The organism is Agrobacterium sp. Ap1, assembly GCF_017313375.1.
Lineage (GTDB): Bacteria > Pseudomonadota > Alphaproteobacteria > Rhizobiales > Rhizobiaceae > Neorhizobium > Neorhizobium cellulosilyticum.
Genome location: NZ_JAFLMY010000021.1, coordinates 1 through 57,671, shown reverse-complemented (window position 1 = coordinate 57,671; position 57,671 = coordinate 1). Strand labels below are relative to the sequence as shown.

General features: G+C 57.8%; 52 protein-coding genes and 3 pseudogenes (1 of these 55 running past the window's edge). 37 read left to right on the top strand and 18 right to left on the bottom strand.

Annotation, left to right across the window (positions count from 1 at the left end; genetic code table 11):
• Together JZX87_RS25695 and JZX87_RS25690 are read right to left on the bottom strand one after the other, a co-directional pair.
• Window positions 1–692, bottom strand: the 5' portion of a protein-coding gene (locus JZX87_RS25695) for an amino acid ABC transporter permease (RefSeq protein ID WP_206828743.1). It extends 163 nt beyond the left edge of the window; only the first 692 of its 855 coding nucleotides appear in the window; it begins with the start codon at window positions 690–692; the stop codon falls past the left edge of the window.
• A 3-nt stretch (window positions 693–695) separates the two neighbouring features.
• Window positions 696–1,631, bottom strand: a complete 936-nt coding sequence (locus JZX87_RS25690; RefSeq protein ID WP_206828742.1) for an ABC transporter substrate-binding protein — start codon at window positions 1,629–1,631, stop codon at window positions 696–698.
• Between the two features lie 530 nt (window positions 1,632–2,161).
• On the opposite strand from JZX87_RS25690, the gene JZX87_RS25685 reads away from it, so the two are divergent.
• From JZX87_RS25685 to JZX87_RS25640, 10 genes are all read left to right on the top strand, one after another.
• Window positions 2,162–3,379: an ABC transporter ATP-binding protein gene (locus JZX87_RS25685; RefSeq protein WP_502711339.1), complete on the top strand. Its 1,218-nt coding sequence runs from the start codon at window positions 2,162–2,164 to the stop codon at window positions 3,377–3,379.
• Between the two features lie 19 nt (window positions 3,380–3,398).
• Entirely contained in the window at window positions 3,399–4,439 is a 1,041-nt protein-coding gene (locus tag JZX87_RS25680; protein WP_206828740.1) for an extracellular solute-binding protein, read from the top strand.
• 9 nt (window positions 4,440–4,448) lie between these two features.
• Entirely contained in the window at window positions 4,449–5,276 is an 828-nt protein-coding gene (locus tag JZX87_RS25675; protein ID WP_206828739.1) for an ABC transporter permease, read from the top strand.
• Window positions 5,269–6,090, top strand: a complete 822-nt coding sequence (locus JZX87_RS25670) for an ABC transporter permease (protein ID WP_206828738.1) — start codon at window positions 5,269–5,271, stop codon at window positions 6,088–6,090. The genes JZX87_RS25675 and JZX87_RS25670 overlap by 8 nt, the downstream gene beginning before the upstream one ends.
• Before the next feature lie 35 nt (window positions 6,091–6,125).
• On the top strand, window positions 6,126–7,550 hold the full coding sequence (locus JZX87_RS25665) for a Xaa-Pro peptidase family protein (protein WP_206828737.1): 1,425 nt from the start codon (window positions 6,126–6,128) through the stop codon (window positions 7,548–7,550).
• Between the two features lies 1 nt (window position 7,551).
• The gene (locus tag JZX87_RS25660; RefSeq protein ID WP_173998444.1) at window positions 7,552–8,214 is read left to right on the top strand and encodes a flavin reductase family protein; all 663 of its coding nucleotides are present in this window, start codon (window positions 7,552–7,554) and stop codon (window positions 8,212–8,214) included.
• On the top strand, window positions 8,211–9,029 hold the full coding sequence (locus JZX87_RS25655) for a bifunctional allantoicase/(S)-ureidoglycine aminohydrolase (RefSeq protein ID WP_206828736.1): 819 nt from the start codon (window positions 8,211–8,213) through the stop codon (window positions 9,027–9,029). The genes JZX87_RS25660 and JZX87_RS25655 overlap by 4 nt, the downstream gene beginning before the upstream one ends.
• A 782-nt stretch (window positions 9,030–9,811) precedes the next feature.
• On the top strand, window positions 9,812–10,648 hold the full coding sequence (locus JZX87_RS25650; RefSeq protein WP_206828735.1) for an alpha/beta fold hydrolase: 837 nt from the start codon (window positions 9,812–9,814) through the stop codon (window positions 10,646–10,648).
• Window positions 10,649–10,746: 98 nt separating this feature from the next.
• Window positions 10,747–11,286: a RidA family protein gene (locus JZX87_RS25645; RefSeq protein WP_206828734.1), complete on the top strand. Its 540-nt coding sequence runs from the start codon at window positions 10,747–10,749 to the stop codon at window positions 11,284–11,286.
• Between the two features lie 19 nt (window positions 11,287–11,305).
• On the top strand, window positions 11,306–11,983 hold the full coding sequence (locus JZX87_RS25640) for a gamma-glutamylcyclotransferase (protein ID WP_286195070.1): 678 nt from the start codon (window positions 11,306–11,308) through the stop codon (window positions 11,981–11,983).
• Window positions 11,984–12,002: 19 nt separating this feature from the next.
• Here JZX87_RS25640 and JZX87_RS25635 read toward each other — a convergent pair whose 3' ends face one another.
• Window positions 12,003–12,902, bottom strand: coding sequence for a LysR family transcriptional regulator (locus tag JZX87_RS25635; protein ID WP_111795752.1), 900 nt, complete (start codon window positions 12,900–12,902; stop codon window positions 12,003–12,005).
• A gap of 141 nt (window positions 12,903–13,043) precedes the next feature.
• On the opposite strand from JZX87_RS25635, the pseudogene JZX87_RS25630 reads away from it, so the two are divergent.
• The 10 genes and pseudogenes from JZX87_RS25630 to JZX87_RS25585 form a co-directional block, all read left to right on the top strand.
• Window positions 13,044–13,624 (top strand): annotated as a pseudogene (locus JZX87_RS25630) (VOC family protein); the annotation flags it as partial.
• Window positions 13,625–13,708: 84 nt separating this feature from the next.
• A complete protein-coding gene (locus JZX87_RS25625; protein ID WP_206828732.1) occupies window positions 13,709–14,626 on the top strand; it encodes a LysR family transcriptional regulator in 918 nt (305 codons plus the stop codon).
• Between the two features lie 509 nt (window positions 14,627–15,135).
• Window positions 15,136–15,825 carry a hydrolase gene (locus JZX87_RS25620; RefSeq protein ID WP_206828731.1) on the top strand — a complete coding sequence of 230 codons (690 nt, stop codon included), beginning with the start codon at window positions 15,136–15,138 and terminating at the stop codon, window positions 15,823–15,825.
• Between the two features lie 65 nt (window positions 15,826–15,890).
• Entirely contained in the window at window positions 15,891–16,178 is a 288-nt protein-coding gene (locus tag JZX87_RS25615; RefSeq protein WP_206828730.1) for a XapX domain-containing protein, read from the top strand.
• On the top strand, window positions 16,178–18,160 hold the full coding sequence (locus JZX87_RS25610) for an amidohydrolase (protein ID WP_206828729.1): 1,983 nt from the start codon (window positions 16,178–16,180) through the stop codon (window positions 18,158–18,160). The genes JZX87_RS25615 and JZX87_RS25610 overlap by 1 nt, the downstream gene beginning before the upstream one ends.
• A gap of 166 nt (window positions 18,161–18,326) precedes the next feature.
• Complete coding sequence (locus JZX87_RS25605) at window positions 18,327–18,770, top strand: DoxX family protein (RefSeq protein ID WP_206828728.1); 444 nt, start codon at window positions 18,327–18,329, stop codon at window positions 18,768–18,770.
• Window positions 18,767–20,365: an MFS transporter gene (locus JZX87_RS25600; RefSeq protein WP_206828727.1), complete on the top strand. Its 1,599-nt coding sequence runs from the start codon at window positions 18,767–18,769 to the stop codon at window positions 20,363–20,365. The genes JZX87_RS25605 and JZX87_RS25600 overlap by 4 nt, the downstream gene beginning before the upstream one ends.
• Before the next feature lie 162 nt (window positions 20,366–20,527).
• Entirely contained in the window at window positions 20,528–21,205 is a 678-nt protein-coding gene (locus tag JZX87_RS25595; RefSeq protein WP_206828726.1) for a YoaK family protein, read from the top strand.
• A gap of 50 nt (window positions 21,206–21,255) precedes the next feature.
• Entirely contained in the window at window positions 21,256–21,651 is a 396-nt protein-coding gene (locus JZX87_RS25590) for a DUF1622 domain-containing protein (RefSeq protein ID WP_206828725.1), read from the top strand.
• Between the two features lie 42 nt (window positions 21,652–21,693).
• Window positions 21,694–22,728, top strand: a complete 1,035-nt coding sequence (locus JZX87_RS25585) for an LLM class flavin-dependent oxidoreductase (protein WP_206828724.1) — start codon at window positions 21,694–21,696, stop codon at window positions 22,726–22,728.
• Between the two features lie 220 nt (window positions 22,729–22,948).
• On the opposite strand, the gene JZX87_RS25580 is transcribed toward JZX87_RS25585, so the two are convergent.
• A complete protein-coding gene (locus tag JZX87_RS25580) occupies window positions 22,949–24,292 on the bottom strand; it encodes a pyridoxal phosphate-dependent decarboxylase family protein (RefSeq protein ID WP_206828723.1) in 1,344 nt (447 codons plus the stop codon).
• Between the two features lie 27 nt (window positions 24,293–24,319).
• Window positions 24,320–24,772 (bottom strand): winged helix-turn-helix transcriptional regulator, encoded by a 453-nt coding sequence (locus JZX87_RS25575; RefSeq protein ID WP_206828722.1) that lies wholly within the window; start codon window positions 24,770–24,772, stop codon window positions 24,320–24,322.
• 103 nt (window positions 24,773–24,875) lie between these two features.
• Here JZX87_RS25575 and JZX87_RS25570 point away from each other — a divergent pair, with 103 nt between their 5' ends.
• From JZX87_RS25570 to JZX87_RS25530, 9 genes are all read left to right on the top strand, one after another.
• Entirely contained in the window at window positions 24,876–26,111 is a 1,236-nt protein-coding gene (locus tag JZX87_RS25570; RefSeq protein WP_206828721.1) for an MFS transporter, read from the top strand.
• A gap of 348 nt (window positions 26,112–26,459) precedes the next feature.
• Complete coding sequence (locus JZX87_RS25565) at window positions 26,460–26,975, top strand: RNA polymerase sigma factor (protein WP_206828720.1); 516 nt, start codon at window positions 26,460–26,462, stop codon at window positions 26,973–26,975.
• A gap of 157 nt (window positions 26,976–27,132) precedes the next feature.
• Window positions 27,133–28,122, top strand: coding sequence for a FecR family protein (locus JZX87_RS25560; protein WP_206828719.1), 990 nt, complete (start codon window positions 27,133–27,135; stop codon window positions 28,120–28,122).
• 144 nt (window positions 28,123–28,266) lie between these two features.
• Window positions 28,267–30,729: a TonB-dependent siderophore receptor gene (locus JZX87_RS25555; protein ID WP_206828718.1), complete on the top strand. Its 2,463-nt coding sequence runs from the start codon at window positions 28,267–28,269 to the stop codon at window positions 30,727–30,729.
• Between the two features lie 10 nt (window positions 30,730–30,739).
• On the top strand, window positions 30,740–31,747 hold the full coding sequence (locus JZX87_RS25550) for an iron-siderophore ABC transporter substrate-binding protein (RefSeq protein WP_206828717.1): 1,008 nt from the start codon (window positions 30,740–30,742) through the stop codon (window positions 31,745–31,747).
• On the top strand, window positions 31,744–32,442 hold the full coding sequence (locus JZX87_RS25545; protein ID WP_206828716.1) for a siderophore-interacting protein: 699 nt from the start codon (window positions 31,744–31,746) through the stop codon (window positions 32,440–32,442). The genes JZX87_RS25550 and JZX87_RS25545 overlap by 4 nt, the downstream gene beginning before the upstream one ends.
• Before the next feature lie 8 nt (window positions 32,443–32,450).
• Window positions 32,451–33,494: a FecCD family ABC transporter permease gene (locus JZX87_RS25540; protein WP_353654256.1), complete on the top strand. Its 1,044-nt coding sequence runs from the start codon at window positions 32,451–32,453 to the stop codon at window positions 33,492–33,494.
• Window positions 33,491–34,552 (top strand): FecCD family ABC transporter permease, encoded by a 1,062-nt coding sequence (locus tag JZX87_RS25535; RefSeq protein ID WP_206828714.1) that lies wholly within the window; start codon window positions 33,491–33,493, stop codon window positions 34,550–34,552. Before JZX87_RS25540 ends, JZX87_RS25535 begins: the two co-directional genes overlap by 4 nt.
• Window positions 34,549–35,352: an ABC transporter ATP-binding protein gene (locus JZX87_RS25530; protein ID WP_206828713.1), complete on the top strand. Its 804-nt coding sequence runs from the start codon at window positions 34,549–34,551 to the stop codon at window positions 35,350–35,352. Before JZX87_RS25535 ends, JZX87_RS25530 begins: the two co-directional genes overlap by 4 nt.
• A gap of 529 nt (window positions 35,353–35,881) precedes the next feature.
• Here the strand turns inward: JZX87_RS25530 and JZX87_RS25525 are convergent.
• The 7 genes from JZX87_RS25525 to JZX87_RS25495 all read right to left on the bottom strand — a co-directional run bounded on the left by JZX87_RS25525 (window position 35,882) and on the right by JZX87_RS25495 (window position 43,399).
• On the bottom strand, window positions 35,882–36,394 hold the full coding sequence (locus tag JZX87_RS25525) for a GNAT family N-acetyltransferase (protein WP_206828712.1): 513 nt from the start codon (window positions 36,392–36,394) through the stop codon (window positions 35,882–35,884).
• A gap of 454 nt (window positions 36,395–36,848) precedes the next feature.
• Entirely contained in the window at window positions 36,849–38,474 is a 1,626-nt protein-coding gene (locus JZX87_RS25520; protein ID WP_286195072.1) for an ISL3 family transposase, read from the bottom strand.
• Window positions 38,475–38,633: 159 nt separating this feature from the next.
• Window positions 38,634–39,722: an MBL fold metallo-hydrolase gene (locus JZX87_RS25515; RefSeq protein WP_206828711.1), complete on the bottom strand. Its 1,089-nt coding sequence runs from the start codon at window positions 39,720–39,722 to the stop codon at window positions 38,634–38,636.
• A 91-nt stretch (window positions 39,723–39,813) separates the two neighbouring features.
• The gene (locus tag JZX87_RS25510; protein WP_206828710.1) at window positions 39,814–41,025 is read right to left on the bottom strand and encodes an MFS transporter; all 1,212 of its coding nucleotides are present in this window, start codon (window positions 41,023–41,025) and stop codon (window positions 39,814–39,816) included.
• Window positions 41,022–41,882 (bottom strand): MBL fold metallo-hydrolase, encoded by an 861-nt coding sequence (locus JZX87_RS25505; protein ID WP_206828709.1) that lies wholly within the window; start codon window positions 41,880–41,882, stop codon window positions 41,022–41,024. The genes JZX87_RS25510 and JZX87_RS25505 overlap by 4 nt, the downstream gene beginning before the upstream one ends.
• A gap of 139 nt (window positions 41,883–42,021) precedes the next feature.
• Entirely contained in the window at window positions 42,022–42,873 is an 852-nt protein-coding gene (locus JZX87_RS25500) for a LysR family transcriptional regulator (RefSeq protein ID WP_206828708.1), read from the bottom strand.
• Between the two features lie 64 nt (window positions 42,874–42,937).
• Entirely contained in the window at window positions 42,938–43,399 is a 462-nt protein-coding gene (locus JZX87_RS25495; protein WP_206828707.1) for a MarR family winged helix-turn-helix transcriptional regulator, read from the bottom strand.
• A gap of 80 nt (window positions 43,400–43,479) precedes the next feature.
• Here JZX87_RS25495 and JZX87_RS25490 point away from each other — a divergent pair, with 80 nt between their 5' ends.
• The 5 genes and pseudogenes from JZX87_RS25490 to JZX87_RS25470 all read left to right on the top strand — a co-directional run bounded on the left by JZX87_RS25490 (window position 43,480) and on the right by JZX87_RS25470 (window position 51,597).
• Window positions 43,480–44,349: an SDR family NAD(P)-dependent oxidoreductase gene (locus JZX87_RS25490; RefSeq protein WP_206828706.1), complete on the top strand. Its 870-nt coding sequence runs from the start codon at window positions 43,480–43,482 to the stop codon at window positions 44,347–44,349.
• A 782-nt stretch (window positions 44,350–45,131) separates the two neighbouring features.
• Entirely contained in the window at window positions 45,132–46,781 is a 1,650-nt protein-coding gene (locus JZX87_RS25485; protein ID WP_206828705.1) for a hypothetical protein, read from the top strand.
• A gap of 207 nt (window positions 46,782–46,988) precedes the next feature.
• Window positions 46,989–50,236, top strand: a pseudogene (locus JZX87_RS25480) (error-prone DNA polymerase).
• 10 nt (window positions 50,237–50,246) lie between these two features.
• Complete coding sequence (locus JZX87_RS25475) at window positions 50,247–50,912, top strand: SOS response-associated peptidase family protein (protein WP_206828704.1); 666 nt, start codon at window positions 50,247–50,249, stop codon at window positions 50,910–50,912.
• Between the two features lie 40 nt (window positions 50,913–50,952).
• Window positions 50,953–51,597 carry an SOS response-associated peptidase gene (locus JZX87_RS25470; RefSeq protein WP_206828703.1) on the top strand — a complete coding sequence of 215 codons (645 nt, stop codon included), beginning with the start codon at window positions 50,953–50,955 and terminating at the stop codon, window positions 51,595–51,597.
• Window positions 51,598–51,610: 13 nt separating this feature from the next.
• Here JZX87_RS25470 and JZX87_RS25465 read toward each other — a convergent pair whose 3' ends face one another.
• The 4 genes and pseudogenes from JZX87_RS25465 to JZX87_RS25450 form a co-directional block, all read right to left on the bottom strand.
• Window positions 51,611–51,937, bottom strand: coding sequence for a hypothetical protein (locus JZX87_RS25465; protein WP_206828702.1), 327 nt, complete (start codon window positions 51,935–51,937; stop codon window positions 51,611–51,613).
• Window positions 51,934–52,578, bottom strand: a complete 645-nt coding sequence (locus tag JZX87_RS25460) for a DNA polymerase III subunit epsilon (protein WP_286195062.1) — start codon at window positions 52,576–52,578, stop codon at window positions 51,934–51,936. Before JZX87_RS25460 ends, JZX87_RS25465 begins: the two co-directional genes overlap by 4 nt.
• A 141-nt stretch (window positions 52,579–52,719) precedes the next feature.
• Window positions 52,720–52,965: pseudogene (locus JZX87_RS25455) on the bottom strand (DinB/UmuC family translesion DNA polymerase); the annotation flags it as partial.
• A gap of 93 nt (window positions 52,966–53,058) precedes the next feature.
• Window positions 53,059–53,304 (bottom strand): hypothetical protein, encoded by a 246-nt coding sequence (locus tag JZX87_RS25450; RefSeq protein WP_206828701.1) that lies wholly within the window; start codon window positions 53,302–53,304, stop codon window positions 53,059–53,061.
• 140 nt (window positions 53,305–53,444) lie between these two features.
• Between JZX87_RS25450 and JZX87_RS31885 the strand changes: the two genes are divergently transcribed.
• Complete coding sequence (locus JZX87_RS31885) at window positions 53,445–53,570, top strand: hypothetical protein (RefSeq protein ID WP_353654255.1); 126 nt, start codon at window positions 53,445–53,447, stop codon at window positions 53,568–53,570.
• 81 nt (window positions 53,571–53,651) lie between these two features.
• Window positions 53,652–53,906 (top strand): Lrp/AsnC family transcriptional regulator, encoded by a 255-nt coding sequence (locus JZX87_RS25445; protein WP_286195059.1) that lies wholly within the window; start codon window positions 53,652–53,654, stop codon window positions 53,904–53,906.
• 288 nt (window positions 53,907–54,194) lie between these two features.
• Here JZX87_RS25445 and JZX87_RS25440 read toward each other — a convergent pair whose 3' ends face one another.
• Both JZX87_RS25440 and JZX87_RS25435 read right to left on the bottom strand, forming a co-directional pair.
• A complete protein-coding gene (locus tag JZX87_RS25440) occupies window positions 54,195–54,740 on the bottom strand; it encodes a peroxiredoxin (RefSeq protein ID WP_206828700.1) in 546 nt (181 codons plus the stop codon).
• Window positions 54,741–54,811: 71 nt separating this feature from the next.
• On the bottom strand, window positions 54,812–55,816 hold the full coding sequence (locus JZX87_RS25435) for an aldo/keto reductase (protein ID WP_286195058.1): 1,005 nt from the start codon (window positions 55,814–55,816) through the stop codon (window positions 54,812–54,814).
• A gap of 81 nt (window positions 55,817–55,897) precedes the next feature.
• Between JZX87_RS25435 and JZX87_RS25430 the strand changes: the two genes are divergently transcribed.
• On the top strand, window positions 55,898–56,716 hold the full coding sequence (locus JZX87_RS25430; RefSeq protein WP_206828699.1) for a LysR family transcriptional regulator: 819 nt from the start codon (window positions 55,898–55,900) through the stop codon (window positions 56,714–56,716).
• Window positions 56,717–57,671: the final 955 nt, after the last annotated feature.

Here is a 57,671-nt window from a genome sequence, read left to right as displayed (position 1 = left end):
AGCAGATCCTGCATGCCGATAACCGACACGATGGCACTCGCCTTCAGCATGCCGATCGCCTGGTTGCCGGTCGGCGGGACGATGAGACGGATTGCCTGCGGGAGGACGACAGTCCGCAAGGTCTGGAGTGGTCTGAGGCCCAAAGAGGATGCGGCTTCGCGCTGTCCCCGATCCACGGCTGTCAGACCGCTACGGATGATCTCGCTCATATTAGCCGCCTCGTGCAGGCCGAGCGCCAGAAAGCCTGCAAGGGCGGGTGTCACAATGTCGTTGACCGAGACGGACCAAGAACCGAAGCCGATCTCAGGAATGAAGAGCGCGATGTTGAACCAGAAGAAGATTTGGACGATCAGCGGTACGCCGCGAAACCACCAGACGAAGGCGACGGCGATCGCCTTCAGGACAACGTTCTGGCTGGTCGCCATGATGGCGACGAGGCAACCGATAACGATGCCGGCGGCCATGGCGCCGGCCGTTAGTTCGAGCGTGAGGACGACGCCGTCGAGAATGACGGGGTCGATCATGTAGCGCGGGATTTCACTCCATTGAACGCTTTGATTCCGCCCAATGACCAGAAGCATGAGAGCCAGCGCGATGATCGCGACGGCACCAGTCACGAGCTGCCCGAACCGAACTGTCTTGCCGATCGGAGGAGCCATTGGCATGCTGAGAGACTGTTGGGCGAAAGACATGGCTCAGTCCACCGGCATCGAGGCAGCGTCGTTGAACTTGACGGTCTTCACGGCGAGCGGGCCGAGGCTCCATTTTTCCATGATCGCCTGATAGGCGCCGCTATCGACCATATGTTGGAGTGAGGCGACAACAGTGTCGCGCAGTTCCGGATTGTCCTTGGAGACCAGCATTCCAAGGTAACCGACGGCAAGGCGGACATCCGGCAGCGCCTGCAGGCCGACACCCTTGCCGGTTTGCTTTTCGGTCGTGTAGACGCTGGTTGCGTAGCCGTTGACGGTTGCATCGGCGCGGCCCGTGCGCACCGCCTGCAGGACGTCCGGCATTTTCGGGATGGACATGATCTCGATCGGCGCCGTTTTGCACTTTGCCGATGCTGCGACAACGAGCCTGTTTTGGAAGGTTCCGACCGGCACGGCGACCTTCTTGCCGCAGAGGTCCTCCATGCTCTTGATGCCGAGGGGATTGCCCTTGATCGTCATGATGGTCGTCGCATCATACATGTAGTCGATCACATCGACCTGCTTTTCCAGCTCCACGTCGTCATTGATGCCGGATAGCGTCATGTCGAAACGCTTGGACAGCACGGCCGGAACGATTGCCGCGCCCGCGCCGACATTGGTCATCTGCATATCGACGCCGAGAATGACGCCCAGCGCCGCGGCAAGGTCCGCATCGATGCCGACGAGCTTGCCGGCTTCGTCCTGAAAACTGATCGGCGGCGTCAGGTCCGTCGCAACCTTGATGACCTTCTTGCCCTTGATGGCGGCAGGCAGGCTGTCGGCCAGTTTCTGATTGAAGGCGATGCCCGGAAGCTGGGCCACGTCCGCATCCGGCACCATCTTCACGGGCGCGCCTTCCGCGGCCTGTGCAGTCGATGCGAAGAGCGCGAACGCGATGCCGGCAAGACCGGCTGTGAGAGTTTTCTTGAAGCTATGCATGCGGACCCCTTTTCACATTTCTACGTCGTGAATTTTCAGGATAGTTCGATGCAATCACCATGCCACCTTGGATATAGCATCTGTATGCTGTTGTTTTTCATGTGATATTTTCTCGTCTAAAATATTCAAGGGAATTCGAACCAATTTTCGCATATCCGTGCGAACATACTTTGATGAAAAAATGACCTTTAAGCTACCGCAGGGCCGACCGGACTCGGTTGGCGCTAGCTAATTTACTGATTTTACTCCTCATACTTTGCATACACGAGATCGATGGCACATCCGCGCAAGTGGCGCAAAGCGGTGAAACGGCCCGATTTCTACGCTGACAAGCCGAAATCGGTGCACATCAAATCATCGTTCAGCCGCTAATGATGCACAATTTATAGATTGTTACGTTATGTCGGCGATCCGTTATTATGGATATACGAAACTAGATAAATCAAAAATTTAATATGTTAATCAATTGGTTGATCCATGTTTGACCGTGCTCATTGTAGAGTTGGCACGTTGCTTGCAAATCCTTTGCCATGACCCAGAGCGAACTCAAAATTGCCAATCGAACACATCTCCGCCTGATGGCTGCGAACGCGATGCTCTCGGCAGGTCAGGCGCAACCCGAGGGGATATTCATGCCGCAGGCTTCGAATGCAGCAGAAGGCAGAGAGCTAAGCGTTCGTGGCCTGACCCATAGTTATGGCGGGCTGAATGCGATCAGCGACATTTCTTTCGAGATAAAGGCGGGCGAGATCGTTGCGCTTCTGGGGCCGAGCGGGTGCGGCAAGTCGACGGTGCTGCGCGCCATTGCGGGCCTAATCCAGCCGAAAAGCGGGTTGATCCAGCTTGGCGGCCAGGATCTTGCCAATGTCTCGGCCCGTGCGCGTGGTATCGGCATGGTGTTCCAGAACTACGCGCTGTTCCCACACCTGACGGTGGCCGAGAACATCGCCTATCCGCTCGCCTGCCAAAAGGTGGCGCGCACCGAGCGTCGTGAGCGGGTGGAAGAAATGCTCTCGCTTGTGCAGTTGAAGGGTTTTGGCAACCGGCTGCCGCGCGAGCTTTCCGGCGGCCAGCAGCAGCGCGTGGCGGTGGCCCGCGCGATCGCAGGCCGCCCTTCGCTTCTGCTTCTCGACGAGCCCTTCGGTGCCTTGGACCGGGCGCTGCGTTTCGACCTGCAGGTCGAACTGCTTCATCTGCAGAAGACGCTCGGCATTACCACGCTGATCGTTACCCATGACCAGGAAGAGGCGCAGAGCCTCGCCGGCCGTCTCGTGCTGATGAACAAAGGCAATGTCGAACAGATCGACACGCCGATGGCCGTATATGACCGGCCGAAAACGTTGTTCGTCAATACGTTCATCGGACAGGCCAATGTGCTGCATGGGAAAGTGGACCGCCTGGAGGCTGAGGCAACCACGATCGCGCTTACCAATGGCAAGGCTCTCGTTCTGCCGCGCCGCCTGAATTTTACCACGGGCTCCACGGTCACGATTACCTTCCGTCCGGAGGACGTTCGCCTGTCTGCGACGCCGAGCGCATCGGCGCTGCCGGCGCGGCTGACCGTGTCAGTGCCGCTTGGACCCACCCTCGTCCACGATCTCCTTCTCGAAGACGGTACCAACCTTCGTGCCTCGGAGGTCCGCGGACCTTCGACCTTCATTCCCGAGCCGGGAGCACAGCTCTTTGCCGAGATCGACACCATGAGGTGTCACGCCTTTCCGAGCGAACCGGAAGCATTCCGTGAATAACAACAACAGAGGTGAACAGATGCAGGACTTCAAAATCACACGACGTCATTTCGGACTGCTTGCCGCCGGTGCGGCTGCAGCCGCGACCGTTCCTTTTGCTGCCCGCGCGGCCGGTGGCACTGCTGTCGCCGCGACCTTTCCGGGTAATTGGGAAGACGGTTATCGCAGCGTGCTGACGCCGCTCGTCAAGGCGGCCGGTTTCGATCTGACAGTTGCCCCGGCCATGGCGCAGGATCAGCTTGCCAAGGTCATGGCAAGCCCCGGCAACCCGCCTTACGACACGCTGCTGATGTCGCCCGGCCAGATGGCCGTCGCCGTCGAGAACGACCTTATCCAGAAGATCGACCCGTCGAAGCTGAAGAACTGGGGCATGCTCGATCCGGCATTCCAGGGCGAGTACGGCCCGACCGTGACGGTCGAAGTCAACGGCATTGCCTATAACCCCGATCTCGTTCCGGCACCCAAAGGTTATCGCGATCTCTTCGAAAACTCGGCCTACAAAGGCCTCGTTTCGTGGACCGGCTTTGCCTCCAATACCGGCGTGATGGCCTATACCGAGATCGCCAAGATTTTTGGCTCCGGCCCGACCGACATGGATGCCGTCTTCAAGCTGTTCAAAGACCATCCGGAACACATCAAGGGTGTCGTTGCCAGCACCAACCACCAGATGACACTGTTCCAGCAGGGCGAGATCGCCGTCTTCATGTGCTCGACGGGCAATGTCGCCAAGCTCAAGGCTCTTGGGCTCAAGGCGGAGTTCGTTCAGCCTGAAACCGGCTCGCCGGCCGCTCCCGTCAATATCCACCTAACCAAGGGCGCCAAAAATGTCGATGCAGCTTATGCTTATATGGATGCCGCGATCTCCAAGGCCGCGCAGGACCAGTTGAAGATGCCCCCGCGCGAAATGTTCCCGACCAACAAGGACGTGGAACTGACGACCGGTATTGAAGCCTACGTGAAGCGCGAACAGCTCGCCTCGCTCGTCTATCCGGACTGGGCCGCGATCAACAAGAACCGTGCGGAATGGATCCGCCAGTTCGACGCCCTCGTCGCCGGTTGAGGTAGCGCCATGAAAGCGAGCGGCTTCCCATACGTTATCCCGATGCTTCTGCTGTCGGTGGCGTTCTTTGCGACGCCGCTCGCCGTTCTCGTCGGGTTCAGCTTTATCGGCCCCGACGGCCTGTCACTGCACAACTATGCGCGCTTTCTCGGCGATGCGTTCAACTACCGTGTCCTGATTAACACCGCCAAGCTTGGCCTGCAGACCATCGTCAGCACGACCCTGCTCGGCGTGCCGATCGCGCTTCTCTACTGGCATAGCGGCAAGACCGCCCGCCAGATCATCATTTTCCTGACGCTGATCCCGATGCTGACCAGCAATGTGGTGCGCACCTTTGCCTGGATCGTCATCCTCGGGCGGCAGGGACCGATCAGCGAGACATTTGTGGCGCTTGGACTTGCCGAGCGTCCGTTCTCGCTGATGTCCACCGAACTTGGCCTCGTCATGGCCATGTGTCAGATCGACCTGCCGCTGATCATCCTGCCGCTGGTTGCCATCTTGTCACGCATCCCGATCACCTATACCGAGGCCGCGCAGATTTCGGGCGCCGGCCCCTGGCGCATTCTCGTCACGGTTCTGTTGCCGATGATGCTGCCCGGCCTTTTGGCGGGATGGATCCTTGTCTTCGCCAGCACCAGCGCGTCCTTCGTCACCCAGGCCGTCATCGGCGGTGCTCGCAATGTCTATGTACCGCAACTGATCTACCGCGAGGTTGGTACGCTGTTCGACTGGCCGATGGCCTCGGCGATCGCCGTGGTGCTCCTGTTGTCGACCGGCATCCTGCTTGTCGCCATGACCATGATTTCTCGTCACCGGAGGCTCGTCGGCCATGCGTAACCACTCCGAAAACCCGCTCCCCGCTTTTCTCTACAAGGCATTCGTCTTCGGCTTCGGCGGCCTGAGCCTGATCTATCTGGTGGCCCCGATCGTCATTGCTATCACCATGTCCTTCACAGCTGGACAGACGCTCAAATATCCGCCCGAGGGCTTTTCGCTCCGCTGGTACGAAGCTCTGCTCGACCCGCTCCGCTCCAGCACGGAACATATCGCGGCCGGCAATTCGCTGAAGATCGCGGGCCTTGCGGTCCTTGGCTCGTTGCTCGTTGCCGTGCCCGCCACGATCGGCATGGCACGGATGCGGCGCCGTTCAGTCAACACGATCGAACCGCTGCTTCTCGCCCCGTTGGTGCTGCCGAGCCTCGTTTATGGTCTCGCAGCTCTGATCGTCGCCAATTTCGTCGGCTTTCAGCCGTCGCTCTGGCTCACCGTCGTTGGCCATGTCGTGGTGTTCGGGCCGCTGATGTATCGTGCCGCCTCTGTCGTTGCGCAGGGCATCAATCCCTCGCTGGCGGAAGCCTCGACGGTGATGGGGGCGACCTGGGTAACGACGCTCAGGCGCGTGATCCTGCCCTTGCTGACCCCCGGCATTCTCGCCGGTGCCTTTCTCGTGTTCATCCAGTCGCTCGACAACGTCTCCGTCTCGCTTTTCCTCGCCGACGCGCAAACGACCGTTCTGCCGCTTCGGATGTTCGCGCTGATCGAGGAATCGCTCGACGTGCGCGTGGCCGCGATGTCGGGAATTCTGATCGGGCTGACGCTGGTGGTGATGCTGGTGGCAAGGCGGGTGCTGGCGCCATCCAAACAGGCCTGATCCCTTATAAAAATACTTCTGGAAGGAATACCCAATTGAACATGAACACGACCAAGGCGGGCGCCTATCGCATCGGATCACTGCTCGCCGATTTTCAGCCGGATTTCGATTTTGCAGCACCCTTGCCTTTGCCGGTCGAGGAATTCGAGGATCGTCTGCGCCGTATCCGCCGTCAGGCGGTGGAGGCGGGGCATGACGCGCTGCTCGTCCATACCGGTGGCGTCGGCTGGTTCCACACGTCGAACCACTACCTGCGTTATATCTGCGACTGGATGCGAGAGGGCGTGCTAATCATCCCGACGGATGTCGACAAACCGATGGTCCTTCTGTCCTTCTTCACCCAGTCCGTGCTTCTGCCACCGGGCGGCGAGCCGGTGCTGGTCGAGGATATCTGGCAGATCGGCCCGATCGGTCGTGAATATGCGGATCGTTCGGGCGACAGCGTCATCAAGACGGCGGAAAAATGCGCCGAACTGCTGGCCGGAATGGGGCTTTCCAAGGCGCAGATCGGGCGTATCGGCGACCGGACCTCACTGACCTTCTGGGCAGGGCTAGATGAGTTGATGCCGAAGGTGAAATTCGTTGCCGACAATGCCATTCTCGACCGGATGCAGAAGGTGCGCTCGCCGCGCGAGATCGAGATGTTCCGCGCTGCCGCCCAGCTCATCAGCATCGCCACACAGGCGGCCTATCATGTGGCAAAACCGGGCGTGACTGACCACGAGATCTATGCTGCCTTCACCCAGGCGCAACTCTCTTTCGGCGGCGAGACCGGTGACGGTTACCAGATCGGTATCAACGAATTCGGCACCCATTGCGGCAAGCCATACGGCCATGTCGTGCGACCGGGAGACCTGATCAATCTCTATGTGTCCAACATCACCTATCGCGGCTATACCGCACAAACCGCCCGCATGATTGCCGTCGGCGAGATCACCAAGCGGCAGGAAGAGGTGCTGGCTGCCTGCACCGAGGGCGTCAAGCGCGCCGAAAAGCTGATCCGGCCGGGTGCGTTGATGCGAGACGTCAACAATGCCGCTTTCGAGCCGATGATCGAGCGCGGCATGCTGTCTTCGCCTGAGGCGCGCACCATGCCCTATAACTGGGCTCCGATGGACGATGGCAGCGCTCGCCTGATCCCGCGTCAGTATGTGAAGAACATCGACTGGGAAGCCCAGGGCCGCACCTTGATGCATGTCTATCCGGCGACCCATGGGCCGCATAACCCCAATCTCGGTCATTCCGTCGGCATGGCCGGCGGGCAAAACAGCTTCAACATCTCTTCCCACAACTATGACCGTATGGAGGAGGGCATGGTGTTCGTGCTGCACACGCAGTGGCTGGAACCGCTGTCGGCCGGCTGTAATGTCGGGGACATGTATGTCGTCACCAGAGACGGGTTCGAGAACCTGTCGCGCCACACCCCGCTTGAAACCCACCGTACCGCTGTTGAGGCCTGAAATGATCGACCATACCCATTTCGATTTCGCCAAGCTCACCGAGCGCGAACGCTACAAGATCTTGATCGGCACAGTCATCCCACGGCCGATCGCGCTGGTGACGACCGTCAGCAAGGACGGGCAACCGAACGCCGGCCCCTTCAGTTTCTTCAATGTGCTGACCCATGATCCGGCAATCGTCGCGATCGGCGTCGAGAATTATTCCGACATGCGCTTCAAGGACACCGCCCGCAATATCCGCGAGACCGGCGAGTTCACCGTCCACATCTGCGACAATGCGCTGGTCGACCAGATGGAAGTCTGCGCCATCAAGTTCGGCCCTGAAGTGGACGAGATGGAAGAAGCAGGCCTTGCAACCGTACCGGGCCAGATGGTGAAAAGCCCGCGCATTTTGGCCGCGCCTGCCGCCCTGGAATGCCGTCGCCACACAACGCTTCAGGTCGGTCCGGCACGCGAGATCATTCTTGGTGAAGTCGTCGGCGTGTTCGTTCGCAGTGATGCCGTCAACGCGTCGAACCTGCATATCGACCAGCAACTCATGGATGCCGTCGGTCGTATGGGCGGACATACCTATACCCGCACCCGCGATCAGTTCGACATAAAGACGTTGACGCCACAGGAATGGGAAAACCGTCAGGGCGGTTCAAAGGCAGCTGCCGAATGACAAATGGCCGGTATTTCTCGCAGGTCGGCGGCTTGCCGCCACAGACGCAGACGCTTACCAGCAAGGCCGTGTTCACCACCGCCTATGCGGTAATCCCGAAGACCGTGATGAGCGACATCGTCACCAGCGTCCTGCCGCATTGGGAAAAGACGCGCGCCTGGATCATCTCGCGCCCCTTGAGCGGCTTTGCCGAGACCTTCGCGCAATATATCGTGGAAGTGGCGCCAGGCGGCGGCAGCATGAAGCCGGAGCCGGATGCCCGCGCGCAGGCCGCGATCTTCGTGGTCGAGGGCGAAGGCACGATTACTTACGACGGCAAGGACCGTCCGCTACGCACCGGCTCCTTTACTTATATCCCGGCTGGCGGTCAATGGATGCTGAAAAATGACAGTGCTGCGCCGCTTCGTTTCCACTGGGTACGCAAAGTGTTCAAGATCGTCGAAGGTTTTAAGGCACCGCCGGCGGTCTTCATCCATGAGGACGAATGCACGCTCGACTGGATGCCAGATACCAACGAGTGCTGGGGCACGACCCGCTTTCTCGATCCGAACGATGTTCGTTATGATTTCCATCTGAATATCGTGACGTTCGAGCCAGGCGCCAGCATTCCGTTCATGGAAACCCATATCATGGAGCACGGGCTCTATGTGCTGGAAGGCAAGGCCGTCTACCGGCTGAACGAGGACTGGGTCGAGGTCGAAGCCGGCGATTACATGTGGCTGCGCGCCTACTGCCCGCAGGCTTGCTATGCCGGCGGCCCGGGCCGTTTCCGCTACCTGCTCTACAAGGACGTCAACCGTCACCCGGATCTGTAAGTTCTTGATAAATGATAGATGTGGTGGCGAAGGGTGAGCGGGGCGTAGGTTCGTATCCGCTCAAGAGCATAAAAATCTAGTCTCTATCGCTGCCTTACGTTGCGGCTGCTCCGGTGAGCATTGCAATAATGCGACACAATATCTCTTTTTCGCGTTTGGTTGACATGCCTGACATCACCGCGGATCACATCAACAAACTCCTAGTGGCGTTTGCATCTGGCGATTCTACAGTGGTGCGGGGGCTCCGATCGGGAAAAGCCCGGGCATTCCTTCAACGGCAATTAGTTCCGGTTCAAATGATCGATATAGGGTTCGCTGGGCTGAGAGACATCGATACTGCCGACGAACTCGTGTCTGCAGGCGGCAGGATCAGGGCGAACGAGATGTCCGGTTAGGATAGGCAACCGACAATTCGATTTTCCGAACTAAGACATCTACCGGTAACGGTTCCATATCCAATCAAGCAGAAGCCCGTCACCTCGCAATGTGGCGGCCGGCGGAACCTACTATTTCAAAACAGGCAATAAATTCGAAATTATTCCCGCAATTGTGAGCGGATGCATCTGACGGCAATATCAAGCCGTCAGACGAACACAGCGTCGCCTGAAGTATTCAATCACGGAATCGCAGGACGCGAGATGACCCCGAACATTTATTCCATGACACGCAGAGCCGCGATGCTTTCCGCAGGCGCCGCCGCCGCGGCCGTCGCGATCTCTCCTACCTTCAGCTTTGCAGCCGATGCTGCTCGCTCCACAACCTCAATCGAAGGAAACATGACAATGGCATATGTAACCACCAAGGACGGCGTCGAAATCTTCTATAAGGACTGGGGCCCGAAGGACGCCCAGCCGATCGTTTTCCATCATGGCTGGCCGCTGTCGTCGGACGACTGGGATGCGCAGATGCTGTTCTTCCTCTCCAAGGGTTATCGCGTTGTAGCCCATGACCGCCGTGGCCATGGCCGCTCCGCCCAGGTTGCCGACGGTCACGACATGGACCATTACGCAGCCGACGCATTCGCCGTCGTCGAGGCGCTGGGCCTGAAGAACGCCATTCATATCGGCCACTCCACCGGCGGCGGCGAAGTCGCCCGTTATGTCGCCAAGCACGGCGAACCGGCCGGCCGCGTTGCCAAGGCCGTTCTGGTCTCCGCCGTTCCGCCGATCATGGTCAAGACCGCCGCAAACCCGGAAGGTCTGCCGATGGAAGTCTTCGACGGTTTCCGTTCGGCACTTGCCGCCAACCGCGCACAGTTCTTCCGCGATGTTCCCGCTGGCCCCTTCTACGGCTTCAACCGCGATGGCGCCAAGGTGCAGGAAGGCGTGATCCAGAATTGGTGGCGTCAGGGCATGATGGGCGGCGCAAAGGCCCATTATGACGGCATCAAGGCTTTCTCCGAAACCGACCAGACGGAAGACCTGAAGGCGATCACCGTGCCGACGCTGGTCCTGCACGGCGAAGACGACCAGATTGTTCCGATCGCCGACTCGGCTCACAAGTCGGTGAAGCTTCTGAAAAACGGCACACTGAAGACCTATCCCGGCTTCTCGCACGGCATGCTGACCGTCAATGCCGACGTGCTGAACGCCGATCTGCTGGCCTTCGTACAGGCTTGATCGGCGCTGGCGACGGGTGCGGCCTCCCACGCATCCGTCGCCAATCAAGCCACAACATTGATATCCGGTTAGGCCTCTTCCAGCTTCAGGAAACCATCATGACAGACAGTAAATCTTCCAAGCAAGTCGCCAACCTCAGCGTCGCCTGGGAACGTGCATTCGGTTACGTGCAGGCCGTGAAGGTCAAGGACACGATCTACATTTCGGGACAGTTGAGCCACGATTCCGAGGGCAAGCTTATCGCCCCGGCGACACTCGACGAAAATGGTCGACCAGCCGATTTTTCGCAGATGGAAGCGCAGATCCGTCAGACCTATGTCAACGCCAAGACGCTGCTTGCCGAGTACGGGGCAACCCTCGACGATGTTGTTGAAGAAACTCTTTTCGTTCTCGATGTCCCGAGTGCGTTTGCGGCAGGTTCCAAGGTCCGCAAGGAGATGTACGGAACGGACATGCCGCCGGTCGCCAGCAACCTGATCGGGGTGACCGCGCTGGCTTTTCCGGAACAGATCGTCGAGATCACGTTTCGCGCCGTGATCGACCGTACCCAATCAATGAAACAGAATGCGCCGGGCGAAACGTTGTCCGGCGGCATCCTCGTATACAGGTTACACGATGCTCAAGACTCCCAGACCTAAGTCACGTGCGCCCGTCGCCATGCAACTGACCTCTGACCTTGTTGCAAGAACACTCAGGGACGTCGAAGACGAAGGTCCCGAGCCCAACTGGACACCGATCTCGGCTGGGCAACTCGATGAACTCGTCAGCCGTGTCGAGCAGGAGGCCGGCGACGAGGAAATCTGGGTGTTCGCTTACGGATCTCTGATGTGGAATCCAGGGTTCGATGTGTCTGCCAGCCAGGAAGCTGTCGCCTACGGATGGCACCGTGCCTTCTCATTGCGAATAGAGCGGCTTAGGGCCACGTCGGATGCGCCGGGCCTCATGCTGGCGCTTCGTCCGGGAGGGAGTTGTACTGGCCTCATCCTCAAGCTTCCGTGTGCGACCAAGAAGCAGGATCTGCGTACTCTTCTGGCCCGCGAGATCCGATACTCCGAGGTGTGCGACATGGTTCGATGGATCACGGTCAGGACCGCTACAGGCACACGCCGCGCCCTGACGTTCTGGGCAAGCACGAAACAATCCGAGCTCACAGAGAAAATCCCACTCGACGATGCGGCGTTAATGATTTCTCAGGCATGCGGACCAGCCGGATCGTGTGCGGAATATCTGCATCGAACGGTGTCGGATCTGGTGGATCGCAACATCCACGATCGAAACTTGTGGCAACTTCAGGAAATGGTCGCCACCAAGCTTCGCACGATGCCTGAAGACTGAGCCCGTCCTCGGAGACGCCTCAGTCCAGCATCACCATGTGGGCCGCAACCTGTTCCTCGAAGAACTTCGAGAACGATGCGATCCGGGGCGGAAGCGCCTGATAGGGGGGATAGAACAAAGTCAGCCACAAGTCCGGTGGTGCCCATCCCTTGAAAACATGGATGAGGCGACCGCTCCTGATGTGATCGGCAATGTTGAACCCCGGTAGCAGTGCAACGCCTGCGCCATCGGCCGCCATGTCCGCCAGGACCTCGCCGCTGTTGGCACTAAATGCCCGGCCCGCCGAGATGTTCATGCTCGAGCCGCCATCAGACAGAACCCAGTTCTCGCGACGGCTTTCACCACTATAGGCAAGGCAGTCATCCGGGTGCAGCTCGTTCGGATGCTGCATCTCGGCGAAACGGCTGCCCGGCGCTGCCACGAGGATGCGCGGTACCTTTCGAATCTTGCGCCAGATCGTGAACTTGTCGGACGGTTGCGACGAGATGCGGATGGCAAGATCGTAGTCATCATCAACGATATTCACCAAGCCGTCGGATAGCGAGATCTCGAAGCTCATCTTCGGATAGCGTTCCTTGAACCCCGAGAGGATCGGCGGCAGCACGGTCTTGCCGAACCATGTCGGCGCACTGATCCGAAGCCGTCCTTCGTCACTTTTGTGCGCATTCATGACTTCGCGACGTGCGTCTTCCAGCGTTTTGACAGCAGGCTGGATCTGCGCCGCAAAGATTGCCCCATCTGTCGTCAGCGACACCTGCCGCGTGGTGCGAACGAAAAGCTGAACGCCGAGCTCCGCCTCGAGTGCTGCGATGGCGCGGGTGACGGCCGCGGGCGTCATGTCCAGTTCTCGGGCGACCTGGGCGAAATTCCGCTTCTCTGCGGCAAGAAGGAAGGTGCGGAGGGCTTTGTAATCGTTCATGTCATTATTTCGTTAAATGCAACTCAGTCGAAATTAATATTGCAATTCCGACAGGCGAGCAACTGGCGTAGTTTCATTTCAACAGATTACATATCGCCAGGAAGGGTACGTGATGCAGTCCCTTGATATCCTTGATCATGACGATGCATGGGGCCGGATGGAGACGGCCTTGCTTTGATCGAATCTGCTGACGATGCGCGGGCTCCATGGCTCGCTGATGGCATCCCGGCCGATGTCGCCATTCGCGGTTTCGCCGGGGCTCGCTTCAGCCTCCATGAAACCGCCGCAACGGAAGAGCTTCTCGGCTTCATGGGATATCAGCGCGCCGAGAAGCAGGGGATGTAACGCGGTTCATCATTCCCGGCGGCAACGGGGCTGACACGATCGAACTGGCGGAACTGCCTAAAACCGCTTTTGCCCGCCAAGGCGCAGGCTCGGTCCACCATATTGCCTTCGCTGTCGACAACCGCGAAAAACAGCTCGAAGTACGCAAGGCTTTGATGGACACTGGATATCAGGTTACCCCGGTCATCGACCGCGATTATTTCTGGGCGATCTACTTTCGCACGCCGGGCGGTATCCTGTTCGAGGTAGCCACGAACGAACCGGGTTTCAATCGCGACGAGGATACTGCACATCTCGGAGAAGCACTGAAGCTGCCGAGCCGATACGAGGAATTCCGGGACCAGATCCAGGCCAACCTCGTGCCGCTGGCTGCCTGACAAATCGAGTCAGACTTGTAGCCTTTGCAAGCATTAATTGAGTTCGAGACGACTGCTTGCGCGAGTTTCGATGGAGCAACGCCAATGGATCAATTGGGAGCGATCAGAGCCTTTGTTCGCGTCGTCGAGGCGGGATCTTTTGCAAAGGCGGCAGACACAATGGGGGCGCCGCGATCGACCGTCAGTAAGCTTGTTCAGGATCTTGAGAGGAGCTTGGGCCTTAAGCTCCTTGAGCGCACGACACGATCGATCAGCGTAACCTCTGAAGGCAACGCCTACTACGAGCGCGCCATTCGTCTGGTTGCCGATTTCGACGACATGAACAACGAAGCCACGCGCGGGCGCATGGCGACAAAGGGCAAGCTTCGGGTTGACGTCGGAGGCACCTTCGCCAATGCGATTCTCATCCCCCGGTTACCGGAATTTTACGCACTTTACCCCGAAATCGAGTTGCATCTTGGTGTAACGGAACGTCAGGCCGACATCGTCGAAGAGGGGATAGATTGCGTCATACGAGCCGGCGATGTACCCGGCGCATCTATTGTTGCGAGGAAGTTATGCAGTGTTGAGATCGTGACCTGCGCGACCCCAGGATATCTCGAACAACATGGCGTGCCTGCTTCTCCCTCGGATCTGGAACAAGGTCATTTTTTTGTACAGTATTTCTTCGCACGCAGTCTGAAGCCGGCACCCGTTCGCCTGATGAAAGGCGAGGAAAAATTAGAGATCTATACCCCGATCAAGCTCTCCACCAGTGACGCAACAGCGCATCTGCATGGGATACTGGCTGGGCTGGGCATAGGACAGACATTTGAATTCCTGGCACGACCCTACATCGCTCGGGGCGACCTGGTTCCCGTCATGCACGACTGGGCGCCGCCACGTTATCCAGTTCACATCGTAAGACCAGCAGGGCGGTTTCCAAGCGTAAAATACCAGGTCTTCGCAGACTGGGTTGCAGGCGTGTTTTCCCACTACGACCATGGTTCAGGCGCCTCCTAGGGCTTTATCCATATTCATGGATAGCATCTCCATAGTCGCGGGCTTCTCCAGTCTCTCGTTTGAAGCTATTCCCCGCCGATGTGAGCAATTTGTTGAAAGAGCGCGCCGGGAAAGAGGTCTCTGCCTCCTGGTGTAGGGACATGGCCCGGGTGTCGTTGATGTCGACCTCTAGCGTGGAATTGGAGTTTGTCGAAGGTCATCGGAAGGCGGCGCAAACGCTATCGGGCGAGCGGCCTGCCCGAAGGAAATCCCCCCGAGAGAATCTATTCAGCGAACGGCGGTTTCGTCAGAGCGCGATCCACGATCCACACGCATATCGTGGCACTCGGAGATTGTTGCGCTCAAGTCAATTCATTCGCAATTAATATTGCAATTCCGGGAAGGCGGTCATCGCGCTAGTTTTCCTTTCAGCGGCCGAAGCAAGAAACAACGCACTTCGATATCGGCTCCTCAAGACGCACTCATAACCAGCCGCATTCGCGGTCCAAACAACCGAAAAGGAAAATACCATGTCGAAGCTCCAAGTCCTGACCCCGGCAAACAGCCAGCTCATTTTCATCGATCAGCAGCCGCAGATGGCATTCGGCGTGCAGTCGATCGACCGTCAAACGCTCAAGAATAATGTCGTCGGTCTTGCCAAGGCAGCGAAAATATTCGACATCCCCACCACGATCACCACCGTCGAAACCGATAGCTTTTCCGGCAACACGTTTCCTGAATTGTTGGCGGTGTATCCGGAGAACGATATCCTCGAGCGCACCTCGATGAACTCCTGGGATGACCAGAACGTGCGTGACGCACTGGCGAAAAATGCCGCCAATGGTCGCAAAAAGATCGTTGTCGCAGGTCTGTGGACAGAAGTATGCAACACGACCTTCGCGCTGTCAGCCCTCCATGATGTAGCGGATTACGAGATCTACATGGTCGCCGACGCATCTGGCGGTACCTCCCTCGAAGCCCACAATCGCGCCATGGATCGCATGGTGCAGGCAGGTGTCATTCCGGTGACATGGCAGCAGGTTCTGCTCGAGTGGCAGCGCGATTGGGCCCGTAAGGAAACCTATGATGCGGTCACCACCTTGGTGAAGGAGCACTCCGGCGCTTACGGCATGGGTATCGATTACGCCTATACCCATGTTCACAAAGCTCCCGAGCGCGTGAGCCACGGCAAGCGCATCGGTCCGAACCCCGCCAAGTAAGGATCTGACCAGACCACTCCGATAGCCCCGTCGGAGCGGTCTTTCCGCAATCGTGGAGATATCCCATGAAAGTCTATCTACTGTCTCTCGGCGCTGGTCTTCTCGTCGGCATCGTCTACAGCCTTCTGAACGTCCGCTCGCCTGCACCGCCTGTCATCGCACTGGTTGGTCTTCTCGGCATTCTCGTCGGCGAACAGATCATTCCGCTCGCCAAGACTTTATGGAGCAAGGAGCCGGCGGCCGTCTCGTGGATCCATCAGATCAAGCCGCACATGTTCGGCCACATGCCGAAGGGGGGTGACCAGATGAACGTTGCTCATCGTGACGAAACCATCTCGCAGAAGAGGGGCTGATGACCACGCGCCGCACCTTTCTGGGGGGAGCGTCTAGTCTGGCGTTCTCGAACCTCTTCGCAACTGCTAATGCCGCCGATCACAAACAGACCGGAGTAGACACGATGCATCCCGACCTGATCCTTCATAACGGCCGCTTCACCACACTTGACCGGAGCAACCCGAACGCAACCGCCGTCGCTATCAAGGACGGCGTTTTCCAGGAAGTCGGCACGGACAGCGTGATCATGGCGCTGGCCGGATCCGACACGAAGATCGTCGATCTCAAGGGAAAGCGCGTTCTTCCGGGTTTGATCGACAACCACACCCACGTCGTGCGCGGTGGCCTGAACTACAATATGGAACTGCGCTGGGACGGCGTTCGATCACTGGCCGATGCCATGGACATGCTCAAGCGTCAGGTGGCGATCACGCCCGCGCCGCAATGGGTGCGCGTCGTCGGTGGCTTCACCGAACATCAGTTCGCCGAAAAGCGTCTGCCGACGATCGAGGAGATCAATGCGGTCGCGCCAGATACCCCAGTATTTCTGTTGCACCTCTATGACCGCGCGCTCTTGAACGGCGCTGCACTCCGCGCCGTCGGCTACACCCGCGACACACCCAACCCGCCGGGTGGCGAGATCACCCGCGATGCCAACGGCAACCCGACGGGCCTGCTGCTCGCCACGCCAAATGCAGGTATCCTGTATTCGACGCTCGGAAAGGGGCCAAAGCTTCCGTTCGATTACCAGGTCAACTCGACCCGCCACTTCATGCGCGAACTGAACCGCCTTGGAATCACCGGTGTGATCGACGCGGGCGGTGGCTCTCAGAACTACCCCGACGATTACGAGGTGATCCAGAAGCTCTCGGACGAGAACCAGATGACGGTTCGTCTGGCCTATAACCTCTTCACTCAGAAGCCGAAGGAAGAAAAGCAGGACTTCCTCAACTGGACGCAGTCAGTCAAATACAAACAGGGCAACGACTACTTCCGCCACAACGGCGCGGGCGAGATGCTGGTCTTCTCGGCCGCCGACTTCGAGGATTTCCGCCAGCCACGCCCGGAAATGGCGCCGGAAATGGAAGGCGAGCTGGAAGAGGTCGTGCGGGTTCTGGCGGAAAACCGCTGGCCCTGGCGCATGCACGCCACCTATGACGAGACCATCTCGCGCTCCCTCGATGTCTTCGAGAAGGTCAACAAGGATATTCCCCTCGAAGGCCTCAACTGGTTCTTCGACCATGCGGAAACCATCTCGGAACGCTCGATCGACCGCATCGCAGCGCTTGGCGGCGGCATCGCCACCCAGCATCGCATGGCCTATCAGGGCGAATATTTCGTCGAGCGTTACGGACACGGCGTTGCCGAAGCCACGCCGCCGATCCGCCGCATGCTCGACAAGGGCGTCAACGTTTCGGCCGGCACGGATGCCACCCGCGTCGCTTCCTATAACCCGTGGGTGTCGCTCTCCTGGATGGTGACCGGCAAGACTGTCGGCGGCATGCAGCTTTATCCGCGCGCCAATTGCCTCGACCGCGAAACCGCGCTGCGCATGTGGACCGAAAAGGTCACCTGGTTCTCCAACGAAGAGGGCAAGAAGGGCCGCATCGAAAAGGGCCAGTTCGCCGATCTCGTCGTGCCGGACAAGGACTTCTTCTCCTGCGCCGAGGACGAGATCTCGTTCCTGACCTCCGAGTTGACCATGGTCGGCGGCAAGATCGTCTACGGCGCCGGTGATTTTGCAGCACTCGACGAAAGCAATATTCCGCCTGCCATGCCGGACTGGTCGCCGGTGCTCAAGTTCGGTGGTTACGCCGCCTGGGGCGAGCCGGAAGGGGCTGGCGCGCGTTCTCTAAGGCGCACGGCGATCTCGACCTGTGGCTGCGCCAGCGATTGCGGCGTGCATGGTCACGACCATGCGGGAGCCTGGACATCGAAACTGCCGATCGCAGATCTCAAGGGCTTCTTCGGCGCACTCGGGTGCTCCTGCTGGGCGGTCTAATTCCTAAATCGCACGGGTGGCTACACCCGTGCGATCTTATTTATTGTTTCAAATAGCGCAATTAAATCGAAAATATTGCTGCAATTGTAGGCGAAGCGGCAATCCGCCAATATCGCTCCATCAAATGCAGCCGATCAATCAGACCGGCGAACCAGCAGGAGCAGATATGACGTACCAGGCACAGACATCAAATTCGTTTCGGAGCAATCTGGGGCGCATCATCGGTTCTCCGGTCACGCGAACAGTATCGCTGCTCGCGCTCTGCGCCGCTTACATCCAGGGTCCGCTTACCAAGATTTTTGACTTCAATGGCGCGCTCGCTGAGATGGACCACTTCGGTCTTCATCCCACCGCCTTCTTTGCCGTCGCCGTGATCGCTTTTGAATTGACGGCTTCCGCCATGGTGGTCTCAGGCTTGCTGCGTTGGGCAGGAGCCCTTGCGCTTGCGGGCTTTACGCTTCTCGCAACGCTCATCGCTCTTCGTTTCTGGGAAATGGCTCCCGGCATGGACCGCATGATGGCCACCAACGCTTTCTTCGAACACATCGGTCTCGCCGGTGCATTCATCTACGTTGCTGCGGCCGACCTTGCGAAGGGAGCGGGCAAATGAGCACCACGAAAACATCCGGTGGCACCTTTGCCCCTCTCGCGCAGCCAGTCTTCGCGGTCATCTGGATAGCGACCGTTCTGGGTAACACCGGCAGCTTCATGCGCGATGTCGCCAGCTCCTGGCTGATGACGGACCTGTCGGCGTCGCCAGCGGCGGTCGCTATGGTACAGGCGGCAGGTACCCTGCCGATCTTTCTGCTCGCCATCCCTGCAGGCGTTCTGACCGACATACTGGATCGCCGCAAGTTCCTGATTGCAGTCCAACTCCTGCTAGCATCCGTGAGCATCTCGCTCATGGTGTTATCTCAAACAGGCATGCTCTCTGTCAGCGCCCTGATCGGTCTGACCTTCCTTGGCGGAATCGGCGCTGCCTTGATGGGACCAACCTGGCAGGCGATCGTGCCGGAGTTGGTAAAGCGTGAGGACGTCAAAAGCGCCGTTGCCCTCAATTCGCTCGGCATCAACATCGCCCGTTCCATCGGACCTGCCGCTGGCGGCTTGCTTCTGGCGGCTTTCGGAGCCGGGATCACCTACGGGGCCGACGTTGCGAGCTACATTTTTGTCATCGCAGCGCTCGTGTGGTGGCCGCGTGCGAAGAATGCCAACGACGCTTTGCAGGAGAATTTTTTCGGGGCATTCCGCGCGGGCCTTCGTTATACCCGTTCGAGCAGGCCGCTGCATGTCGTCCTTCTGCGGGCAGCGATCTTTTTCGCTTTCGCCAGTGCGGTCTGGGCGCTTCTTCCGCTCGTAGCCCGGCAACTGCTCGGTGGTGATGCCAGCTTCTACGGTATCCTTCTCGGTGCGGTTGGTGCGGGTGCCATCGGCGGTGCGCTGGTCATGCCGAAGCTGCGCGAACGACTGAGCGCCGACGGCCTTCTTCTCGGCGCTGCATTGATCACCGCAGCCGTCATGGGCATCCTGTCTCTCGCCCCGCCGAAAGCTGTCGCTATCATCGCGCTTCTTTTCCTCGGTGGCGCATGGATTACCGCTCTCACCACGCTCAACGGTGCGGCGCAGGCTGTCTTGCCCAACTGGGTGCGGGGTCGTGGCCTTGCCGTCTACCTGACCGTGTTCAACGGCGCGATGACGGCTGGTAGCCTAGGATGGGGTGCCGTTGGTTCGGCCGTCGGAATCCAGGCGACGTTGATCATCGGTGCAGCCGGATTGCTGATCGCGGGCTTCATCATGCACCGTATCAAGCTTCCCGCAGGCGATGCCGACATGGTGCCGTCCAACCATTGGCCGGAACCGCTTGTCGCCGAGCCTGTTGCTCATGATCGTGGCCCGGTTCTCATCCTGATCGAATACAAGGTCGAGAAGCATAACCGCAGCGCCTTCCTGCATGCGATCGATCATCTCTCCAAGGAACGCCGCCGCGATGGTGCCTATGGCTGGGGTGTGACCGAAGACAGTGCTGATCCGGAAAAGATCGTCGAATGGTTCATGGTGGAATCCTGGGCCGAGCATCTTCGCCAGCACAAGCGGGTTTCCAATGCCGATGCCGACTTGCAGGGCAAGGTCCTGACCTACCATGTTGGACCAGAAAAGCCGGTCGTTCGTCACTTCCTGACCATCAATCGGCCGGGTGCGGCTTAACGAAAACACTAAAGAAGGGCGGCCATGGCCGCCCTTTTCATTATGTCGCTCAGTGCAATTAAGTCGAAACAATTAATGCAATTTTGTGCGCCGACGGGCTGAGCTAGAAAAAAGCTCACTCGCATAAACAACATCGCGGCAGCAGCCAAAGGGATCAACATCATGAAACTTCCTTCACTTCCTACTCTCCTGAGCTTCAATGGCGGGTATGTCGATACACTCGGTTTCCTGTCGCTTTCCGGTCTGTTCACCGCACATGTCACAGGTAATTTCGTGACGCTCGGCGCCACCATGGCGCATGGTCTCGATGGCGCATGGTCCAAACTCTTGGCACTCCCGATGTTTTGCGTGATCGTTTTTGTGTCCCGGCTGGCCTGCCTGAAAATACAGGGCACGGGCCGTTCTCCCATCCGACCGATGCTGGTCGTCAAGCTGCTCCTGCTTGTGGCGGTTGCCGCCATGTCCTTCGTGTACGGCCCCTTCAACGGTGACCACAGCAAGATCACCCTTGCGGTCGCGCTGATCCTCGTGTCGGCGATGGCGATCCAGAACGGCCTTCACAAGGCACATTTGGCGAAAGCACCGCCATCAACTCTGATGACCGGGACCACGACGCAGATCATGCTCGATCTGGCCGACATCCTCGCCAACCCGAAATCCGATGAAATCGCTGCGGCCAAGGCGCGGGTCAAGAAGATGGGAGCCGCCGTAATCACCTTCGCCGCGGGCTGTGGCATCGGCGCTGCAGGGTTCATGTTCGCGCCTTTTTTGGCGTTCAGCCTTCCGGCAATTCTCGCAATCGTCGCTCTGTTCGCAAGCAGCGCCGCTGCTGAATCCTGAAACCGGTAAAATGTCGCCCCACTGAACCTTGTTCTCGAAAGGATACCGATATGGATATCGGCCACGATGCAGGCGGTCTATCCAATCTGATTGCGCCTGTCCTCAAACCTATGGCGATCGGCCTCGAGTTCTTCGGCGTAGGGGTGATCCTCGTCGGAGTCGTTATCGCAACGATAGCATATGGGCGCGACCTCATTTCGGTCGGTAGCCGGGAAGCCTACGAGCAATACCGTGCCAATCTCGGTCGGGGCATCTTGCTTGGACTGGAAATCCTGATCGGCGCAGACATCATCGCCACGATCATTTCACCGCTGACCTGGGAGAGCGTCGGTCTTCTCGGCCTGATCGTTCTTATCCGGACGTTCCTGAGCTTCTCCCTGGAAGCCGAAATCGACGGCCGGTGGCCATGGACCAAGAACTCGAAACCGACGGGGCACTCGCGCTGACAGGCGTGACGTGAGCCCCATTGCATTTGATTGGAATATACCATGACAAAATCACTCGAATTCGGCCTCGATACATTTGGTGACGTAACAACCGGAACCGATGGCGAGTTGCTTCCCCTGCCGCAGGTGATCCGTAACGTCGTTGAAGAGGCGGTTCTTGCCGACCAGAACGGCATCGACTTCTTCGGTGTTGGTGAGCATCATCGCAAGGATTTCGCGGTATCTGCCCCAGAGGTAGTTCTGGCTGCAATTGCGGCCCGCACAAGTCGAATTCGGCTTGGTTCGGCCGTGACTGTATTGAGCTCCGACGATCCGATCCGCGTGTTCCAGCGTTTCTCGACGCTTGATGCGATATCCAACGGACGAGCCGAGGTCATTCTCGGCCGAGGCTCTTTCATCGAGTCTTTCCCGCTCTTCGGCTACGACCTTTCGAAATATGAAGAGCTATTCGAAGAGAAGCTCGATCTTTTCTCCGAGATCGTCTCGAACGATGTCGTCAACTATTCCGGAGAATGGCGTGCGCCGCTCGAAGATCAGCGCATTTACCCTCCTATCGGCGAGGGTCGGCTCAAGAGCTGGATCGGCGTGGGTGGTAGCCCGGAATCTGTTATTCGTGCGGTGCGCCATGACATGAACCTGATGCTGGCGATCATCGGTGGCGATCCTGCCCGCTTTGCGCCTTATGTCGAGCTTTACAAAAAAGCATCCGAGCAGGCTGGGCGAACTGCTGGCGATATCGGCGTCCATTCTCCGGGATACGTCGCCGAGAGCGACGAGCAGGCCCGCCGTGACCTGTTCCCGCATTTCAAGAAAATCCGTGATCGTCTGGGCAAAGAGCGCGGTTGGCCGCCTGTAACGGAGAGGGATTTCGAACACGAGATCGAGCATGGTTCGCTATATGCCGGCTCCCCGCAGACTGTTGCCGACAAGATTGCCAACACTGCCAAAACGCTTGGCATTTCACGGTTCCAGATGAAATATTCAGCGGGCCCAATGGGACATGCTAATCTCATGAAGAGCATTGAGCTCTATGGCACGAAGGTAGCGCCACTGGTCCGTACTCTCATCGCGAGTTGATGTCTGGCTAAACGCTCAAACGCGAAAAAAGTCAGTGATCTTGCAGGTCATCGATCTGTAGGTCATTCACAAAGTTGAGCTTTGCATCGAGTGGCCGAGAGTTCGAATCCTGTCAAGAGATGAAGACTCCCCCTGCGCCAACGGGTGGTGTTGCCTCAGCGTTTGCTGGCCCTTCGTGACCTTAAGGAGGGTTCATCATCTTCTTGCTGGACGGCTTCGCTCACAGCCGCGACGCTGTCACCAAGGCGTCAGCGAGGCGGACGACATCTTCATGACGAGTACGCCATGATGAGAAACTAATACGGAACGCACTACGGCCTTGCCAAACGGTGTTCCCGAACCAACCAGCACCGGAATCCAAAACTCTCTGACGGACCCTCGCGGTTCGCTCATCATCGCCGCAGCGTACCAGGACCTGATTGAGAACGACGCGATTGAGAACCTCCAGGCCCCCTTCGCGGAGCCGTTCTGCCAGCCAGACTGCCTCGTCGCAATGACGATCGACCATTTCGGCAACACCATCGCGTCCAAGTGTTCTGAGTGCTGCCCAGATCGGGATCCCTCGCGCCCGGCGCGAAAACTCCAGTGTCAGATTCTTCTGTGCATCGGCGAAGGCGGTCGCATAAACCGCATCACCGTTCATGGCTTGGGAAAGCGCTTCGGCGTCCCGGCAGATGGCAACCGCACCGTCATAAGGGGTGTTCAGCCATTTATGGCCATCCGTCGTCCAGCTGTCCGCTTCTTCTATTCCATCCGTCAGTGCTTTGCGCGACGATGCTCGCGCCCAAAGTCCGAATGCGCCATCGACATGGACCCAGGCATTCGCTGCCCGGGCAGCCGCGATCAGAGGGATGAACGGATCAAATTCCCCGGTATTGACCTCTCCGGCCTGCAGGCAAAGAATGGTCCTGTCGTCGAGGGCCGGCAGCCGGGCGGGATCTATCCTCCCATAGGCATCGGTCGGTGCGGTGATGAACCGGGAAATACCGAAACCAAGCAGTCGAAGCGCTTTGACCACCGTAACATGGACAGTCCCGGAAATGACGACCTTGATTTCCGGCGCGCCGCTCAGGCCATCCTTGTCAAAATCCCAACCCTGGCGCGCCAGCAGCGACCGTCGCGCGGCGGACAGACAGGAAAGAGTACAGGCGGTCGCGCTCGTGCCAAACCCGACCGCGCTCTCGCGTGGTAGGTCGAGGATTTCCAGCAACCAGCGCGCCGCGACCTTCTCGATCGTCGCAGCGACTGGCGAGTTGTCGTAAGACGACGCGCACTGATCCCACGCCAGCATCAACCTTTCTGCTGCGGCGGCTGCCGGCAATGCTGCGCCGACCACGAAGCCAAAATAACGGGGGCCATTGGAGGCTGTTGTCGCCTGCGAACCGTGTGTATCGAGCAAACGCATGGTGTCGACGGCATCCGATCCGCCCTCCGGCAGGGGCTCTGTAAAAACGGCGAGACCGTCGCGGGCGGCCTTGTTCGGGAATGGCGGCCGCTCTTCAATACCCTTCAGATATGTCCTTGCTCGCTCATCTGCTTCGGCGATCAGTTCAAGTTCCTGCATGTCACTTCCTACGTTGCAGCTCACGGCTCAGCGACCTTTGATTTTCTTTACGTGCGTGTTGTTCCAGTCCACGAGCCGGCCATCCTGCGTGTGGAGTTCCAGCCGTGCTACGGGTTCATCTGTTTCGGTGACCACAAGCGAGGATTTCTGTTCATCCCCGCGATAGAGATGATCTTCCCCCCATTGGCGCAGAGCGACGATAACCAGAAAAAGGCCGCGTCCTTTCTCAGTCAGGAGATATTCCGAGTATGCGCTGCCATCGGAGGCCGGAGCCGTTTCCAGAATGCCACGTTGCGTGAGGTCTCGTAGACGCGTCGCGAGCATGCCTTTGGCGATGCCAAGGCCTGTCTGAAACTCGCTGAACCGGCGCACTCCATCGAAAGCGTCGCGGATGATGAGTAGTGACCACCAATCGCCGATAACATCGAGTGCGCGCCCAACTGGGCACCCGGCATCCCATAGGCTAACCCGCTTGACCAAGTCCAATCTCCCCATCGCGATTCTGGTTCTAAAATAGAACTAGAATTTCGATATCACAAGTGGTCTTAAAATAAAACCAGATTTGATGTCACGAGGAATCGCCATGCAGCAGCCGGACGAACACAGCGGCAGCCATCAGACGAGACGCGGACTTTCACGCGATACCACCATGATCTTCGCGGTGGCCGCAGGCGTCAGCGTTGCAAATATCTATTATGCTCAGCCATTGCTCGACGTGATCGCCCAGGATGTCAGGATTGCACCGTCCGATATCGGTCTCGTCGTGACGCTGACGCAAGTCGGCTACGCGCTCGGCCTCATATTCTTCGTTCCGCTAGGTGATTTGATTGACCGGCGCCGGCTGATCCTTGGCCAAGGTGTCTTGTCCGTCATCGCTTTGATCGTAGTCGGGACCTCAAATACCGGACCGATCCTGCTCGCCGGTCTTGCTGCAATGGGTCTGCTTGCCGTAATGGTGCAGGTTCTTGTTGCGTTCGCTGCCAGCCTTTCAGTGCCTGCTCAGCGTGGCAGGACAGTCGGCATAGTGACGAGCGGCGTGGTCGTTGGCATTCTTGCTGCTCGCCTTGTTGCCGGATTCTTGGCCGACCTAGGCGGCTGGCGCGCTGTCTATCTCACGTCCGCTATGCTGACGGCTGGCATGGTCGTTCTGCTGATGCGTGTCCTGCCCAAACAGCCTTCACCGAACAACAGGAACAGTTACGTCGAAACGGTTCGCTCGACAGCTGTGCTGTTTCTTCGTGACCGGATTTTGCTTGTCCGGGGACTTCTCGCTTCGCTGATCTTCGCGTCATTCAGTGCGTTTTGGACGGCGCTGGCTCTGCCACTCAGCGCCCCGCCTGTATCCTATTCGCTTACTCAGATAGGTATGCTGGGTCTCCTCGGAATAGCGGGCGCACTTGCAGCAGCGGGAGCGGGCAAGCTTGCAGATCGGGGTCTTGGGCAGTGGACCACGGGCTCATCACTTGTGTTACTGCTGGCATCATGGGCGCTGATAGCCATGATGCCGATATCTTTGCTCTTTCTTTTTGCCGGGATTGTTTTGCTGGATCTGGCTGTACAGGCCATTCATGTTACCAATCAGAGCATTATCCTGGCTCGCTATCCTGATGCGAGCAGCCGCCTTATCGGGGGCTATATGGTGTTCTATTCGATCGGTAGCGCCATCGGGGCCATCTCGTCGACAGTCGCTTATGCTTACGGGGGATGGTCTGGTGTATCGATGATCGGAGCAGGTTTTTGCGCAATTGCGTTGTCGCAATGGGGAGCGACGCTGCGTCTGACGACTGAGCGAACTCAAAGGGGTGCGAGCACGTCTTGAGTAGGAGGAACGGAGCAAAATAAAAACGCTGATTTTTTTTCCCTCGACGCGGGAAGCCGCGTCTGCCGTTTTTCGGCATGAGAGTTCGGAAACACAGTCGGCCGGCCTCCAAAGGTCTGGCGTCTTGCTCAGTTAATGGTGGGTCGATGTATCAACCGTCCGGAATGACTAGGGGTTGATTCCAAATTTAATCCGCGTAAAGAGCGTCGAGAAACTTTCGGCGTTCACTCATGTTTATAATGAGTTCTAACAGTCTATGGATGATTAAGTGCCATGCACACTCTGCCAGCGCTGAGAAGATGCCTGAGCGCGTCGGTCGCTTTGATCTGGTTCGGCCGATAGTCGAGCATGTCCGCAGCTCTTAATGCCATTTTTGCACTTCACCGCCGGTCGCTGCTATGGGCGGTCATGCGTATTGTGCGTGACCCCCATACGGCAGAAGATCTGGCGCAGGAAGCTTATGTGCGGGCGAAGACGGCCCTGGAAACCAGGTCGATAGATCACCTCGAAAGCTATCTCTACCAGACCGCCAAAAACCTTGCGCTCGATCACCGCCGGAGGCGAAGCTTTCGACAACAGTTTGAGCGGTCGGATTGCTCAGCTAATGAGGTCGAGAATGTCGCTACGAGCGAGATTTCCGCAGAGGAAAATATCATCGAGCGAGAGCGCCAGCGACTTTTCGAGGAGGCTCTGAGCAAATTGCCAGGCCGTGCACGCGAAGCTTGGGGCCTGTCCCAGATTGAAGGTTGGAGTTATCAGCAGATCGCCGATCATCTAAATGTGTCACGCAATACGGTGTACAACGACATCAAGATGGTCATTGGGCATCTTCGTGATGTGCTTACTCGTTTGGAAAGAGGCTGAACTTTGACAAATCCTCACCACAGAGCTGGCAGTTGTTCACATTGGCTTAACGCGCACCGTGTCTCCCAGTGTCGCCGCATGAATTTTTGTGACAGGGGGCGTGGTCGGCCGTCTCACCTATACGAGCACTCGCCTCGTAAACTTGGGGACGGTCTGAATGGCGCGTAAAAGATTAAAAACAGGTGCCGGGGCGGCAGACTCTACCGAGAGCTCGGTGGATGCGGCGCTCGAATGGTTCATGCGCTTGCAGGAGGATCACTCGTCAGAAACTTTGAAGGCTTTCGAGTCCTGGGAGAAGGCTGATCCGGCGAACGGCCGGGCCTATGGTGACCTTGTTCGGATGACATCGATGCCTTCCCTACACAAGGCGACGGCCGGGGATCGAAGTCGCCGGATCAGTACTGTGCCTATTACGTGCAAACCCCGGCTTTCGAGGTGGAAAATCGGAAGCACGGTTGCTGCCAGCTTGCTCGCCGGCATTTTCTGGTTCCAGTTCCCGACGATCATGGTTCAATGGCGTGCCGATTACATGTCAGAAGCCGGTCAGCGGCAGACAGTCACTCTTCCGGATGGCTCGACCGTACTTCTCAATACGTTGTCGGCGATTGCGATCGATTTCGCGGATGGCAGGCGTCGCGTCAGCCTGCTCGACGGCGAGGCTTTCTTCGACGTGAAGCACGACCCGGCCCATCCGTTTGTAGTTACCGCTCACTTTTCCGCCTTGGAGGTGAAGGGGACAGCGTTTGGTGTTGCTGTCTCCAAACAGCAGGACACAGTCGTGTTAGAGCGTGGCCAAGTCGAAGTGACCGGCACGAAAGCTAGGACCAGCAAAGCCAAGCTCGAGCCTGGCCAGATGGTAATTGCAACGGTAAACGGCCTGTCCGGCATCAGCTCGGTCGATCCGGCGCAATCGTTGGCGTGGAGGGACGGCCGCCTCGTGTTTCATGACCGTCCGTTTTCCGGGGCCTTGTCAGACCTCAAGCGCTATTACGACGGGCAGATCGTTGTCGCGACAAACCGCTTTGCCGATACCCTCGTGAGCGGCAACTATCGCATCGACGATCCAGACGCTGCGATCCGCACCTTTGCCATGTCTGTGGGCGCCGAGATCACCCACCTGCCCGGTCGAATTCTGATCTTGCGTTAAAAACTCAACTTTATTTGTGACGGCGCCCAAGCCGAACGTCTCATGTATGAGGGCGCGGTTTTCACGCGGGGTGTAGACCGCTCTCAAGGTTTGAGTTTGAGGGAATTCGATATGGTATTCCGAGGGGTTGGGGACGTGAGTGGGATGTCTGATATACGTCGGGTGTTTGCAACATCACGACTGACCATGGTCTTGCTGAGCTCAACAATGTTGAGCTTCGGGGCCGCTGATCTCATTTCCGGCGCCCCGGCTCAAGCTCAACAGGCCGAAGCAAATGTCAGCTTCTCTATCCCCTCGCAGGCCCTCTCGTCAGCCGTTGATGCCTTCAGCCGGGCAACCGGGTGGCAGATCGGCTATTCGTCCGCAGTTGCCCGCGCGATCGTCACGAGGCCAGTGACGGGCGCGATGCCGCCCTCGCAAGCCCTACAGGTCATGCTGTCGGGCACGAACGTTCGCGTTCGCATCACCGGTCCGAGAAGTGCCGCCTTGCTTGCTACAGCGGAATTGCAGGGTGTGAACCTGCCTGCAGACGACGCTACTGTTCTCGAACCCATTGTGGTTCAGGCGGGTGCCACGACGGAGGGATCAGGCTCATACACGACGTCTGAGGCGACGATCGGCAAGGGTGAACAGGAGATCCGTCGTATTCCCCAGGCCGTTTCGGTGGTCACGCGCAAGCAGATGGACGATCGGAATGTCGCGACTATCGATGACGCGCTTGAAGAGGCCCCCGGCATTTCGCTCTATGACAGCCCCATGGGATCGAGATACGTCTACTCCCGTGGTTCAGCCGTCGACACGATGCAATATGATGGTGTTGCCCGCAGCACTTATTACGCGCAAGCAAACAGTTTTAGCGAAGACATGGCAGCATTCGATCGCGTCGAGGTTTTGCGGGGCGCGGCCGGCTTGCTCCAGGGAGCGGGAAATCCAGGTGCCGCGGTCAACATGGTGAGAAAGCGCCCGCTCGAAACGCAACAGCTTTCGGCTTCCCAGGATATCGGCTCGTTCCAGAACTATCGAACCGAAGTCGATGCGACCGGCCCTTTGAACGCGGCAGGATCATTGCGCGGCCGTATCGTTGGTTCATTCAACGACCGCGAGTACTTCACGGATATCGCGAAAAGCCGTAACGTTTTCTTTTATGGGATTCTTGAAGCCGACATAACAGATAACACGACAGTGGCATTCGGAGGGAGCTACAAACACCGGACGTCGACCCCCTGCTTCACGGGACTGCCGCACTATAGTGATGGATCCGATCTCAGACTTCCTCGCGACACTTGCCTCGGCCAGAGCTGGAACTACTGGGACACCGATCAGCTATCGCTGTTTGCAGACGTCACCCATGACATCAATGAGAACTGGAAGTGGAAGACCTCCGCCGATTACTGGCGCGAGCAGCATGACGTGAAATACGAGTACTCCATTGGTGCCATCAACCCGACGACCCTTGCCGGCTCTTCTATGCTGGCGAGCCTGTTTGACATGGAAACATCAAACGTGGCGTTCGACAGTTATCTGGATGGAAATGTGGATCTGTTTGGCCGTACCCACGAAGTCATTCTGGGGGGCAGCCTCAGCAGACTGGTGAGCGATAACGATTTCGCCGTCGCACCCCTGGGAATTGCCCAGAACGTCTTTGATCCCATTTCTATTCCCGAAGTCGATGACAATTTTATCATCGCCAATCAGATTAATGGTGGCGACACGCGAAATACAATCGAGCAGCAGGCACTCTACGGTATGACACGGCTTAGCCTTTCAGACCCGCTGACCGTTATTCTGGGTGGTCGCTTGAGCTGGTACAAGCACCGGTCGGTCAGTCGGGACCGCAGCGTGCAGTCCTCGTCTTATCAGGAGAATGGTGTTTTCACTCCTTACGCCGGTATTGTCTATGATCTCGACGACGACTGGTCGATTTATGCGAGCTACACGGATATTTTCCAGCCACAGACGAACGTCGATGCCTCGGGAGAGACGCTCGAGCCAATCCTTGGCAATAACTACGAAATCGGGATCAAGGGCGAGGTCCTTGACGGGCGGGTCAATACGTCAGTTTCGCTGTTCCGTGGTACCACAAAAAATCGTGCCATTTTCGATGATGACAACTATCCATGTGCTTCTTCTCCTACTGGCGAATGCTATTCTGCAGGAGGAAAAGTTCAAAGCGAAGGAGTTGAGCTCGAAGTAAGCGGAGAGTTGTTCTCTGGTTTCCAAGCAGCTGCATCCTACACATACACACACAGGACGTTGCTCGAGGGCGAGGAAGACTACTCTTTTAACCGGACTTTTACACCAGACCATTTGATCAAGATTTGGGGAGACTACAGTTTCACGGAGCAGTTCGAGGGTTTGACAGTGGGAGGAGGCGTCCGCTTCCAGTCGGAGACAAGCCGAACGGTCGGAATCACCAAGGTTACCCAGGAACCGTTTGCCGTCGTTAGTGCCCGGGTGGGTTACAAGTTTAACGAAAACGTCCAGGCGGCTCTAAGTGTCGATAACCTCTTTGACAAGCGGTACTACCAGACAGTGGGAGCGCCAGGCTGGGGCAGCATGTACGGTGACCCTCGCACATTCACCTTCAGCCTCAAAACTAAATTCTGAGGCTGTAACCATGGAAGCAAAGAAAGCCGCTGGGCTTAAACGGCGGAATTTCATTATGGCAACTCTCGGAGCGACGATTACGTCTGGGCAGACTGCTTCTGCCACGTCTTCTCGCCAAGATTTTCCTGTTTCCGTTTCGCATGCATTCGGCACGACGATCATTCCTAAACCGCCTCAGCGCATCGTCACGTTGGGCTGGGGTGGAGAGGATGCCTTGCTGGCTCTCGGCGTAACTCCCGTCGCGATGCCGAGGTACGGCCAGTTTGCGGACGGCGTCCTGCCATGGGTCGCGGATAAAATCGGTAAGACCAGACCTAGGCTGATGAACCAGGGGCTGATCGACTATGAGGTGCTGGCTCTGCTTAAACCTGACCTCATTCTGGCGGTTCGCACGAACATCAATGCTCAGGCATGGCACCGCCTCCAACAAATTGCTCCGACGGTCGCCTATCGATCCGGCCCCTTACAGGCAGACTGGAAGGAAATCACGGGGCTCGTAGGCGATGCAATTGGGCTCTCCGGACAAGCAAGTGATCTGATTTCAACGACCAGAGACCAATTGCAGGACCTCGCCAATTCTCATCCGCATCTCCACGGCAGGACATTCGTCTTTGGTAACTACTTCACGGCGAGCAACGCCATTGACTTCTACCTCCCGCCCGACGGGCGGGTATCATCACTTTTAGAACTCGGGCTACGAATTGCCCCAAGTGTCTTGCCGTTCGTGTCTTCGAAGAGACTGAAGATCGGCGCCAGCATCAGTCTGGAGTTGTTGGATACCATAGAGGCAGATCTTTTGATCTTATGGTTCCCACCGGGCGCGCGGCGTGAGCTCGAAGGGAATTCGCTATTCAGGCGATTTTCCCCAGTCGTGGAGGGCAGGTTTGTCCCGCTCGATGATCCACTGGCGACATGGGTCGCGTGCAATCCGAGTGTTCTATCGATACCCTATGGATTTCCCCAATTTGCCAGCCAGCTGGAAGATGCTGCAAGACTTCGGCGAGGAGACGGTCAATGAGTATCGAACCGATGAGGGCAACTGTCGTCTCGCGCGTCTCTTTAAGCCCGTCGATGATCCGTGTCGTGCTTGGCGGGGGTGAGTTACAACATTTCGAGAGCAGCAGCGTGCCTGATGAATTCATCTGGTTATCGTTTACAAAACCCGACGGAACAATGAGCGGGCGATATTACACCGTTCGTCAGTGGAACAAGGATGCTCGCCATTTGACTGTCGATTTCGTCAAGCACGAATCTGGTATCGGCACCGAGTGGGCCCAGCAAGCATCTGTCGGCGATTCAATCGAGATCTACTTGCCGCGCTCACGCTTCGATCCTCCGGCGCAGGGAAGTATCCTTCTCGTCGGCGATTATAGTGCACTTCCCGCCATCGCGCGCATTGTCGAAGAATTGCCGCTCGGCCGAACCCTTATCGCGCATGTCGAAATCCCCGAAGTTGCGGACCGCATCGATCTTGGGATGAGAGAAAATATCGCCATCCACTGGCATGAGACATTTGGCAAAGGTGACAAGCGTACACGGCTTTCCGAGATTGCCCGGATGGCGACGCTTCCAGACCAGTTGGGCTATGTGTGGATTGCAGGCGAAGCCAAGGTGGTGGCCGAATGCCGCCGCCATTTCCGTAATACGTGTGGGATTGCCAAGGAGAGCATCACCGCTGTCGGGTATTGGGTCGAGGGGCAGGCGAGAGGATGAGGTCTGGTGTGCCACCCTCTACCGCCAGCTATCGCTCCGCGCAGACATTACGTCTCATCGGCCACTGCTCGCTTGGCGCAATACTGATTGCAGCTACTTGTGCGGTGAGCCTTGTCGTTGGACCGCGCTACATCCCGGTCGAATCCGTGCTTCGAATATTTTATGCAGGCGATATTACTACCTTTGACGACATCATCCTGCACGATTCCCGGATCCCTCGAACGCTGCTGGGTTTGATATGTGGCGCAGCGCTTGGGGTGGCTGGCGCGTTGATGCAGGCGGCGACCCGCAACCCTCTCGCCGATCCTGGCCTCCTCGGGGTCAACGCCGGTGCGGCATTCTTCATGACGCTGGCGGCAGGAGTGCTTGGATGGCACTCTATCGACGCATACATATGGGCCGCCTTCGCTGGCGCCGTGGTTGTCTCAATTGTCGTCTACGGCCTGGCGGGCGCGGGAGAGGCTGGCAGATCTTCCGGCGCGTCTCCGGTCAGGCTCGTCATTGCGGGCGTCGCAATGTCGGCAGTGCTCGCCGGTATCAGCTCGTCAATTACTCTCATCGATCCTCAGGCATTCGATGCGATGCGCACGTGGGCTGTCGGCTCGCTCGGCGGGCGTGACATGCATGTGGTGGCAACGGTCTCGCCTTTTATTGCTGTTGGTCTTGTGATCGCTGCCATCGTCTCACTGTCTCTCAACGTCATTGCCCTCGGTGAGGATCTTGCTCGATCGGTCGGTGCCAATATCAAGGTAACCTACGCTCTTGCGGTCATTTCGGTGACGTTGCTCACCGGGGCGGCAACCGCTGCAATCGGCCCGGTCGGCTTCGTTGGCTTGATGGTCCCACATACCGTGCGATGGCTGGTTGGTCCCGACCAGCGCAAGATCATCGCTGTCACCATGGTTGTCTCTCCAATCCTTCTCCTTGCTGCCGACATCGCTGGCAGGTTGCTGCTATATCCTGGCGAGCTCGAAGCGGGAATAATCACGGCATTCGTCGGCGCACCGGTGCTCATTTTGCTGTCGCGACGTAAGGCAGCGAGCGGACTATGAGCAGCACAGCACAGAACTTGGTCGATTTCGGCCGATCTATCCTGAGAGTTCGACTGGTCACAGGGCAGATCTCGACACGCTTAGACGCATTCAGCTTTCTGATAGCGAGCGTGTTGGCGGTCACGGCATTACTCTTGGGTGTAATATCTCTGATGAACGGGTCTTACCCCATCCCGCTTGCGAATGTGCTGAGCGCGCTTTTGGGCCAAGGCGATGAAACAATCAGAATGATTGTATTGGAATGGCGCTTGCCGCGTGTTGCCCTTGCGTTGCTGCTTGGTGCAGCACTTGGGATCAGTGGAGCGATTTTCCAGTCGCTGACGCGCAATCCGCTTGGTAGTCCCGACATTATCGGCTTTTCGTCCGGCTCCTACACAGGTGCTTTGGTTGTCATCGCACTTACGTCCGGCGGATATTATCAGACAGCCATCGGCGCGCTCGTCGGCGGCATCGTGACAGCTGGTGCCGTCTATCTTTTTGCCCGTCGCAAGGGCATGCAAAGCTTTCGTCTCATTATCGTTGGAATTGGTGTTTCCGCGATGCTCGGTGCCGTCAATACATGGATCATCCGTGAAGCCGACTTGCAAGTGGCCATGGCAGCAGCAGTGTGGGGAGCTGGTTCCTTGAACGGCCTTGGCGTTGAACAAGTCCTGCTCGTCTCAATTTGCCTTTGTGTTATCGTGCCGCTCACCTTCCTCATGTCGCGCCCCATGCGACAGCTAGAGATGGGTGACGATATTGCGAAGGCATCTGGTGTCACGACGGACTTGGCAAGGCTGGGGTTGATGGTGCTCGGCGTGGCACTCACGGCTGTTGTCTCAGCCGCGGCGGGACCAATCGCTTTCATTGCGCTAGCAGCACCTCAGATCGCACGAAGGTTGACCAAGTCGTCCACCACCGGACTGATGACCTCCGGCTTAACCGGAGCAGTGTTGTTGTTGGCCGCCGATTGGATGGCCCAGCACGCCTTCGGCGTCCAGCTACCGGTCGGAACGATGACCGTCAGCATTGGTGGCCTCTATTTTCTCTGGTTGCTCGTTAGGGAAGGCCGTAAATGAACGCGCATGAGGTCTTAAAGGGCCGTCTGCATGCAGACGGCGTAACGCTGAATTACGAGAACCGCACAGTTGCGCGTCATCTCTCGTTGTCGATCGCTGATGGCTCATTCACGGCGATAGTCGGTCCTAATGCATGTGGTAAGTCCACGCTGCTGCGGGCGCTCTCGCGGCTCCTGATGCCGACTAAGGGACAGGTTATCCTGGATGGGAAGGCTCTCGATCGTTACCCGGCAAGGGACGCCGCGCGTGTCCTTGGTCTTCTTCCGCAATCTGCGAGCGCCCCGGAAGGTATTACGGTCGCTGATCTGGTCGCGCGCGGGCGCTATGCCCACCAATCATTTTTTCGGCAATGGTCGAGAACTGATGAAAATGCCGTCAGCAGCGCAATGAAAGCCACCCTGACTAATGGTCTGTCCGGCCGGCAGGTCGATGAACTCTCCGGCGGTCAGCGTCAGCGGGTCTGGATCGCGATGGTTTTGGCACAGGAAACCCCGATTCTTCTTCTCGACGAGCCAACGACTTTCCTTGACATCGCTCATCAGATCGAAGTTCTGGACCTATTGGCAGGCCTTAATGCTACGGGTCGCACCATTGTCACGGTCCTGCACGATCTCAACCAGGCATGTCGGTATGCCTCTCATATCGTATTCATGAAGGAAGGAGCGATCATTAAAGAAGGGCGGCCGGCGGATATCGTTTCTGCTGAGCTAGTAGAGGCTGTTTTCGGCCTTCCCTGTCTGGTCGTTCCCGACCCTGTAACGCTTTCTCCCATGATCGTGCCGAAGAGACGCAGTCTCTAGTCAACACCATTTGTCGTCAACGACTAAGCTGTTGAGGTCAGTGCCATGGTGGCCGGTCGAGGGTTGAAATTCAAGGTGAAGAGATTGACGTGCCCCCTGGGTACAACGGCCGACACAAACGGGAGGTGCCGTGCCCTTCTGGCACGATTTGCATCCAGATGGTGGTCGAGCAGACGGGATGGTCCGTCGAGCTTGTATCGAGTGCCGTAACTCTGCACCTTTAGTCGCCGCAGTTGTCGTCGCAAACCTTCCTCGGCTATATCGGCTTGCGGGCGCAGTCACCTTCACCGGCGCGATTCTTCTCGCAATCGGCGTCGTCGTAAGTCTGTGGCGGATCAGCCGTGGCAGCTGTTTGCCGCTGGTCATGCTGATTAATTCTAGCGAGTTCGCGCAGACCGTCGTCACCGTCGGCATCTCCATGGTCTTCCACATACCGATTCGCTCGGGCAATTGTCAGACGGAGCATTGCCAGACTACGAGATGCGCCCGACGGCTCCGTCGCCCGCTGAGACCCTGACGATCTCTGGATCTAGTCCTCACTCTGCAATGGGTCACGAACCAAAACGACGGCATCACCCTTCTCACGAGACACTCTGTCGATCTCCCGGAAACCCAATCGGTCGGCAAGGCGCAGAGATGGGAAATTCTCTAAGGCGATGAGGCATGCGGTACGTTGCTTATGCTCACTTTCGAACCAGGCTTGCGCTGCCTGCGCTGCCTCCCGCGCGTAGCCTCGCCCATGAAACTCGCTTCGCAAAGTCCCCGACATCTCGATGTTGGTGTCTGCTCGTCCGAGTTGCCTTTCGAAAATAGCATGGCCAACCTTTCCAACATAATCACCGGTATTGCGTTCAACGATTGAGAAAAGCCCGAACTGCATCAATTGCCAGTGGCCAACGTCGCGCAGAAGTCGCGTCCAGATCTCGGCACGACTGAGCTTCCCTATGTGCCGGGAAACAGGACCCTCCTCGAACATCTCCACGATAGGCTGGAAATCGGAGTGAGTTGGCAGGCGAAGAAAAAGGCGGGGTGTTTCTATCATGTTTCACGATCTTTGTTCGACGCGACTAGACATTATGACTGCTCAGGAGTCTTGGCCCAGCCTTACCCCGTCTGCCCCAGGTTGCGCCTCCGTGCAAGTCGCCATCGCTCGCTTTAGCCGAAGACTGACAATTTCGTTTCGAGTGATCTTCTTCGCCATGCCGCGCTCTGCCGCGTCATCGAGGAGCCGTTTTTTTATAAGGGTGCTATCGTGATCGCGACTGAAGGAAACGGAAAAGACGCCTTCATCGGTGTTCTTAATGAGGTGATTACAGAGCGGAAATGATAAGCGAACGCCTTAAGCCTCCCGCAATGACTTCAATCTAGAATTAGCGAATGAGAATAAGCACGATCACGAATTGGGCATACGGTGTCACGGTCGTTTTGACAGCGCTGTCTGGAGCCGCGTTCATCATGTCTTCCCGTTGTCGTTTGGCACTTAAACGGGTTCTTCCTCAATTTCTGTGATTCAGCGGCATCATTCTCGCCCTCATCAGTTCCGGGCCGGCGCGACCGTACATTGCTCGCTTCAGTACCTTGAGGCGGTTGATCTGACCTTCGGCTTGAGCGTTGCTCCAGGGGAGTTCGATTGCATTTTTTACGGCATCAATATCACGGCGCAGAACGCTGGCGAAACGCATGATTGCCGTGAGCTCGGTGTCGACGGCATCGTCGATCCATTCATCCAGTGCCTGCGAGCTTGTTCCGCGCAAGATGCCGTTGAATCGCATGGCCAAGCCGCGCATGATAGCGAACGCTCGAGAGCCCTGCTTCAATGCGTTGACCTTTCTGGCCTGAAGATCTGTCAGCAGGGCGCGCGGTTTTGTGCACAAAGCTGCGGCCACCACGGAGGAAATAATATGGTCCGTATCAGGATCGCGGACGGGTTCTGAAACATCCATCTCCGGAGGCGGCTCATCGAGATGAATGTTCTCGGCCTCGCGCCACACCTTCAACAGCCGCTCCAGATTGGAGCGGCTGCCGGTATAACCGCGGTTCTTGATGTCGTAAAACAGATGGCGCCCAACCCGATTTCCATCTTTCCAGCATTCAGCCAGGAAAGCTTCAAAATAGAGTGGCGATGTCTTATTCAGCGCTGCCCGGTTTCTGTCTCGAGGTGCGCTGGAAGTAAGCCAATTCGCGATGCTGCGACGCTCATATCCGGTCCGCCTTGCGATCTCGCTGTAGGTGAGGCCCTGCTGCCGCAAAGCTTGAAGCATCTCGAATATCTCCTGACGAGATTGCCTGTGCGCCAAGCGGGCACGGCGTTGTTGTGACCTCGCGCTGGCGATAGCATCTTCGGAGAGTATCGGCCTAACATGGGCGTGACCATAAACGCTGATCTGCTCCTTGATTGCCTCCCTCAGATTTTGAACCAGATGAAAACGGTCAGCTACTTGGCGGGCCTGAGGCGCGCCCTCTCGCGCTGCCTGAGCATACAAACCACAGCGATCTCGGCTCACGACCTCGATCGTTGGATGCTCTTGCAACCAAGATCTTGCGCTCTCGACGCTGCGGTCTTCCAAAACATCGACAACCGAATGACGCTCAAGATCGACCATAATCGTCCCATACCGCGAGGAATGCCGCCAACTCCAATCATCAATGCCCACAACCCGAATAGTGTCTTTTTGTATGGACGCCGGATTACCGCGCTTCAATTGCCGCAAGATCGTGTCGTCGCTAACCGGCATGCCGAGCCGATGCATCAGGTTTTCTCCCGGACGACCGCCCATCTTGTGGCCAACCAAGCCCACAATCTCAGCCATCCGCCCAGTTCGTCGCATATAAGCTGCAGCAATCTCGGGCAATCTGTCGGTGAAGGTTCGTCGCCCGCATTTCCGGTACCTACACTGCCACCGGTTCAGTGCGAGTCTGATTTCCACAGATTGACCTTGCACAGGCAGGTCCTGCAGACGGCGGTGGTGCCAGCCGTGCCGATGCTGACTCCTCGTTCCACAGTCCGGGCAGATCCCGACCGGTTTCGCAGCAGCGGAAACAACCCAGTTCTCTTCATTTTGAAGGGCGATACCCAGAATTTTGACCCCTGGGCCGGGTAACCATTTTAATTGCGTTCGCATCCCCGCAGATAACGGTCGAGGCGCTAACACCTTGTTAACCACAGAATTTGAGGAAGAACCCTCAAAGCCTAGACGTCGGGAGTGGCAGCTGGCATCCGCGTGACACTTGGCCTGAATGGCGACTGCGTATTTCGCCATTCAGGATTGATCTCTAGGCGGTCAATCGGTCTTTACCGTGGCTGCCGAATAGTTTGCCGGAAGCCAGAGGAAGTGCCCGTCTTTGGCCACGACATGGCCGAGGCCTGGGAAGGAAATATGCGCCGCGCCGATCCAGTAGCCTTCACGCGCCGCATCCGCATAGATCTTCGTCCGCTCGGCGCTTGCCTCAGCCGGATCACTGTCATAGGCGACGGTGACGGCCGGATCGGGAAACTGCACTGGCGCCACATGCACTACATCGCCCCATAGAAGCAGCTTCTGTCCTTCGCTTTCGACCGCAAAGAAACTGTGGCCCGGCGTATGGCCGGGGCTCGCAATGGCACGGATACCGGGCTCGAGCGGCTGGTCATAGCTGAATGCCTTGAAGCGTCCCGCCTTGATATAGGGGGCGAGCGATTGCTGGTCGCCATCGAACATGGATTTTAGCAGGGCCGGCGCGGCCTTTTCCCGTTCGGTGCTGAGCCAGTAATCGGCATCCGTCTGGCTGACCCGGATGGTTGCATTGGGGAAGGCGATCTTTCCGTTCGGCGCGATGCCGCCGACATGATCGGCATGGAGATGGGTGAGGAGGACCTCATCGACCTGTTCGGGCGCGTAACCCGCGGCACGGAGGTTCTCGACCAGATGGCCGCAGCAATCGCCATAGAGACTTCCCGCACCGCTATCGATCAGGATGAGCTTCGAGCCCGTATTGATCAGAAAGGCGTTGATCGATCCCTCGACGGGAGCTGCGAGTTTCTCCTCCGCCAGACGCGCATCGGCCTCGCCCGGGCTTGCCTCATCCAGCGGAATGGCGGCGTCGGCACCCGACAGCCTTTTGGTCAGGACCTTGTGGACCGGGAAGGGATGGGTGCCATCGGACAGTGCGGTGACCTCGAACTTGCCGAGTGCCAACCGGTAATAGCCAGGAGCCTGGGTGCCGACCATGGGCGCCTTGGCAAGGCTTTGTCCGGCAAGGAGCGAGAGGCCCAGACCGGCAATGGCTGAGAGACGTAACAGGCGGCGAGGGGATAGCGCCCACTTGGCGCTGGATCCGGGCTGATCGGGTGAGGACTGGTCGAGGGAGGTCGAATAGACAGCGTTGCGCATGGCTAACCTTCTTTTTGAGCATCGAGGATTATTAGCCGCCCCATGCGGGGCGGCTTGGAGAAACCGGCCGGGATGAGAGAGGTAGCCGATCTCAGGCGTGATTTCGTCGCGAGGCCGAGAGGTCTATCCGCCGTCTCAGTTCGACGAAAAGCAGGGTCAGCACGGCAAGGACTGCGATGACGGCAATCCCCGTATCGATCGCAACATGCAGGCCAATCCCGGTCGCTATTTTGCCAAGAGACAGGGCAAGAACGGCCTGCGCCAGATAGGCGACGAGGAACAGGGCCGAAAGCGTGGCACCGCGATGGGTCACCGGCGCTTCCTCCGTGATGAGCGAAAGTCCCCCGAGCAGCAGAAGGCTATAGGCTGCGCCGCCCGCGAGCTGCGACAGGATGTAGAGCACCAGCGACTGTTCCTGCGAGGCAAGCGCAAGCGATGCAACTGAGACGAAGGACAGGATCACAGAAAGGCGCAGGACCCAGACATAGGACATTTTCCGGGCCACCATGGTGGCGAGGAATATTGCCGCTGCGAAAACGGCGATCGTGCCGCCATTCACCAGCGCATTCGACGAGGCGATCACATCCTTGGCCACCTGCGCGCCAAGGGAAAGCGTCATGGCCCCCAGCACATAGGACGTAGTGACTGCGACCGTGGCGGTGAGGAAGGTCAACAGCATGCCAGCCGGTATCGACGGTTTTGCCGGGCGCCAGCGACCGGTCGCGTGCCTGACGGTAAAGTTCGGCAGGCGCCATGTCGCATAGATCATAGCAAGAAGCACGATCGTCAGCACCGCGAAGTTTAACCGCGTCGGCAAGGGCGCGTATTCGATAAGTGCTCCGCCCACCAATGCCGCAACCATCATGCCGATCGCCTGGGCGGCGGCAGTGGTGGCGCCGGCAGCGCCTGCTTTGCCGGCCGGGCTGAATTCGACGACAGCTGCAGCCGAGGGGCCAGCCGAGAGCCCCACACCGATCCCCATGAAGGCCCGCCCGACCAGAACCCCGGTCACATCCGGCGCGAATGTGAAGAGGAGCGAGCCAATCGCCGAGCCCGACAGGCCGAGAAGCATTGCCTCCCGCCTGCCGATAAAATCGGAAAGATTGCCGAACAGGACGAGCGTTGCCACGACGAAGACCGGATAGACGGCGAAGATCGCCGTCGTGGTAAAGGTCGACAGGTGCCATTCCTGCGCATAGAGCGGATAGGTCAGGACCGGTGCGGCACTGGTCCATATCGTATGCGCCACCACGGCTGCGGCGGTGTAGAAGCTCGCGCGCTGGCCAAGAACCCGTCTGCTCATGACACGGCCTCTGCAATCGCTCTGAAGCGGTAAGCCTCGCCGCCCCGTTCGATGCCGCCAATGCCGGGATAGGCCCAGTGGAAGCCCAGGAGTTTGGCATTCTCGTCGGCGGCATGCTTAAGCAGACGCTTGCGGCTTTCGCGGGCGCCATCCCGGTCCATGTCGAATCCGAAGCTCCAGTCGGGATGTTCGAATGCCACGACTTCGTTGGCGATCGCATCAGCCGTCACGATCAATGGCCTGTCGCCGGAAAGAGTGAAGGACAGATGGCCGGCGGTATGACCGGGCGTCGCGACGGCACTTAGGCCGGGTACGATCTCGTCGCCATCCTCAATGAGGGTGATGCGGTCGGAAAGGGCATTGAGCTCGTGCCTGGCACCCTCCACGAATGGCTGAGCTTCTGCCGGTAGGGCGTCGGCTTCCGGCCCCGTCCAGAAATCCCATTCGCGGCGTCCGATGACGTGGCGGGCATTCATGAACCGCAGGCTGCCGTCCTCACGGGTGACGCCCCAGATATGATCGGGATGGGCATGCGAGAGCACGACAATCGTTACCTCTTCAGGGTCGACGCCGACCCGACGGAGATTGGCTTCGAGCTGCCCCTCGCTCGGTTGGAAGCGGGAACCGGCGCCGACATCGATGAGGATGATTTCCTGGCCATTGACGATCAGCGGAATGTTCGATTGGGCATTCGCCGAATTGTCTGCCCCACCTAGTCTTGCAATCACCGAGGCCCGCTCTTCAGTGTCGGCTTCGGGTGCAAAAATTTCGCCGGGAAGAGCGATCGGGCCGTCTGAAAGAATGGTGATATCGAATTGACCGTGGCGAAAGCTGTGGAAGTTCGTGATCTCGTTCATCTCTTCGCTCCTTGTTGGGATGACGAATAAATGCGCGATCGCAGACGACGGCGAAACTTATGAGTTCGGACTTCCGATGTTCAGTTTTGAACGGGTGCCGTACCGAAAGAAAGGCGTTTTCGGCAAGACGCGAAGACCGTCAGCTGGCGAGGTGATGGATTGTCATCTCGACGAAGGCGCGAAGGCGGCCCAGTTGCTTGAGATCGCGGTGGTAGCCCATCCAGACATCACGTCCGGGCGGGTCTTCGCCGATATCGAGCCGCACGAGTTCGGCCTGCCTGTCGCCGACCGGTCGCGGCAGGACGCAGATGCCAACACCGGCAGCACTCATGCGGGCCTGAACATTGCGGTTGTTGGAGCGCAATGCCACACGCGCCTTCGGGAAGAGATCCCTGAGCCAGGCAACGTCGTCGAAGGTTCCAAGGGAGCCATCCATCGTCACCAGCCCGAAACCTTCACCGTCTCCCAGTTTCGGTTCGCCCTTTCCATTGGCGACATAGACGCCGTAGGGCATGGCGATCAACCGCCTTTGGATTATGTCGGCCTCGGTAAATTCGCGGATCCGGAAGGCGACATCCGCCTCCCGCTGGGCAAGGCTCAGAAACTTGGTGCCGGTGAGAAGTTCGAGATCGACCCGCGGGTGAGCACTGGTGAACTCGGCAATGACCGGTGGCAGAAGCCATGCGCCGAACCAGTCCGGCGACGTTACCCGCAGTGTGCCACGCATGCCGGTTTCCTTGCCGGTCAACGTCCGGTCCAGCGCCATTGCAGCTTCCTCCATCTGCTCGGCAGCCGCCATCGCGCTAATACCTTCCTCGGTCAGGATAAAGCCGTCGGCTGTCTTCTGGAACAGGATCTGTCCCGTCGCATCCTCCAGCGCCCGCAAGCGGCGCCCGACCGTCGGGTGGCTTAAATGAAGCGCTCGCGCCGCGCCGCCAAGCGTTCCATGGCGCGCAACCGCGAGAAAAATCCTGATGTCACTCCACTCCATAAACATTCTTTCTATTGAGCTTGATCGTTGAGGTCAGAGCCATCTCTGGCGCCGTTGCACCCCATCATTTCATCTTGGGTGTAGAATGACTTGATCGATTAAACTTCTCGAGCAGTGTGGAAAAGTGCGTCATCTCCTGCGCGCTCCAGTCGGCGAGACGCGCGAAGAAAGCCTCGCCTTTGATCGTGTTCGATCTCTCGAGGTTCTGACGACCCTGTCTGGAAAGTTCAAAAATTGTTCCTCGTCCGTCACTCGGATCTGTTCGCGACGTAACAAGGCCATTCTCGCTGAGCGATTTGGTCAATCGACTGACCGCGCTTTTATCCATATCCAGAATGCTCGCGAGCTCACCTGTCTTGCAGCCACCATGCCGATCGATAGTCAATGCTATCTGATAAGCGGCAGGCTGAAGGTCAGGGTGGAACTCTGCTGCACATGCCGTGATGAGCGCCCGATGGCCGGTAACCAAGGCCTGGATCTCCGCTCCTATTGCGAGGTGTAGGTTCGAACGCTCATCTTTTTCCACGCACCGCTCCCACTCAATCGTTGACCTAAGTCAACTAAGCCCGTTAGTTGACCTTTATCAACTAACCTGTGAGAGCATGAATGGCAATTCGCCCCCAGATCATGATGACCGGTGCCACCGACGGCATTGGTCAGTTGGCCGCAATAAATCTTGCCAAGAGGGGAGCTGACCTGATCCTTACAGCGAGAAACCGGGACAAGGCCGCGGCCACAAAAGCCATGATCGCTGCGGCCGCTCCCCAAGCCAAGGTGCATTTCCACTATCTCGACCTTTCGGATCTTACGATGGTGGCGACAGCTGGCCGCGCCATCGGACAAGAGCATCCGCGCATTGATGTACTCGTTCATAATGCTGGACTTCACGGGTTCAAACAGCGTGTCACGCCGGACGGCTTTGCGGAAATGATTGCCGTGAATTATCTGGCGCCGTGGATTTTGACCTACATTCTTCGCGAAACCCTGGTTCGTTCAGCACCGGCAAGAATCATCACTGTTGGGTCCGAGGCATCTCGCCAAAGCGGCGGGTTGGACCTCAATTCTCACCTGCAGAACGTATCGCCGTTTACGGCGACCGGGTCTTCGAAGATTTATGGCCGAAGCAAACTGTTGGACATCATGTTTTCTTTGGAACTCGCGCGACAGTTGGAGGGGACTGGTGTCGTCGTGAACTGTCTGTGTCCAGGCTTCAATGTGACTGGCCTGGGTCGCGAACTGTGGTTTGCAAAGCCGCTCGCCAAGGCGCTGAACTGGTTAAATATTGGAAGACCTGAACGAGGAGCTCAGGGCATAGAGAGGCTTGCGATGGATCGTGCCTTTGCTGATTTGACCGGTCTTTACGTGTCTGGTCCAGCTCTGAAAACTACCCTTCCCGTCGCGCCCGCAGACGATGACGACACTCGACGGCGACTGTGGCAGCAGACGGAGGTTCTGCTGGCCGGCTGGCTGAAGTAGAAATCTTATCGATAAGCTGGATGCTTAGCGGATCTGAGGCGTTGGTCGTTGGTTCGACTCCCTTCAAGAGCATGAGAATAATGAGCGGAAGAGTATTGGAATGTTGCAGCATATTTTCGTAACGTCGCGAATTGTGGGTTTGCGGTGTTTTCATCCGGTCGAAGCCGCCGGCTTGTGGACAGCGAGTTGGTCGCGAGTGTCTGTGCGGCAACAAACAAGGTGGGACTCATCTCATCCTTGTTGCGCGCGATAGCGTTTCAGAAATCTGCCGATCCATCCAAATTCGCTTCGTTAATGCTTACAAGTGTTGATAGGGGCCAGAACAAGAGGAGTGCGAAATCGTACGCCAAGGGCGAACTGAATGAGAACTTATGCGACCCTCCGTCGTCCGGCTGGCAGACGCAGCGATCGAAATCCGTTCGGCATTCGATGTTCAGCATCCCAAGTGAAGATGCCGGTACCCTCGCCCTACAAGGGACATGCGGTATTCGCCAGCAGTTTTCAATGTTGTACTAGCTTGCCGCCTTCACTGTCGGCCGGACGACGATATTCTCAGTATTAGCGCGATGTTAAAAGGTCCAGCTCAATAGTTGAGACTATGAAGACGGTAGTTTTGAGAGAGGTAAATGGCGCCGGCATCCGATACGTCCGCGAGGTGTGCCGGTGGCTCTCTTAGCCTCGGCATAATCCCTATATTTTCCATAGCTTACTTTTCCGCCCTTGCGACAAGCGTGTTCGATCTAGCAGATGGTAGGAATTTTCTGGGGGACGTTGATGACCATATGCGCGAGATGCAGATATATGGTCTACTCTTAGGCGAAAGCAGTTGGTGGGATCTTACCCTGCCACACATAATGATGCCGGAGACCTATGTTTCTCCATGGTCGCGTCTCGTTGACCTACCTTATGTGGTGGTGACCGCAGTTTTCAGTCCTTTTGTTGGGTGGCAAAAGGGGATGCATTGGGCGTTCAATGTGTGGCCGCAGGTCATGCTCGCAGCATTCTGCTTGCAGTCGTCGTTTATTTACCGGCGACTTGGCGTACCGGTATCTGTTCTGGGTTTCCTCACTGTGGCAAGTGCAACGGTCGGCGCATTGTTGGCATTATGGGAATTCACCCCTGGTCGGATCGATCATCACAACGCGCAACTGATTGCGTTAATGATGATTTTCAACGGCCTTGCCCGGTGGGACAAGATCGGTGGGCGACTGATTGGCGTAGGCAGCTTGCTTTCCGTGACCATTGCTCTGGAGGGACTGCCGTTTATTGTCATCGGCTTTGCTGGTCTGATCGGCACCTTGATCCTTCGCGTACGTGACGCCGATCTCGTGGTCAAACAGGCCGCTGCAATCATAACATTGTTCTCGTTGCCGACCGGCTTAACTACAATCGGACCTACCGGTCTCGCGGCGACCCAATGCGACACCTATTCGGCCCCTTATATTTTTCTGATGACAGGTTTCGGTGCTACGTTATGGGGAACGTCAACGTTTTTGTTTCATGCTCGGCAGTCAGTGCAGCTCGTAGTGATGGCAGTAGCCGGGCTTGCGGTACTTAGCTGTTACGTTCTGATTTTCCCCCAGTGTATGGCCGGTCCATACTGGATGATAGACTCAATTTCCAAGGCCTACTGGTTCGATCGGCTTGCACAGGAGCAAACCGCCTTGTATTTCATCGAGCAAGGCCAATGGGGAATTTTTATCTCACTTATCCTTTTTGGGTCTATCTTAACGCTCGCGACAGCATCGCTTCTCGAATTTCGCCGGCATGCAGTGGCTGGCCTAGCGATCATGCTTACGCTAGCCTGGGTTAGCCTTATCCTTACTTTGCTGCTGAACCGCTATGTCCGCTTTGCCTTTGCTTTCTCCCCGGTACTCATGCCAATGGCGATGCAATATCTGGCGCTTAGGAAGTCAACATTGCTACGTCCTTTCCTCTGGAAAAGTGCCTGGTTATGTATCATCGCTTACGTTGGTGCCGCGAGTTGGCTGATCGCAGAGAAGCCTGTTAGGGCTCCGTTTTACGACGCTGCGGACTTTATGGCTTCCGACAGCTGCAAGAACGGCAATTTTTCAATCCTTACCCGAGTGCCGCCTGGTCGGATAGCAGCCTCGAATGCGCTGGGCCTCTCATTGTTGGATGCCCTTCCGCACGGTTTTTCCGTGGCCGCCGTCCCTTTCCATCGCGCATCACCAGGAATGCGCCGGATGTTCGAAGCTTTCCTATCATCCGATCCAAGAGTACGTCGCGAAGCGCTCGCACCATTCAATTATCTGGCCGCGTGCCGCTTCCCGATCAAGACGGATGTTGGAACTGCACCACTCTATGATGCTCTTGCTGCAGGTCAGGACTGGCCGGGCTTGATCCGCCTCACGGATAGCTCGTCCAACCCGTTCCAACTTTTCCTGATCGACCACGCTGCATTGCGTTAGGTAACTTGGCGGCACCGCAAATAGGCGCAGGAATTCGTCACATTAGATGGGGGCCAATTGAGGAGCCAACTGAAATGCATTCCCTGCACCTGATTTGTCATGCAGGTTGGCGGGTGTGAGTTTAGACGGGCAACTCTCCATAAAAAGCATTCAGGCCTTACCGGTGCGCCTCTTCAGCCTGCGGATTGCAGCCACTACTGTCGAGAACTGCGTCCGCGCAACCCAAACGATCCTCGCCCTCGCCCAAGTGCAGTTGCTCTTGTTGGTGACTGTTTGTCGAGATTGACCGTATTAGTAATCCCGTTGCCAATCTTATCTGGCCTCACAATAGCCCAGAATGAGGTTGCGGCAAAGACCACGGGCGTGAGACTTGTTGTCGGCTGTCGGCTCGATCTTTCCGACTTCATGTCTATCCTGGTCTACCCAACCGACCGTCCAGCCTATTCGAGACTGACTCGTCTGCTTTCGCTCGGCAAGAGCCGGGGAGGCAAGGGCAAGTGCATCCTCGATCTGTCGGACCTGGAAGCCTATAGCGCTGGCCTGATTGCCATCCTTGTGCCGGATGAGGCCGACGAGACCACTTCAGGTCAGCTCAGGAAGGTCGCTGCGGTCTTCGGCGACAGGGCCTACGTTTCGCTGTGCTTGCGCCGTCGCCCGAATGATCGCCTCCGGCTTCACAATCTTTCGAACATGGCGGCGAGACATAAGGTCAAAACGGTCGTCACCAACGACGTGTTGTTTCATGATCCAAGCCGCCGACAGTTGCAGGACATCGTCACCTGCATCCGCAACCGGACGACCATCGACGGCGTCGGCTTCGACCGCGAGCGGCATGCCGATCGCTTTTTGAAGGCGCCGGAGGAAATGCACCGGCTGTTCTCGGAGTATCCCGAGGCGTTGGCACGAACGCGTGAAATCGTCGACCGCTGTCGTTTCGACATGAGCGAGCTGCAGTGCCAGTATCCCGAGGAAGCGCTGGTTCCAGGGCTCGACGCGCAGCAGTCGCTGACCAAATTTGCTTGGAGGGCGCCTCTAACCGATACCCCGAGGGGATCCCGGACAAGGTCCGCAAAGCAATCCTGCATGAGCTCGAGCTCATCCGGGTGATGAAATACGCACCATACTTCCTGACCGTCTACAGCATCGTCCGGTTTGCCCGGTCGCAAGGCATCCTCTGCCAGGGGCGGGGGTCGGCGGCCAACTCGGCCGTCTGCTACTGCCTCGGCATCACCAGCATCAACCCGGAAACGGGCGACCTGCTGTTCGAGCGTTTCGTTTCGATGGAACGCGACGAGCCTCCGGATATCGACGTCGATTTCGAGCACGCCCGCCGCGAGGAGGTCATCCAGTGGATATACGAGACCTACGGCCGCTCCCGCTCCGCCCTCTGTTCCACCGTCACCCGCTACCGCGCCAAGGGCGCGCTGCGTGATGTCGGTAAAGCCTTGGGACTGCCGGAAGATCTGATTACTCAGCTTTCGTCTGGTGTCTGGGGCTGGTCGGAAGGTGTCGGCGAAAAGCAGCTCAAGGACAACAACATGAACACGGCGGACTACCGCCTGAAGCTGGCGCTGGACCTTTCGGCCCAGCTGATGGGCGCGCCCCGCCATCTCGGCCAGCATCCGGGGGGAATTGTCCTGACCCAGGACCGGCTCGACGATCTGGTGCCGATCGAACCGGCGACCATGAAAGACCGTCAGGTGGTGGAATGGGACAAGGACGATATCGAGGCGCTGAAGTTTATGAAGGTCGACGTGCTGGCACTCGGCATGCTGACCTGCATGGCGAAATCGTTCGAGCTGCTGCGCGACCACAAGAACATCCCCATGGGTCTGTCCGACGTCGAGCAGGAGGACGCGGCCACCTATGCGATGATCCGCAAGGCCGATACGCTCGGCACGTTCCAGATCGAAAGCTGCGCTCAGATGGCGATGTTGCCACGCCTGAAGCCTCGGACGTTTTACGACCTCGTCGTGCAGGTGGCCATCGTTCGGCCCGGACCCATTCAGGGGGACATGGTGCATCCGTATCTGAGGCGGCGAGAGGGCAAGGAGAAGGTCGAGTACCCGACGCCCGAGCTCGAATCCGTTCTGGGAAAAACGCTCGGCGTCCCGTTATTTCAGGAGAGCGCGATGAAGGTCGCGATGACCTGCGCAGGTTTCACCGCCGGCGAGGCCGACCAGCTCAGGCGCGCGATGGCGACGTTCAAGTTCACGGGCGGGGTGTCGAAGTTCAAGGACAGGCTGGTCGAGGGCATGGTCAAGAACGACTACACACGCGAATTCGCCGAGAAGACGTTTGCACAGCTCGAAGGCTTCGGAAGTTACGGTTTTCCAGAGAAACATGCTGCTAGTTTTGCGCTGATCGCCTATGCGAGCTCGTGTGTGAAATGCCACCACCCCGACGTCTTTTGCGCTGCCTTGCTCAATAGCCAGCCGATGGGGTTATACAGTGTTGCGCAGATCGTCCAGGATGCCAGAAACCACGGCGTCGAAGTCCGGCCGGTTTGCGTCAACCGCTCGCGCTGGGACTGCACGATGGAGCGGATTGGCAATTCAGACCGCTTTGCTGTCAGGCTTGGCATGCGCGTCGTGAAGGGACTGTACACCAATGATGCCGCCCGGATCATCTTGGCGCGTGCCGAAAAGCCATTCGCAACGGCGGATGATATGTGGCGGCGCTCCGGTGTGTCTCCGCAGTCGCTAGTAAAGCTGGCCGAAGCGGATGCTTTTCTACCGTCGCTGCAACTGGAACGGCGGCAAGCGCTCTGGGATATTAAGGCGCTCCGGGACGAACCGCTGGAACTCTGGGCGGCCGCCGCCGAGCGCGAAGCCAAGGTGATCGCTGAAATGCAGGAGCCTGATGTGGCGCTGAAGGCGATGACCGAGGGCAGGGAGGTCGTCGAGGACTACTCGCATACCGGTCTTACCCTGCGAGCGCACCCGGTTTCGTTTCTCCGAAAGGATCTCGACCGCAAGGGCATCGTCACCTGCGCCGAGGCGATGGGACAACGCAACGGGAGATGGCTTTGGACGGCGGGCCTGGTTCTCGTGCGACAGCGGCCCGGATCGGCCAAGGGCGTGATGTTCCTCACCCTGGAGGACGAGAGCGGTATCGTCAACGCGGTCGTATGGCCATCGCTGTTTGAACGACAGCGGCGGGTCCTGATGACCGCGAGCATGATGGCGATCAACGAGCGCATCCAGCGGGATGGCGAGGTCGTTCATCTGGTCGCGCAGCGGCTGTTCGATTTCTCGACCGATCTGGCGAGCGTCGGAAACCGGGACGGTGGCCTCGGCGACTTCCCACTTCTCCATGGTCGCGGCGACCAGGTCAAGCACGGAGGAGGACCGGATCCACGGGATAATCCCAAGCCCGCTGTGCAAACCCGGGACATCTATATTCCTGATCTCCACATCGATAATTTGAAAATCAAATCCAGAAACTTCCACTGAGGAGATCCGTGTGTCACGCCTGTTTGCAATCACCAAAAGCCTGGAGGAGATTGTCGCCCATTTTGCGGTCGACATGGCGCCGGCGCTTGAGGTTCCGAGCGAAACTGTCGAAGGCACCCCCGGACTGATCGTGTTGGAGAAGGATGGACTGCGGCTGCTGAAGTCGATTCCGTGGGGCTTCCCGCGGCAGACACGCGACATGCGACGGGAAGGTGAGCCCCCGAGCCGCATAGGCCTCGTTGCAGATCTGACCAATCCGCTTTGGGATCGCATCGTCGTTCATCCCAGATATCGCTGCCTGATTCCCCTGACACACTTTGCAAACCCCGACGGTGTAAAAGGGGCAAAAACCCGATCGTGGTTTTCGTTGAACCGCCAACCCCTGATGGCCTGGGCGGGGTTCTGCAAGAACACCCCCGACTTCGGCCCCGTGTTCGCCGGCATGACCATGACCGCCAATGAGAAGATCAGGCCGTTCAACGACCGGATGCCAGTCCTGCTCAAGCCAGAAGAATACGACCGCTGGCTTCACGGTTCGATTGAGGACGTCATCGCATTCCAGTTTCGCGAGCCACCATCATCCGACGATTTTGAAATCCTGCATAGTCGTGACCGCTGGCAGAGCGGGGTGTCCCCTGCCAAGGCTTCACCCCGTAGGGACAACATGCTTATGTAATCAAGGTCACGCGCTCGGTTCCAGTCGAAAGGTCTGCAGAATGTGCAACTTATACACCGTCCGTTTGTCCGCTGCGGAAGTGGCCGCGCACTTCCGCGTGCCGAACCCGATGCAGTCGAACGCGCCGGAGGAAGTCTATCCGGGCACGCCCGGTATGGTCGTCACGGAAAGTGAAGGTGTTCGCGAGCTCCGCTCAATGGTCTGGGGTTTTCCGCTCCGCCTGAAGGGGATGAAGCCGGAAGCCAAGCCAAAGCCGGTCAACAACATCGCTGACCTTGCGAAAGGCATGTGGATCGGCCTGGCCAGAAAACCGCAGTGGCGATGCTTGATCCCGGTCACGCATTTTGCCGAAGCCGAGGGCGAGAAAGGCAGGATGACCCGGACGTGGTTCTCCCTGAAGGACCAGCCGATCTTCGCCTGGGCGGGCCTCTGGCGGATGAGCGATGAGTGGGGTCCGGTCTATTCCGGTGTGATGACCGATGCCAACGAAGCGATCCAACCCGTACACAACCGCATGCCCGTCTTGTTGCATGCTGACGAATACGAGCAATGGCTTGATGGCAGCTTCGATGATGCGCTCGCATTCCAGAAGCGGACATTTCCGCCCGAACTCGTGACGATGGAGCGGACGAACGAGCTGTGGGCCAAGAAAAAGGCTGCGCCCGAGGCGCCTCTGCTGCTGTGACGACGAAAGGGTCCTAGAGGCTTGTAAACCAATCGGCATAGGGCGTGTTCTTCGCCATGTGCCGATTAAAGTCGGGTGCACCATCGTCCCACCAGGGTGCTCCGCGCTCGCCGAGAGCAACCTTCGCTCGCTCGACCAGCGTCCGAGCCGCCTTGATGGCCTGCGGATTTCCCTTCGCGTCTCGAACGGCACGTCTTGCTGACATCAGTTCCTTGACCAGCTTTTCTCGCGTAACATCGTCGAGTGCCGGATTGCTTTTGCGCCACAGCCTCCCACGCACCACGAAATATCGCCCATCCGGCGTTCGCGGATATGAGGGGCTGTCTTGTGCCTTGATCATAGAAGTGTCCGCTGGGCAGGTTCGAGCGGCTCCGGCCCCTTGCGCTCTCCACGCCGGGTCAACTCCGTCTCGGCACTGAAACGGACGTCGATATCGCGATCCCGCGCGAAGTCTTCAAGCGCTTGATCAGAGATCCGATCCCAGCCTTTGCCGCGGTCCGGGCCGGCGGGAACGCGGGGCAGTAGACCCGGTTCGCGGCTCCAGGCCAGGAGTTGGTTTAGAGATGTCGCATTCAACAAGTCGCGGAGATGATGCGCCGTGACGTAGGCGTCTGGCATGGCGCGGTGGGCCGGCAGCCCGATCTCATGTACGAGACCCTCCGGCATGCGCTGGTAGCGCAGCATCTGGTTGGAAAAGCGCGGCAATTCGGGCCAGACTCGCAGCGCAGACTTCCAGGTGCAGATCCAGGGTGTGCCGCCGGTAAAGCGAGGCGTGCAATAACGCTGTTCGAAACCGGCGCGGTGCGCCGCAAGCGCATCGAGGCGGCCGGGCGGCCGGAGCACGCTTGCGGCGATTTCCTTCCAGAATGGTGCGTCAGCAACCTGGCGATCAAGAATATTATGCACGGCAATCGTATCCGACGTCATCGGCCGTCCGGGATTGACCAGCAGTGCTCCACGCTCCTCGGTAACACGCCACAAGCCGTCGTCACCAAGAACGACATCCTGCCAACCTATTTCGCAGACATCGTTCGGGCCATTGCCGCCGGTCTCAAGATCAATGACGCGAACTCTGGGTGAATGGCTTTCGGAAATCCTGATCGATCCTCTAGTTGTTCTCGGTTACAAAGCCAGATCGAGCTGCGGTTGTTCCTCGTCATGTTCTGTCTGATCGTTGGTCAGTGAGGAGAGCGTCACGCCAAGCAGGCGGACCGGGCGCTTGAACGGATAGACGGTGGCAAGCAGCGTCGATGCCGCCTCCATGATCTCAGGAATGCCCCTGACAGGAAACGTGCCCGTCCTGCTTCGTGTTGCCTGTGTGAAGTCCGAATACTCGATTTTCACGGTTACCGTCTTGCCCATCGCACCGCCGGCACCATGAGCCAGGATGATCGTGGTCTTTGCTTTATCCGGACCTGCAACCAGAAATCGATGCGTCATGGCAAGCCTACCGATTTTTCTTCATGGGGCCTCATCGATCCGTCGCTGCATCGCGACGTCAGTCATCGCATGTTGCTGATCAAGCAGATATCGTTCGACATCGCCGCCGCATGCTTCCTTGATCTCAGCAGTTGTAAAGCCCTCGGACTGGCCGCTCTCGACCAAGACCTTTGCCTGATCGCGAAACTCCGCCTTGTTCTCATAAAACCCCGGTGAATTGATGATCTCCTGGATGCGATCATCCAACCAGTCGTTGATTTCGGCCATCCCAATACTCCTTACATCGAATGGGATCTGGCGCGGATGAGCGTCATGGCAAGCGGGCAGACGCTTTAATCTGGTGGGAGACCGACCCTTTAATAGTGCTCGGGTGGAAGCACTGGCGATTGGAGGCAGGGAAAGCAAGTGTGACATTGGTCACCGTCGTCGCTGATCAGCCTTTCGCAGCCCATCGCGGCGATCCTCCGCAATCGAGCGAAGGTAATCCCCGCGCCATGCTTGCGAACAAGGATCTTTCGCTCGAGTTCGTCTGAGCGCTTACACAAGCGGCATTCCACGGCGATGACAGGCATTTTTACCTGTCGAAGCGTTGCAATTCGCCTAGATTGCCCACTATGTCGAAGGCAAAATCACCATCTGACCTACAAACTGCAAAATCAACGTTGAACGCGACAGACGCCCGGATTCTTGACGCACTCGATAGCGATGCCCGCCTATCTATGAGCGAGCTTGCCCGCCTTGTTGGCATGTCCGCGCCGAGCGTGTCAGAGCGCGTTCGCCGACTTGAGGCCGCTGGCATAACCAATCAACGGCAAATTGCCAGGCGAGCAAAGCGGCGCCGAACACCCGGCGCGAGACGCAGTTCGTGAAGATATCCGATCAGTGTCTCTCTGCTGAAAGGCGAATACCATTCGAGCATGGTTTGCCGCCCGACACTGATCTCCTCACGTCAGCGGAAAAGCTCGCAGGCATCCATTTCGGCAGTGCGGCCAATACTCCTTGCGATGCACCCGCAAATATTCTCGCCACGCAGCAGCGTGCCATCAACGTCAAAGGCTATCAGCCTGGGAGGGGGAATGTTCTTCTCCTGTAGTGTATGTCGCAGAAATCCCGACATTTGCCCCGAGTTTATAGCTAACTGTTGCAGCGCCCGAAATTCAGGAATTTCGCGACGAAAGCCAAGCGATCACGTCTGAAGCATTTCTATCAGGTGGAAAAACCGGGTAAAAAACATGCCGTATCTGCCCGGCCTCTATAATCAGGGTTAGCCGCTTGAGCAGTGTCATCCCCCCTGCCGTAAACAAAGGAAGGTTAAGCGCATCAGCTAGAAGCAAAGCGCTGTCCGACAGCAGTGGAAACGGTAGATGAAGACGATTGGCGGCCTTTTTCTGGTATTCGGTATCTTGAGTTGAAAGACCGAACAGCCGTTCAACGCCGAGAGCTTTCAACTCCGCGAAATGGTCACGAAATGCACATGACTGTGGTGTGCAGCCTCGCGCGCCGGGAATTGCGTCCCACCCCTCAATGGCTCCGCCACTGGCCGGACTGGTGCGGGGATAGGCATAGATGACCGTCAGGCCGCCTTGGGAAAGATCAACGCTCGCTCCGTCCGTGGCGGACAATGTTATGCTGGGAAGACGCATGCCGATCAGGTGTGCAGCTTCTCCATCGTCTTCAGGAGCCGCCAAATTTTCGATGCCCATCATAATTACCTACATCGTCGCAACCACTTCGTGCTCGACACTAACCCGTCTTTTGCAAAAATAAACGCGCCTTATCTCGGCTGCATTTCATCCGCATATTCACCCTGTCCCGCCAAAGCATCAATCTCGCTGACGATGAGCGCCGGTAGAGGTCCGAATGCGAGAGCGCCGGCAATCCCCTCGATCTGTGCAACCGTACGCGCCCCCGGCACAGGTATATTGCGGTCCGATTTGGCCCAAAGCCAGCCAAGCGCGCCTTGAACGAGGGAGCGGCCATCGGTTTGGAGCAACTCTCTGACGCTGTCGAGCTTCTTTAGGAAGCGAGGATTGGGCCGACCACCTTCAAAATACGACGTCACTGTGTTTCCGGCTGCACGAATGTCCGTGGGCGAGATTTGCGAGTCCGCGCCATATTTCCCCGTCAGCAATCCCATCCCAAGCGGTGACCGAATAAGGGAAAAGAGGTCGTTTTCTCGAACAGTCGCCTGCATCAGCGGGGCGTCGAGCAAAATGTTCATCGCGTGCTCAACGGCCACGAAATCTTTTCGGCCAGCCACAGCCTTCACGCTTCTCGGCAGGTCCGTGCTCCAGCCATACGCCCTGATCTTGCCCGCATCTAAAGCCTGCCCCATCGCTTCGAAGATCGGTTCTGCTGTGGACACGGGAAGGTCGTTCAGATGCAGCAACAGGATATCGATCCGGTCCCGGTTGAGTCGGGAAAGGCAGTGCTCTATCGCCGGTAAGACTGCGGCCGGGGCAGTGTCCTCGCCCAACAACAGCTTGTTATCCTCATCAATCGCTATCCCGATCTTCGTAACTATCAGTGCGTCGGGAGAGCCCTTCAGGGCTTTCGCCAGGAGACGTTCGGCATGGCCTGCGCCATAGACAGCAGCCGTGTCGAACAATCGAATGCCGCTTGCCAGCGCGGCATGGATTGTTCGGATCGATTCCGCGTCGTCGGAATTGGCATAGCCCAGCGTTCCGCAGTTCCCGAAGCCCGGTCCGCCAAACATCGGGCCTCCAATCGGCCAGCATCCCATCCCCAGAGGGGCAACTTCTCTTTCGAGTAGTTTCATTGTCAGCTCCTTCTTCACTTCGTCTCAAGAATCACTGCGGATCGCTGTTACGTCGATGAAATATCTTGTAATGATCGTTTCATGGATGAAACGAACTTTGATTGGGATGATCTCCGGCTATTCCTCGCGGTGGGACGCGAGGGCGGCTTAGGGCCAGCATCGGAATCGACAGGAAAAAGCCCGCCTACGTTAGGACGGCGCATGCTTGCCCTTGAAAGGCGACTAGGGTTGGAGCTTTTCGAACGTCTGCCGAGAGGCTACGAGCTGACAGACCAAGGCCGCGATTTGCTCAACAAGGTCACGGCCATTGAAAACCGGATCGCTCCCCTCACTGATGCCGAGAAGCTTCGCCGCCCTGTCGTGAAGGTGTCGGCAGGGCAATGGGTAACGGACCTTCTCTGCAAGAAGGCCGCCGATCTGGTCGGCGGCACCTCAGTTTTGTTACGATTCATTGCCGCCGATCATGTCCTCGACATCGGGAGGCGGGAGGCGGTTATAGGTATAAGAAATCGTCGTCCTGATCAGATTGGTCTCGCAGGTCGGCGTATAGGTCGGGTGCAGTTCGCAGTTTATGCGGTTGATAGCCATGTCGTGACGTGGGCTCGCGTGATCGGCACAACCCCTTCCGCACGCTGGCTCGGCGAGAAGATTGGCGGCAGTCCCGCGATCGAGGTTACGAACTCGCGCAACGCGCTCGACCTTGCTTTGGCGGGCGCAGCGCGCGCCGTGCTGCCTACATTCGTCGGAGATGTCCAAAAAGGCTTGCAACAGGTAGCACCTCCAATCGAGGTGCTGGAGCACGAACAATGGCTGGTTACACACGACGAAGATAGGTCTCTGCCCGAGGTCCGGCATATGATCGAACGTATCTATGCGGTGCTACGAGCTGCTGCTAAGTGAAATCTCCGATGTCGGGAAACTCCCGAGTTCTATCCGACATGTTGGCCAGACATTTGCGGGGTTGTCAAAATTAGGATTTTCGCGACGCCTCTCTCATGTCTCTGAAACGCCAAGAGAGACATTACTGGTGTCGCAGAACCCCTATTCTGCAGCGTCTCAAAGCCAGTAAAAGAACTCTCGCTTTAAACGCGAGTGTTGCGACGATGCGAGAAAAGGATGGTAGATGACGCGACAGCGTGAAATTCAGAACATCGCATCGGCCGCAAGACGATTTATTGAGCCCATATGGAACCATTGGCATCAATCGCGAGGCCGCCCTGTGCCGCATCCCGCATCGAGATTTACATGCGGTAGAACCAGCTTGTTTTTACGGGATGTGCTGAGGCATGAGGGGCATCCTGCTGAATGGACAAGCGGGACCCCATATGCCGGAGTCAGCGGCGCACCTGATACCCCATGTGGCTTCTATTCTGGAACACGATGGGAAGGCCACGCTTGGGTTTGTTCTGGAGAAACAATAATTGACATCACCGCAGACCAATTCGGCGGAGATCGTGTTTTCATTACTTCGGTATTCGACGACCGCTATGTCAGCTCCAGAGATTTGGCCAACCCTGATGCCATCAAGGCACGTCGCGAGGCTGTGGCAGCACTATGGCCGGACTGGTTGGGCTTTCGTTCGAAATCCGATCTGTTGCACAAATCCTAAGTAACTGGAGCACCACGACTGAATTTCAGGGAGATCTTTGTCGCTAAAATCACGCGCAAAAGTCGGCAATCCACGATCGATTGTCGCGGCGTGTAACGACTGGTTTGGGCCGATATCGTTGAAAAACTCGACGGATTATCCGCTAGGATGCTTTCTTGGTCTTTCGGATGCTGAACTATGCTGCGATCTGCCCCGCGCCTTGGCGGGAGGGTACAGGTCGATGCCGCCCTTAGGCGGCAATGGCAC

Excerpts from the sequence above, each read along its gene's own strand:
- JZX87_RS25655 (WP_206828736.1), top strand. The coding sequence starts at position 8,211 with ATGACAAATGGCCGGTATTTCTCGCAGGTCGGCGGCTTGCCGCCACAG.
- JZX87_RS25690 (WP_206828742.1), bottom strand. The coding sequence starts at position 1,631 with ATGCATAGCTTCAAGAAAACTCTCACAGCCGGTCTTGCCGGCATCGCG.
- JZX87_RS25620 (WP_206828731.1), top strand. The coding sequence starts at position 15,136 with ATGTCGAAGCTCCAAGTCCTGACCCCGGCAAACAGCCAGCTCATTTTC.
- JZX87_RS25525 (WP_206828712.1), bottom strand. The coding sequence starts at position 36,394 with ATGATAGAAACACCCCGCCTTTTTCTTCGCCTGCCAACTCACTCCGAT.
- JZX87_RS25640 (WP_286195070.1), top strand. The coding sequence starts at position 11,306 with ATGCAACTGACCTCTGACCTTGTTGCAAGAACACTCAGGGACGTCGAA.
- JZX87_RS25485 (WP_206828705.1), top strand. The coding sequence starts at position 45,132 with ATGCGCGAGATGCAGATATATGGTCTACTCTTAGGCGAAAGCAGTTGG.
- JZX87_RS25465 (WP_206828702.1), bottom strand. The coding sequence starts at position 51,937 with ATGATCAAGGCACAAGACAGCCCCTCATATCCGCGAACGCCGGATGGG.
- JZX87_RS25440 (WP_206828700.1), bottom strand. The coding sequence starts at position 54,740 with ATGGGCATCGAAAATTTGGCGGCTCCTGAAGACGATGGAGAAGCTGCA.
- JZX87_RS25635 (WP_111795752.1), bottom strand. The coding sequence starts at position 12,902 with ATGAACGATTACAAAGCCCTCCGCACCTTCCTTCTTGCCGCAGAGAAG.
- JZX87_RS25600 (WP_206828727.1), top strand. The coding sequence starts at position 18,767 with ATGAGCACCACGAAAACATCCGGTGGCACCTTTGCCCCTCTCGCGCAG.
- JZX87_RS25650 (WP_206828735.1), top strand. The coding sequence starts at position 9,812 with ATGGCATATGTAACCACCAAGGACGGCGTCGAAATCTTCTATAAGGAC.
- JZX87_RS25535 (WP_206828714.1), top strand. The coding sequence starts at position 33,491 with ATGAGCAGCACAGCACAGAACTTGGTCGATTTCGGCCGATCTATCCTG.
- JZX87_RS25490 (WP_206828706.1), top strand. The coding sequence starts at position 43,480 with ATGGCAATTCGCCCCCAGATCATGATGACCGGTGCCACCGACGGCATT.
- JZX87_RS25560 (WP_206828719.1), top strand. The coding sequence starts at position 27,133 with ATGGCGCGTAAAAGATTAAAAACAGGTGCCGGGGCGGCAGACTCTACC.
- JZX87_RS25615 (WP_206828730.1), top strand. The coding sequence starts at position 15,891 with ATGAAAGTCTATCTACTGTCTCTCGGCGCTGGTCTTCTCGTCGGCATC.
- JZX87_RS25545 (WP_206828716.1), top strand. The coding sequence starts at position 31,744 with ATGAGTATCGAACCGATGAGGGCAACTGTCGTCTCGCGCGTCTCTTTA.
- JZX87_RS25555 (WP_206828718.1), top strand. The coding sequence starts at position 28,267 with ATGTCTGATATACGTCGGGTGTTTGCAACATCACGACTGACCATGGTC.
- JZX87_RS25585 (WP_206828724.1), top strand. The coding sequence starts at position 21,694 with ATGACAAAATCACTCGAATTCGGCCTCGATACATTTGGTGACGTAACA.
- JZX87_RS25675 (WP_206828739.1), top strand. The coding sequence starts at position 4,449 with ATGAAAGCGAGCGGCTTCCCATACGTTATCCCGATGCTTCTGCTGTCG.
- JZX87_RS25685 (WP_502711339.1), top strand. The coding sequence starts at position 2,162 with ATGACCCAGAGCGAACTCAAAATTGCCAATCGAACACATCTCCGCCTG.
- JZX87_RS25660 (WP_173998444.1), top strand. The coding sequence starts at position 7,552 with ATGATCGACCATACCCATTTCGATTTCGCCAAGCTCACCGAGCGCGAA.
- JZX87_RS25510 (WP_206828710.1), bottom strand. The coding sequence starts at position 41,025 with ATGAGCAGACGGGTTCTTGGCCAGCGCGCGAGCTTCTACACCGCCGCA.
- JZX87_RS25550 (WP_206828717.1), top strand. The coding sequence starts at position 30,740 with ATGGAAGCAAAGAAAGCCGCTGGGCTTAAACGGCGGAATTTCATTATG.
- JZX87_RS25645 (WP_206828734.1), top strand. The coding sequence starts at position 10,747 with ATGACAGACAGTAAATCTTCCAAGCAAGTCGCCAACCTCAGCGTCGCC.
- JZX87_RS25530 (WP_206828713.1), top strand. The coding sequence starts at position 34,549 with ATGAACGCGCATGAGGTCTTAAAGGGCCGTCTGCATGCAGACGGCGTA.
- JZX87_RS25580 (WP_206828723.1), bottom strand. The coding sequence starts at position 24,292 with ATGCAGGAACTTGAACTGATCGCCGAAGCAGATGAGCGAGCAAGGACA.
- JZX87_RS25590 (WP_206828725.1), top strand. The coding sequence starts at position 21,256 with ATGGATATCGGCCACGATGCAGGCGGTCTATCCAATCTGATTGCGCCT.
- JZX87_RS25430 (WP_206828699.1), top strand. The coding sequence starts at position 55,898 with ATGGATGAAACGAACTTTGATTGGGATGATCTCCGGCTATTCCTCGCG.
- JZX87_RS25610 (WP_206828729.1), top strand. The coding sequence starts at position 16,178 with ATGACCACGCGCCGCACCTTTCTGGGGGGAGCGTCTAGTCTGGCGTTC.
- JZX87_RS25505 (WP_206828709.1), bottom strand. The coding sequence starts at position 41,882 with ATGAACGAGATCACGAACTTCCACAGCTTTCGCCACGGTCAATTCGAT.
- JZX87_RS25445 (WP_286195059.1), top strand. The coding sequence starts at position 53,652 with ATGTCGAAGGCAAAATCACCATCTGACCTACAAACTGCAAAATCAACG.
- JZX87_RS25570 (WP_206828721.1), top strand. The coding sequence starts at position 24,876 with ATGCAGCAGCCGGACGAACACAGCGGCAGCCATCAGACGAGACGCGGA.
- JZX87_RS25680 (WP_206828740.1), top strand. The coding sequence starts at position 3,399 with ATGCAGGACTTCAAAATCACACGACGTCATTTCGGACTGCTTGCCGCC.
- JZX87_RS25565 (WP_206828720.1), top strand. The coding sequence starts at position 26,460 with ATGTCCGCAGCTCTTAATGCCATTTTTGCACTTCACCGCCGGTCGCTG.
- JZX87_RS25515 (WP_206828711.1), bottom strand. The coding sequence starts at position 39,722 with ATGCGCAACGCTGTCTATTCGACCTCCCTCGACCAGTCCTCACCCGAT.
- JZX87_RS25470 (WP_206828703.1), top strand. The coding sequence starts at position 50,953 with ATGTGCAACTTATACACCGTCCGTTTGTCCGCTGCGGAAGTGGCCGCG.
- JZX87_RS25605 (WP_206828728.1), top strand. The coding sequence starts at position 18,327 with ATGACGTACCAGGCACAGACATCAAATTCGTTTCGGAGCAATCTGGGG.
- JZX87_RS25450 (WP_206828701.1), bottom strand. The coding sequence starts at position 53,304 with ATGGCCGAAATCAACGACTGGTTGGATGATCGCATCCAGGAGATCATC.
- JZX87_RS25520 (WP_286195072.1), bottom strand. The coding sequence starts at position 38,474 with ATGCGAACGCAATTAAAATGGTTACCCGGCCCAGGGGTCAAAATTCTG.
- JZX87_RS25625 (WP_206828732.1), top strand. The coding sequence starts at position 13,709 with ATGGATCAATTGGGAGCGATCAGAGCCTTTGTTCGCGTCGTCGAGGCG.
- JZX87_RS25500 (WP_206828708.1), bottom strand. The coding sequence starts at position 42,873 with ATGGAGTGGAGTGACATCAGGATTTTTCTCGCGGTTGCGCGCCATGGA.
- JZX87_RS25670 (WP_206828738.1), top strand. The coding sequence starts at position 5,269 with ATGCGTAACCACTCCGAAAACCCGCTCCCCGCTTTTCTCTACAAGGCA.
- JZX87_RS25435 (WP_286195058.1), bottom strand. The coding sequence starts at position 55,816 with ATGAAACTACTCGAAAGAGAAGTTGCCCCTCTGGGGATGGGATGCTGG.
- JZX87_RS25595 (WP_206828726.1), top strand. The coding sequence starts at position 20,528 with ATGAAACTTCCTTCACTTCCTACTCTCCTGAGCTTCAATGGCGGGTAT.